The organism is Kribbella sp. NPDC051620, assembly GCF_044453825.1.
Taxonomy (GTDB): Bacteria; Actinomycetota; Actinomycetes; order Propionibacteriales; family Kribbellaceae; genus Kribbella.
Window position 1 is genome coordinate 843596 of record NZ_JBITDB010000004.1, and the last position, 55882, is coordinate 899477.

Sequence of the window (55882 nt, forward strand, 5' to 3'; positions counted from 1 at the left end):
AACAGGCGAGCGGGCGGGTCGGTGGGCGGGCGTGCCTGCGGGCGAACGGGCGCGTCGGTGGGCGGGGCGAGCGGGCGGGCGCCTGCCGGTGAGCGTGCATGCGGGCGGGTGCCTGCGGGTGAGCGCCTGCGGGTGAGCGTGCGTGCGGGCGGGCCTGCGGGTGAGCGTGCGTGCGGGCGGGCCTGCGGGTGAGCGTGCGGGCGGGCGTGCATGCGAGCGAGCGGCGCGACACCGGGTTGATTTAGCTGTTGGCGGGTGCTGGCCGGGGTGTGCGGTGTTCGCCTGCGACGAGGAGGATCGAGCGGGTTGCGACCCAGCCGATCCACAGGGTGACGATCGCTAGGATGACGATTGTCCACAGGTCGCGCAGTGGTGCGACGGTCGCGACCAGCCAGTGGATGCCGTAGGTGCCGGCGGCCGCGGTGGTGAAGGTCATCGTCCAGAAGGTCAGCGCGAACGGGAGTTTCGCGATGGTCGGGATCAGCGCGAGCTGGACCAGCAGGAACAAAATGAACGTGCCCAGCCACGCATGCTGGAAGCCGTCGGGATGGCCGGTCAGGGCGAAGTACGCGTTGCCACCGACCGCAGGTGGCGCCGCGTAGACAGCGAAGGTCGGCACCAGCGGGTAGGGCATCGCCGGCCGGGTCGCCAGCCGGACCGTGATCACGGCGCCGACCACCAGCCAGAGCAGTACGCCGATCCCGAATGACGCGAAGCCGAGCTCGGGCAGTCCGATCGTCGCCAGTGCCTGGCCGCCGATGAAGGTGATCGCGACCGTCGGCAGCAAGTACGCCGGATGGATCTGATCGAGTTCGAGCCCACCGAGCATCAGCCGGTGCACGAAGTACGCGGCCAGTACTGCGGTCAGCACCGCCATGATCACCACGACCGCCTTGCCAGCGACCGACGCGTACTGGCTCAGTCGCGCCCCGAGCAACAACCCGCTGGCCGGGATCAACGCGACGAAAACGCCCTGCACCGGATGATGAACATCCGCCAGCACCTGACGCCCGCTACGAGCGCCGAGCCCGTACCGGACCAAGCTGATCACCCAAGTGCTCGCGGCGATGATCCACAGCGCGTCGGCGTAAGCCTGGCTGAAGTTCAGAGTGTCCGCCGCGACGGTCCAGGTGCCGGCCAGACCGGACAGACCGAACGCGATCCCGAACAACGGAAACGGAAATGCTTTACCAGCGTCCATGAACTGTGCAGCCGCCGGATTCCGGCGGCTATTCCGGACTGGTTGCTGGGTAGTTCCTACCAGCTCGAAGGCTGGCCCTCTCAGCTTGCCGGGACCGGCTCCAGCGCTGTCCGGCGGTGGTTGGCGGTCACCAAGATGATCGAGCGGACCGCGATCCAGCCGATCAGCAAGGTGACGGCGGCGAGGATGACGACGGTCCAGACGGCGCCCAGCGCGATCCCCGACAGGGTCAGCCAGTGGATGCCGTAGGTGCCGCTGGCGGCCGTGGTGAAGGTGAGGGCTCAGAAGCCCAGTCCGAACGGCAGTTTCGCGTACGTCGGGATCAGCGCCAGCTGAACCAGGATGAGCAACACGAAGGTGCCCAGAAGCGCGTGCTGGAAGAGATCTGTACGACCCGACAGGGCGAACCAGGCGTTGCCGCCGACCGCCGGCGGCGCCGCGAAGATCGCGATCGTCGGAATGAGTGCCGTAGGCAACGAAGGCCGGAAGGCGAGCCGGGCGGTCAGCGCCGCGCCAAGCAGCAACCACATCAGGATGCCGACCGCGAAGGAGGCGATACCCACCGAGTGCAGGCCCACCGTCGCCAGGCTCTGACCGCCGATCAAGCCGGCCGCGACGGTCGGCAGCAGGTAGCCAGGGTGCAGCTTGTCGATGTCCAGGCCGCCGAGCATCAGCTGCCGGACGAAGATCGTCGCGACCGCGATGGCGAGAACGAACATGACCACCACGACCGTCTTGCCGGCCGTCGGCGCGTAGTGACTGAGCCTCGCCCCGAGCAACATCCCGCTGGCCGGGACCAGCGCCGCGAACGGACCGAGCACGGGATGCCCCAGGTCCTCGACGATCTGTCGCACATTCCGGGCGCCAAGCAGGTACCGGGCCACGCTGATCGTCCAGACGATCGCGGCAAGGATCCAGAACGCGTTGGCAACGGCGGCATCGGTCCCAGCTTCTCGCCGGCCGCGGTCCAAGTGCCGGCCAAGCCGGACAGGCCGAACGCGATCCCGAACAGGTTCAACGGAAAAGTCCTACCGGCCGACATAGCCAGTTCAGCCCTCTCAAGCCAATGAGAACGAGCGTTCTCACTGGATGGAGCACGCAGACCACGGCAGATATTCCGGTGGGAGCGAGTTGTCCACAGGTTGCCGGGGACCGGCTCGCGGCCGGAGACGCGAACCGGTTGAATGTCCGGGTGTCTGTTTATGAGCTGCTCGGCCGGCTGCCCGATGTCGACAAGGTCCGCCGGACCAGTCGCGCCCTCGCGATGCTCGACGCTGTGCTGAGCCCCGAGCCGGAGTACCGGATCTACTCGTTCGACGCACAGTGGTCGCCGACCGAGGAGGCGGCGCTGATGAAGAGCGGCACCGGCGACAGCTACTCGATCGTCTTCTCGCCCGCCGGGGTCATCGCGCAAGGGTTCGACCACGAGTCGCCCCTGTCACCCTGGGGCCGCCGGACCAGCGAGACCTGGCCCGGCCTGTTCATCGGCGTGCCCGACGAGCTCGCGCCGGCTCTGGACGAGCCCGCCTTCACCAATGACCAGGGCGATCGTGAGGTGACTGTCTGTTTCTGGCGCACTCCCGCCGACGAGCGCTGGTTGTGCGGCCCGGTCGAGGGAGCGGACAAGGACGGCGCCGACTGGCTGTTCGACCTGGTCGCCAACGGCCGGCCCGAGGCCTACCTGACCTTTGCCGAGTCGTACTACGAAGTCGCGCTGGAACTCGACGCGGTCGCGCACGTCTACGCGCAGATGCCGCTGACCGAGGAGGTCGTCACCGCGCTCAACCCCGAGGTGATGCTCAAGGACCTCAAGGACGACATCACCGAGATCGGCTACCCCCGACCCTGAGGCTGCCCCGGGCCCGCGACGAGGAAGACCAAAAGCGCCGCCACGCCAAGGAAGCCGGCGGCTCCAAGGCTTGCGACGGTGAAGCCGTGGACGGTCGCCAATGGACCGGATTCGGGATGCGTCGCGAGGTAGTCCGCTGCCGCCGTACCGGCGATCGTGCTGAGCAGCGCGGTGCCGAGGGAGGCGCCGATCTGCTGTGAGGTCATCACCATGGCGCCGGCGACGGCGGTGTCCTGGCCTGCATCGAGGGTCGCGGTGCTGTTGGCCGTCACCAGGACGAAGCCAGTGCCGAGGCCGACCAGCAGGAAGACCGGAAGGGCCTGCAGGAAGTAGTTGCTGTCGACCTGTAGCAGGCCCAGCAGAACCAGTCCGACGGCGACGGTCAGGATGCCCGGGGCCAGCAGCCACCGCAGCGCAGTACGGGCGATCAGTGGGCTCACCACGCGAACACCGATCATCAGCCCCGCAGTCAGCGGAAGGAAGCCGAGCCCGGCCTTGATCGGCGAGTACCCGAGGACGTTCTGCAGGTAGAAGGTCAGGAAGAACAGAGCCGCGAACATCCCGGCAGCGAGGCCGAGCACCGCCAGGTAGCACGCGGCCCGCCGACGGTTGAGCACTACCCGCAACGGCAGCAACGGCGCAGCGACCCGACTTTGTGTCCAAGTGAAGGCGACCAATGCGATCACGCCGAATGCCAGCAATCCGATCGTCGTCGGCGTGCCCCAGCCGTCGGACTCGGCCCGCGCGAACCCGGCGACCAACGCCATCAACCCAGACGTCGCAAGCAGCACGCCCACCAGATCGACCCGTACGCCGGATGCGCGCGGGCCAGGCCGTACCGCGTACAGAACGCCGGCCGCCGCAGCAACCGCGATCGGCAGGTTCACGTACATGCACCAGCGCCAGTCGAGGTAGTCCGTGAGGACTCCGCCGAGCACCACGCCGAGTCCGGACGAGCTGCCCATTGCCGTGCCATAGATCCCGAAGGCCTTGCCTCGTTCGGCCGGCATCGGAAAGGCGATGGCCAGCGTCGCGAGCACCGACGGCGTGAGCAATGCCGCGAAAACCCCTTGTAGCGCACGCGATCCGAGCAACATCGCGGGATCGATCGCCGCGCCGCCGAGGGCTGACGCGAAGGCGAAACCCGCCAGCCCGATCAGCAGGCTGCGGCGGCGGCCGAGCAGGTTCGACAGCCGGCCGCCCAGGAGCAGCAGGCTGCCGTAGGCGAGCGCGAAGGCGGTGATCACCCATTGCCGTTGAGGTCCGGACAGGGTGAGGTCGAGCTGCACGGACGGCAGCGCGATGTTCATCACCGTCAGGTCGAGGCCGATCATCAGCTGCGCTGTCGTCACCGCGGCGAGGGCCCACCAACGGCGTGCGTCGGTGGTCGTACCGGCCGCGGGCCGGGCGGGGTGGACGGTCATCGGGCGGGCCGGAGGCTCATGGTTCTCCTTATGTGAACAGCTGTAGTGCTACGACTGTAGCGTGACATCCGTAGCACTACAATCGACTTCGTGAAGACGACGACGCCGCGCGGCCGCAATCCGCGGGGGCAGGGTGAGCGGCTGCGCCGGCAGATCGTCGACGCCACCATCCGGATGCTCGACGAACTGGGCGACGACGAGCCGCTGTCGATGCGGGCGGTCGCGCGCGAGATCGGCGTCGCGGCGACGTCGGTGTACCTGCATTTCGCTGACCGTGACGAGCTCGTGTACACGGCGCTGAAGCAGGCGCATCACGACCTGGTCGAGTCCGTTCTGCAGGTCCGAGGCTCCGATCCAGTGGCCGAATTGCGGGCCCGTGTCCGGGTGCTCGGTCGGTGGTCCGGCGAGCATCGCGGTCTCTACAAGGTGCTGAACGAGAGCACTTTGAACCAGCGAGCGGACATGTCGTTCAAGCTCGTCGTTCGCGAGCAGACGATCGAGCTCGTCCAGCGGTGTATGGACGCCGGCCTCGTTCCGCGCGATGACGCCGCGGCCGTCGCCTTCGATCTGCGCTCGGCCGTGCACGGCACCGTGTCGATGCGGCTCAATGAGCCGGATCTCCCCTGGCCGCCGCTCGAGGAGCAGCTCGATCGCTTCCTGGTGAAGCTCGTCGGGGTCAGTCCGGAAGCATTGGCACGCTGAGGCCCTGGTCGCGGCCGAGTTGGTTGCCGCGGGTGACCGCGTTGCTGCCGAACCGGTCGCGGACGCCGTCGAGGGCCGAGTCGAGCTCGTCGTTGGCCGCCTTGTCGAAGGGCAGCGCCAGTTGCAGATCGGCCTCGCTCTCCAGGTTGCCGACCGAGATCCCCACCATCGTGATGCCCTGCTTCTCGATCATCGGCCGGGCCGTTGCCATCAGCGAGCGGGCCGTGATCAGGATCGCCCGCGTCTGATCCGTTGCCTGAGGCAACGTATGTGAACGGGTCGCCCGGGTGAAGTCGTCGAACCGCAAGCGCAGGGTGACCGTCCGCCCGGTCCGCCCGGCCGACCGCATCCGGCGGGTGACCCGATCGACCAGCCCGGCCAGTACCGCGTCCAGCGTCTCGGCCGACTTGGGCGACCGCCCGAGCGCGCGCTGCGACCCGATCGACCGCCGGCGCCGGCCGACCTCGATCGGCCGCGGATCCCGGTTGTGCGCGAGCGCGTGGAGGTGCCGTCCCGACGCGCGCCCGAGCATCGCGACCAGCGCCGCCTCGGGCAGGATCGCGACGTCGCCGACCTTGGTCAGCCCGCGGTTGCGCAGCTTCTCCGCGGTCACCTCGCCGACACCCCAGAGCCGCTCGACGGCGAGCGGATGCAGGAACTCCAGCTCCCGGTCGGGCGGTACCAGCAACAACCCGTCCGGCTTCGCGACGCCGCTGGCCACCTTCGCCAGGAACTTCGTCCGCGCGATCCCCACGGTGATCGGCAACCCGACCTCGGCCAGTACTTCGGCACGCAACCGGCGGGCGATCTCCAGCGGCGTACCGGCGATCTTGCGCAGCCCGCCGACGTCAAGGAACGCCTCGTCGATCGACAGCCCCTCGACCAGCGGGGTGGTGTTCTCGAAGACCGCGAAGACAGCCTTCGACGCCTCGGAGTACGCCGACATCCGCGGCTGCACCACGATCGCCTGGGGGCAACGCCGGTACGCCTGGCCGCCGTTCATCGCGGTCCGGACCCCGTAGGCCTTCGCCTCGTAGCTGCAAGCCAGCACGACACCCGCGCCGACGATCACCGGCCGGCCGCGCAGGCGTGGGTCGTCCCGCTGCTCGACCGACGCGTAGAAAGCGTCCAGGTCGGCATGCAGGATGGTCGCTTCGCCGTCGGGCACGAACATATGTTCGCATACTCTCTAGTGGCGCGGACAGCCTCCGAATAGGGAGAAATCCCGAGGCGCACTGCCGGTGTGACAGGAAAGAATGCGGGTTATGGACCTGACGGCATATCGCGCGCTCTGGCGGACGCCGGGCGTCTTCGCCCTGCTGACCTCGGCGACGCTGGCCAGGCTCCCGGTGATCGCTTCCCTCGTGCCGCTCTCGTTCCTGGCGAAAGATGCGGCGGGCAACTTCGGCTGGGCCGGGGTCGTCGCCGGCGCGTACTCCGTGGGCATGGCCGTCGGTGGCCCGATCTGGACGCGGGTGGCAGACCGTCGCGGCGGCCGGGGGATCGTCATCAGCGTGGGGGTGGCCTGGGGCGTGGTGATGGCTGTCCTCGGCCTGATGCCCTCCGACTGGTACCGGCTGATGCCGGTGCTCTCCGGTCTCGCCGGTGCGTTCGTGGCGCCGGTGACGGCGATCATGCGAGCCGCTTGGCCTCGTATCGTCCAGGGTTCACGGCTGCGGGCGGTCTATGCGCTGGACGCGACCGCGGCGGAGGTGCTGTTCGCGATCGGCCCGATGGCGGGTGCGCTGGTGGTCAGCTTCGCCAGCCCGCGGGCCGGCGTACTGGGTGCTGCTGTGGCGGCCGCGATCACGATCTGGTGGTTCGGGCTGCTCCAGACTCCTGGGGTTCCGCATGACGAGTCGAAGGGTGCGCGGCTGACGGCTCCGCAATTGCTCTGGCACCGGCACCGGTTGCCGATGATCGTCTCTTTCGCCTTCTGTGTAACGGCTTTCGCCTCCGTCTCGCTCGGCATCGTCGCCTTCGCCGACGCCCACGGCAATCGGCTGATCGCTGGTGTGCTGGAGACGGTCTGGGCGGTCGGCAGCCTCGCGGGCGGCGTACTGGTCGGTGCTCTGCCCGCCCGGCGGCCGTCGTACGTTTGGCGTCGGGCGGTGCTCGTCTCGGCGGGCATGCTGCTCTGTGTCTTCGCTACCTGGTCGCCTGTATCGCTGGGGATCGCGTTGTTCCTGTCGGGGCTCGCACTGGCACCTACTGTCGGCGCCCTGTACGAGCGGCTCGGTGCGATGACGCCGGACTCGGTCAAGACCGAGGTGTTCGGCTGGATGGGCAGTGCAGGCATGGCGGGCGGAGCTGTCGGCTCCGCGGTCGCAGGGCTGGTCGTCGAGACATTCGGCGTCCGCTACGTCTGGGTGATGGCCGCCGTGCTCACCCTTGCTGCGGCGGTATCACTCCTACACGTCCCGCCACACGAGCCCACCGAGGCGCCGGCAGAAGCCGAGCTGCTTCAAGAGGCTGTGTAGACCAGCGCCGACCAGATCGGCTCGAGGTGCCGCAGAGCCTCATCCCACGACACCGCTGCCGGATCACGCCCGGCCAGGAGCTCGTGCAGCCGGTTGAGAAAGTCCTCCCAACCCAGCCCTTTCCCAGCGGCAGCCTGCTCGTCGCTCAGGAGCGAATGCTCCAAGGTGAGCATCGTGGTCTCGCCCTGCCCTGAGAGGGTGAGCTCGATCCGCGAGTCCGGCTCGCCCGGGGTCGACCAGGTGGCCTGCAGGCGGCGGGGTTCCTCGCAGGCTTCGATCCGCAGTACGACGGTCTCGTCCGCCGTCATTCGCAGCCGCACCTCGCCGCCGATCACCCGATCTCCGGCGAGCCTGCCGATCCAGCGGGTGAGTCGCTCCGGCTCGGTGCAGGCCGACCACAGTTCTGTCGGCGTTGCGGCGTACGGGCGTTGCAGGCGGACGGTACGACGCTCGCCGGAGCGCGTGACGGTTCGCTCGGTCGGGCCGAAGAGTGCGGTTGGGTCAGGCATTGTCGGGGTCCTTGCGGGAGGCGCGGCGGCCGCGGCGGAGTTCGGTGTCGAGGGCGTCGAGGTGGTTGGTCCAGAAGGCGCGGTAGCGGTCGAGCCAGGTGTCGATCTCCTGGAGGGGGAGCGGGTTGACCGCGTAGAGGCGGCGGGTGCCGTCGGCGGTGACGGTGGCGAAGCCGTTGTCGCGCAATACCCGGAGGTGCTGGGAGACGGCCGGCTGGCTGATGCCGAACTCGTCGCCGATCGCGGCGGCGATCCGGCCGGCCGGCAGCTCCCCGTCGGCGAGCAGCTCCAGGATCCGGCGCCGGACCGGATCGCCGAGAATGTCGAAGGCGTGCATGGAGCGACTATTTCAGTGATGACTTATATAAGCAACTGGTCCGAAGAGACGGAAGGTCTGCGGTCCGCCGCCCGGGGAGCTGTGGTTCCTCCGGGCCGGTCGGCGCGCCGCAGGACGGCCGGACCAGTCGGTGGTCGGCCCGTAGGCAACGAACAGATCACGGCTAGAATGAGCCGAACGACTACGCCCGGTGCAGCGCCGCACGGCGTACCGCAACCAGCACAGGATCGCTGGGGAAACAACTGAGGAGACTCTGTGGGACGCGTCGTGCACAAGTACGGCGGTTCTTCGGTCGCTGACGCCGATTGCATCAAGCGCGTGGCCCAACGGATCGTCGCGACGAAGAAGGCCGGGAACGACGTCGTGGTGGTGATCTCCGCGATGGGCGACACCACCGACGAACTGATGGACCTGGCCAAACAGGTCTCACCGCTGCCGCCACCGCGCGAGCTGGACATGCTGCTCACCTCGGGTGAGCGGATCTCCGCCGCGCTGCTGGCGATGGCGATCGCGAACCTGGGCTACGAGGCCCGGTCGTTCACCGGCTCGCAGGCCGGCGTGATCACCACCTCGCGGCACGGCAACGCCCGGATCATCGACATCACGCCGGGCCGGATCGAGGAGGCCCTCGGCGAGGGCCACGTCGCGATCGTGGCCGGCTTCCAGGGCGTCGCGCAGGACACCAAGGACATCACCACGATGGGCCGGGGCGCCTCCGACACCACCGCGGTCGCGCTGGCCGCCGCGCTGGAGGCCGACTACTGCGAGATCTACACCGACGTGGACGGCATCTTCACCGCGGACCCGCGGATCGTGCCGGCCGCGAAGCAGATCCCGAAGATCTCCTACGAGGAGATGCTCGAGATGGCCGCCTGCGGCGCCAAGGTGCTGCACCTGCGCTGCGTCGAGTACGCGCGGCGCTACAACGTCCCCGTCCACGTGCGCTCCTCCTTCTCCCAGAAGGAAGGCACCTGGGTTGTCGATGCGAAGGAACTGACAGACATGGAACAGGCGATCATCTCCGGCGTGGTCCAGGACCGCAACGAGGCCAAGATCACCGTCGTCGGGGTGCCGGACAAGCCGGGCGAGGCGGCCCGGATCTTCGAGACCGTGGCCGGCGCCGAGACCAACATCGACATGATCGTGCAGAACGTGTCGGCGGTCGCCACCAACCGGACCGACATCTCCTTCACGCTGCCGCGCGTCGACGGCGCCCGGGCGATGTCCGCGCTGGCCCGGCTGAAGGACGAGGTCGGCTACGAGCAGCTGCTGTACGACGACCAGATCGGCAAGATCTCCGTGGTCGGCGTCGGGATGCGCTCGCACCCCGGTGTCTCGGCGAAGTTCTTCTCCGCGCTGGCCGAGGTCGGCGTGAACATCGAGATGATCTCGACATCCGAAATCCGGATCTCGGTGGTCGTCGACGAGAACCTGGTGGACGTGGCCGTCACAGCGGCGCACACTGCATTCGACCTGGACGACGAGCACACCCAAGCTGTCGTGTACGGAGGAACTGGACGGTGACCCCTGTGAGCGCTGCTTCTCTCGATCAGACCGAAGACCGGACCGGGCTTCCCTCGCTGGCGGTGGTCGGCGCGACCGGCGCCGTCGGCACGGTGATGCTCACCCTGCTCTCCACCCGGGAGAACGTCTGGGGCGAAATCCGGCTGATCGCTTCCGAGCGCTCTGCGGGCAAACGGCTGAAGGTCCGCGGCGAGGAGGTCGAGGTCGTCGCGATCAGCGCGGACGCTTTCGACGGTATCGACGTGGCGATGTTCGACGTACCGGACGAGGTGTCGGCGCACTGGGCGCCGATCGCCGCGTCCAAGGGCGCCGTCGTGGTGGACAACTCGGGCGCGTTCCGGATGGACCCGGACGTACCGCTGGTGGTGCCCGAGGTCAACGCCGAGGCGGCCCGCAACCGGCCGAAGGGGATCATCTCGAACCCCAACTGCACGACGCTGTCGATGATCGTCGCGATGGGCGCGCTGCACCACCGGTACGAGCTCGAGCAGCTGATCGTGGCGTCGTACCAGGCCGCGTCCGGAGCCGGTCAGGAAGGCATCGACGCCCTCTACGACCAGCTGATGAAGGTGGCCGGCAACCGCGAGCTCGGTACCACGCCGGGCGACGTGCGCCGGGTGATCGGCAACGCGCTCGGCCCGTTCCCGGCGCCGCTGGCGATGAACGTGGTGCCGTGGGCCGGCTCGCTCAAGGACGACGGCTGGTCGTCGGAGGAGCTGAAGGTCCGCAACGAGTCGCGCAAGATCCTCAACCTGCCGGACCTGAAGGTCTCCGCGACCTGCGTCCGGGTGCCGGTCATCACGACCCACTCGCTCTCGGTGCACGCGCGCTTCAGCCAGGTGGTCGACGTCGACGAGGCCCGCGACGTACTCCGCGACGCCCCGGGCGTGCTCGTCTTCGACAACCCGGCCGAGGGGGAGTTCCCGACCCCGGCTGACGTGGTCGGCACCGACCCGACCTGGGTCGGCCGGATCCGTCGTTCGCTCGACGACCCGCAGGCGCTCGAACTCTTCGTCTGCGGCGACAACCTGCGCAAGGGCGCTGCCCTCAACACGGCTCAGATCGCCGAGGTAGTCGCCAAGGAGTTCACCGCGGCCCGCTAGTCGTGACGAGCCCACATCATGTGGGCTCGGACAGGCAACGGTGGGCTTGAACAAGATATGCCCTGTTCAAGCCCACCGTTTCTTGTTCAAGCCCACATGATGTGGGCTTGCCACCTTGCGTTTCGTCTACAGCCAGTTCTCGCGGGCGGCGTGCAGGGCCAGTTGGAAGCGGGTGCTGGCGCCGGTGCGGTTCATCAGGCGTTCGAGGTACCGGAAGAAGGTCCGGCGGCTGATGCCCAGTGTGCGCGCGATCGTGTCGTCGGCCGCCCCTGTCGCCAGCAGGGCCAGCAGGCGGCGCTCGATCGGCTCCAGCCGGTCGTCCTCGGTGCCGACGGACGCGTGCAGGGGCAACGCGTTGCGCCAGCAGAGCTCGAACATGCCGATCAGCGCGGTCAGCAGACTGCTCGGCCGCATGATCAGCAGGGACCGGTTCACATCGGTGTCGCGCACCGACATCGACACGTACGCGATCGAGCCGTCGATGATCGTCAGCTTGGCCGGTACGTCGGGCAGCACCCGCGCCTGCTCACCGGCCTCCACGCAGGGCAGGATGTTCTCGGTCAGGTACCCGGGCACCTCGACGGACTCCGGCGAGTAGACCACCCGGTACGTGACGCCGCGATTGAGCTGCTCGATCTCCATCTGGTTCGGCCCCGCGCCGAGGAAGTACGGCGGGGAGTCGATCGCGAGGATCTCGCGTTGCGCGCTGCCCTTGATCTGGTTGATCCGCTCGACGATCGCCGTGCCGCTGACCACCTCGATCAGGTGCGTGGTGGCCTCGTTGTGCACGGTCCGGCGGAACTCGTCGTACGCGTTCAGGACCTCGATCCTGGCCTGCTTGAGCTCCGACTCCCGGCGCAGCGTCAACGCCTCCAGGCCGGCGTCAGGAGGTACCGGGAGGAACCTGGAGTGGTCCGACCCCGACCGGCGCGCCAGACCTGCCTGGACCAGCCCGCCGAGCGTCGCGTCGATCCCCACCGCCTGGCCCGGTACCGCCTCGTCCAGCTCGGTGATCGACGCCGGCCCGGCCCGCAGCAGATGCTGGTAGACGCGGATCTCGTCGTCGTTCAGGCCGAGCACCCGTAAATGGTCGGCACGCTCCGTGTCGGTAGAGCTCATGACTCCCCCTTCCCTCCCGAGCGCGCTCACCGTGGGCTACCGCCGCACCAGGGTAGAACGAACGGCGAAATCCGAGCGGCACTGTCCGTACTGCGGCGACTGCACCGAGCGATAATTGTTGTCCTGTCAGCATTCTTGTGCCGTGTCACCATCTGGCCACCATTTCTGCGCAGTTGTGAGCGAGAATTGAGGTCCAGCAGCCCGGCGACGGACCACCTGAGCGCCGCCGGGCTGCTGTTCCAATTCTGGCCCCAGTTCGCTTTCCCGTCAGCGAACGCCGTTTCGGTTGGGTCTCGATCCCGGCGTATCGGTGCCCTCGCACTTCCGTGCCATCACCCGCTGTGCCGGAGGGTGTACAAACTGTGCAACTCCATCGTGAGGCCGATGAGGAGGAGACCACCGTGTCGCAGCAACTGCGTCAGGTACTGCCCAGGCATCATCGCCGGGCCTTCGGCCATGGTGCGATGACCGCCGCCCTGGTCATCGTGCCGGTGCACTCGGCTCGTGCCCGGACCACCTCCGCCCCTGGAGACGGTGTGCCGGGCCCCCGGGTCTCCGGTGGGATCCATGCAGTACCCGACGAGCTTCCGTGGATGGTGAGGCTGTCCACGGCAGCCGGTTCCTGGGTGGATCCCACCGGTAACACCGTGACGTCCACCACCCGGCGGCCCTTGCTCGCCTCGGTTCCGGCGTACCGGTCGGTCAGTCACCTCTTCTGAACGAGGGCCTTCCCGGCGGCGGCCGGCACCTCTGAACGAGGCCAATTCTGTTGCGTCGATTACGTTTGCGAGCGTGACCGGGGTACGTTGATTGGCTTGGTGCGAGGTGTCAATTGTATATTCCAGATAACGATCGGCGGAGGTGACTCCTCGGTCGGTTGCGACGTTCGGTAGCCGTCTGTGCGTCGCTGCTCACCCAGGAGGCACGCTGTGTCGTCGGTCCCGACGCCAATCCGCTACTCTGCTTCCGGTTTGCGTGGCCCCTTCGCCGTGGACCCGTTCGGCTTTCGATGACTACGACCGTCCCCAGAGAGGCGTCGCCTGAATGAACGCGACTAGCGTCGACGAGGAGTTCAACCCGTCGGTGCATGTGTACGAACCGCACAAGGTGGGCCTGCCGCCCCTCCGCCCGTACTTCAAGGCGCTGTGGGAGCGACGGGAGTTCGCGGCCGAGATGTCGCGGACCGGCATCCGCGCGGCCAACACGAACACTTTCTTCGGGCAGGTGTGGCTGGTCCTGAACCCGCTGCTGCTGGCCGCTGTGTACTACCTGCTGGTGGACATCATCGCGGGCGGCGCCGGCAAGGACGGCGCCGGCGCGCGTTTCGCTCACATGTGTGGCGGGCTGTTCGTCTTCTACTACTTCTCCAGCGCGATGCTGTCCGGGGCGGCCAGCGTCGTCGGCGGCGGCAAGCTGCTGATGAACATGTCGTTCCCGCGGATGCTGCTGCCGCTGGCCGCGCTGCGGACCGCGTTCTTCCGGTTCCTGCCGACGATGGTCGTCTACCTCGGCATCCACCTGGTCACCCGGCAGAAGTGGCACTGGGTGATGTTGCTGGCACCGGTCTTCCTGATCTGCCTGACCGTCTTCGCGGCCGGCATGGGGATGATCTTCGGCGCGCTGCAGGTGTACTTCCGCGACACCACCAGCTTCCTCCCCTACTTCGTCCGGATCTGGCTCTACCTGTCGCCGGTGCTCTGGTACGCCGACCAGGCCCCGGCCAAGTTCAAGGGCTTCATCCAGTACAACCCGCTGTACTGCCTGATCGGCGGCTGGACCGACCTGCTGGTCCGCGGCGACGTCCCGGAGCTGAAGATGTGGATCGGCGCCGTCTTCTGGGCCGTGGTGGCCGGTGTGGTCGGCTCGTTGTTCTTCATGTCGAGGGAGCGTGAGTTCGTTGTCCGTCTCTGAGGCCGAGAAGAAGTCGATGCAGAACAAAGATCTAGGTCCGGCCGTCAAGGTCCAGGACGTCTCCATCACCTACCGGACCACGTTCGAGCGGGTACCGACCTTCAAGAGCGCCCTGGTCCGGCTGGGCCGCGGCGAGCGCGCGGTCCGCGAGGTCAAGGCGGTCCAGAACGTCTCCTTCGACGTCGATCACGGCACCACGATCGGCATCATCGGCGCGAACGGCGCCGGCAAGTCGACGCTGATGCGTTCGCTGGCCGGCATCCTGCCGCCGACCAGCGGCCGGATCGAGGTGCACGGCCGGGTCAGCACGCTGCTGTCGCTGGGCGTCGGCTTCAACGCGGCGCTGTCCGGCAAGGAGAACGTCGTCCTGGGTGGGCTGGCGGCCGGTCTGAGCCGCAAGGCGATCCAGGAGCGGTACGAGGAGATCGCCGAGTTCGCCGAGCTCGGCGACTTCATGGAGATGCCGATGCGGACGTACTCGTCCGGCATGTTCAGCCGGCTCGCGTTCTCGGTCGCCGTGCACATGGACCCCGACATCCTGCTGATCGACGAAGCCCTGTCGGCCGGTGACGCGTCCTTCAAGCAGAAGGCCGCGGACAAGATGAAGGAGCTCGTCACCAACAGCCGGACGATGTTCCTGGTCAGCCACGCGATGAGCAGCGTCCGCGACCTGTGCAACGACGCCATCTGGCTCGACCACGGCAAGCTGATGATGCGCGGTACCCCGGACGAAGTGATCGCCGCCTACACGAAGTTCCTGCAGGTCAGCGCCAAGAGCGCTGCCACCCTCGAGGACTTCTGACGATGCGATCCACCCCCGTGCCGGACGTGGGCATCATCACGTCCGGCCACGACGTCGCCGACGCGCGGCTGCACAAGATCACCGCAGCCCTGCGGAAGCGTGGTCTGAACGTCGAGTTGTGGGGGCTCGGCGACCCGGCCGGAGGACCGGCCGGCGCCACTGTTCACGCCGGCGACCGGGGCAGTCTCGTCCAGCGACTGGCCCGGACCGCCGTACTGCCCTGGCGCACCAGCGCCAAGGTGGTCGTCACCGTCGATCCGGACATGATCCCGATCACCCGGCTCGTCACGAAGTTGCGCCGCCGCAAGATGGTGGCGGACGTTCACGAGGACTATGGCCGGTTGCTCCGCGACCGAGCCTGGGCGAGAGGCCCGGTGGGGCTGCCGGCCCGGCTGATGGTGGCCCTGAGCACCCGGCTGGCAGCCGGGGCCGATCTCACGGTCGTCGCCGATTCCCACCTCTCGCCCCACCAGGCCAAGCACCGGATGGTTGTCACCAACCAGCCGGTCGCGGCTTTTCTGGCCCCGGCACCGCCGTCCGGTGAGCCCCGGGTGGTCTACGTCGGCGACCTGCGGGTGAGCCGCGGCCTGTTCGACATGGTCGACACCATCGCGGCCGCGCCGGGCTGGTCGCTGGACCTGATCGGCCCGGTCGCCGGCGCCGATCGCGACGAGCTGGAACGCCGGATCGCCCAGCCCGATGTCGACGGCCGGATCCGGTTGCACGGCCGCCAGCCACCGGCCGAAGCCTGGCGGATCGCCGAGGGAGCCTGGGCCAGCCTCGCGCTGCTCCAGCCGACCCCGGCGTTCATCGAGGCGATGCCCTCCAAGATCTACGAGTACCTCGCGAGCGGGCTGCCGGTGGTTTCCACCAGGTTGCCCCGGCAGACGAGGATCATCGAGGAATCCGGCGGTGGTGTGCTGATCGACACCGTCGCCGAGGCCGCGGAGACGTTGCGCCGTTGGTCCGACGACCCGGGTGAGCTGGAGAAGCTGCGCGACTGCGCACTCCAGTGGGCCGCCGACCACCTGCCCTCGACGACGCCGTACGACGAAATGGCTGACGCCATCCAAGACCTGCTGCGAGGAAGTGCATGAACCAGGCCCGCCCACACATGCTGTACGTCTGCTGGGGCTACCCGCCCTGCCGAGGCGGTGGCGTCTACCGCGCGCTGGCGACGGCGAACCGGTTCGCCGAGCAAGGCTGGAAAGTCACCGTGCTGACCGCGGACAAGGAGACGTTCCACCGCTTCACCGGCGCCGACCTGACGCTGGAGGAACGGATCCACCCCGACATCGAGATCGTCCGGGTGCCGTTCGAGTGGCCGATCCTGGAGGCCGACCTGCGCAAGTGGTCGAAGTCCCGGGCGCAGAACCCGAAGCTGTGGAGCAAGTGGCGCACCAAGCGCGACCAGATCCCCTTCCCCGAAACGGGCTACGGCCCGTGGCGGAGCACGATCGAGAAGGCCGCCGAACAGATCCACCAGGCGAACAAGGTCGATCTGACCGTCGCCACCGCGAACCCGCACGTGACGTTCGCGGCGGCGTACCACCTGTTCAAGAAGTTCGACGTGCCGTACGTGATGGACTACCGCGACGCGTGGCTGCTGGACGTCTTCAGCGGCGACCGGCTGCACGAGCCGAACAGCCGCGCCGCCCGCTGGGAGCGCAAGCTGGTCAAGGACGCCCGGGAGGTCTGGTTCGTCAACGACCCGATCCTCGACTGGCACAAGGACCTCTACCCCGAGCACGCCGGCAAGATGCACACGGTCGCGAACGGTTTCGATCCCGACCTGGTGCCGTCGACGCAGGACCGCGGCGCGGTGACCGATCGCCCGCTGGTCTTCGGCTACGTCGGCACGGTCTCGCCGAAGGTTCCGCTCGGCGACTTCGTCAAGGGCTGGCAGCTGGCCAAGCAGCAGTCCGAGGACCTGCGCGACGCCAAGGTGAAGATCCACGGCTACCTCGGGTACTACGCGCAGCCGCGGGCCGACATGCTCGCCATCATCAACAACGCCGCCGACGACCAGGTCAGCTACGAGGGCCCGGTCGGCAAGGCGGAGATCGCCAAGGCCTACGACGAGTTCGACGTCCAGCTGCTGATGCTGGGCAAGGGCCGGTACGTGACGAGCGGCAAGGTCTTCGAGTACCTGGCGACCGGGTTGCCGATCGTCTCGGTGCACGACCCGATCAACGCGGCGTCCGACGTACTGCGTGGGCATCCGCTCTGGTTCCCGGTGAAGGACGTGTCGGATCCGGAGGCGATCGCCGAGGCGCTGATCGAGGCCGCCCGCGCGGCTCGTACCGCTGACGAAGGCATCCGGGCGAAGGCACGGGAGTTCGGTGCGAGCTACCGCCGCGACCTCCAGATGGACCCGCGGATCAAGGCACTGAGCGAGCGCGTTGGGGCGGTGGTCTGAATGAAGGTCGTACTCCTGAGCACCCGGCGGCTCCCGCCGACGTACTTCGACACCGTCCGAGCCGACCTCGGCAGCCCGGAAAACCTGGACCTCGACGTAGTCGCCTGGGTCCCCCCCTCCGGCCCCGTAGACGGCCTGGTCAAAAGCTTCACCCTCGTCGGCCCCGGCCGCATGCCGGTAGCAGTCGTTCCCCCCGCCGAGCCGGTAGAAGCACCGGCTGACGCCGACGAAATCCCAGTCGCCGTCTCCGAGTCAGCAAAGGCCCCGGCCCCCGAGGCTGTCGTCGACGAGAACGCGGTCGAGTCCACCGACACGGAGGCCGACGAGGTCGCCCAGGCGACGGAGGCGGCCGAGAGCTCCGCCGAAGGCGGCGAGCCCGGTGCGGGCGGCGCCGGGACCGGCTCCGCCTCCCGAGCCGACGAGGTCGCCGAAGGCGACGAGTCCGGCGGTAGCACCGATGGCGCGGCCGCCTCCACCACCTCGTCTTCTCCCGCCGAGGTCGCCGCAGGCGACGAGGCGGCGCAGGCGCAGGCCGAGGCGATCAACGAGCCGAAGCCGGCTCCGGCTGCTCCCAAGCCGGTGGCGAAGCCGCGGCCTACTGGGGCTAAGCGGGTTGTCAAGGCTGCTCAGTGGCGGGCTCGGAAGTTGCGGCGGGCCGGCGGGCGGATGTTGCCTTCGGCAATCAAGAAGTCGGGGCCGGTGAAGAAGCTGACCCAGAACCGCAAGGCCGACAACCTCGCGAAGACCTACTGGAGCAGGGTCAACACCCGCGCCGACGTGATGAAGACGATCGAGCAGGCCGACGTGATCATCGCGCTGGACGGCGGATCCGTGTGGGCCGGCTGGCAGATCGGCCAGGTCCGGACGGAGACCCCAGTAGTACTGGGCCTCCCCGCCGCCCGCCGCGAGCTCGACCGGCTGGTCGGAGCGGGGCAGGAGTGACGAAATGCCGGACCGGGCTGGTGGGGTGGACGTGCAGGTGACAACTGCGCGAACACTTCGTGACCACCTGCCGACGCCGATCGCCAGGACCGCGGGTGCGGTCCGGCGACGGCTGAAGGGGCTGCGGTACAGCTACGCGCAGCTACCGGAGTTCCCGCAGGTGGCCGACACCCCGGTCCGGCTGTTCATCGGTCCGACCAACAGCGCCGGCCAGGGCTACGCCTGGGCCCGCGCGGCCGACACGATCGACGGCGTCTCCGCGGTGAGCTTCTCGGTCCACCGCAAGGGCCAGTTCCAGTTCCAGGACGACTACGGCGTACCGCTGGTCTGGTTCGGCCAGCCGCGCTGGCAGCGAGCCCAGGAGCAGCACGTCCTGGGCTCCTACACGCATGTCCTGATGGAGTCGCTGCGTCCGCTGTTCGGCGCCCGCGGCCTGAAGGACGGCTTCACCGAGCTCCAGCAGCTCAAGGACGCCGGCATCAAGCCCGCCCTGCTCTTCCACGGCTCCGACATCCGCCTCCCGAGCCGCCACGCCAAGCGCGAACGCTGGTCCCCGTTCACCCCGGGCGACCCGCTGACCGATCGCCTGGAGACGCAAGCAGCCCGGTTCGCCGAGCTGGTCGCCGCAGCGGACGTACCGGTGTTCGTATCGACGGTCGATCTGCTGGACGACGTACCGACCGCGCACTGGCTGCCCGTCGCGATCGACCCGGCGCCGTGGGCCCAGGCAGCTAGACCACTCTTCTCTACCGACCGGCCGGTCGTCGTCCACGTCCCGTCGAGCGCGCAGCTCAAGGGCAGCGACCGCATCGACGAGGTGCTGACCGGGCTCGCGGACAGCGGCCTGATCGAGTACCGGCGGATCAGCGGCGTCAGCCACCAGCAGATGCCGACCGTGATCGGCGACTCCGACATCGTTGTAGACCAGCTGCGTATTGGCCTTTACGGGGTCGCCGCGGTCGAGGCGCTGGCCGCCGGGCGTTTGTGCGTTTCTTACGTCGGTTCGGCGGTTCGCGATCGGGTGCGTAGTCTGACTGGGCGTGAGGTGCCGATCGTCGAGGCGGATCCCGATTCGCTCGCAGGCGTCGTCACCGACCTGCTCTCCGACCGTACGGCGGCCGCCGAGCAGGCTGCCGCAGGCCCCGCCTTCGTGGCGGAGTTGCACGACGGGCGGCGTTCCGCCCATGCACTTACCGAATGGTTCGACCCGAAGGAGAGCTTGTGACGTCCCGGATCGCAGCGTCGGCAGATGTCGACGCGAGCGCGCAGATCGGCGACGGATCGTCGGTCTGGAACCTGTCCCAGATCCGCGAGAACGCGGTCCTGGGCAAGAACTGCATCATCGGCCGCGGCGCCTACATCGGTACCGGCGTGACGCTGGGCGACAACTGCAAGGTCCAGAACGATGCCCTCGTCTACGAGCCGGCCGTGCTCGAGGACGGCGTCTTCATCGGACCGGCGGTCGTGCTGACCAATGATCACTTCCCGCGCGCGATCAACCCGGACGGCACGCTGAAGAGCGCGTCGGACTGGGACGCCGTCGGTGTGACGCTGCGCACGGGCAGCGCTGTCGGCGCTCGCTCGGTCTGCGTGGCGCCGGTCACGATCGGCCGCTGGGCGACCGTCGCCGCGGGTGCGGTCGTCACCAAGGACGTGCCAGACTTCGCGCTGGTCGCGGGGGTCCCGGCCCGCCGGATCAAGTGGGTCGGCAAAGCAGGCGTTCCGTTGCAGGAGGTCGGCAACGGCGACTGGAAGTGCCCGCAGACGGGCGAGATGTACATCGAAACCGACGGACGGCTGCGGCCGGCCGGCGAAAACCAGGAGGAGAACTGATGGTGCAGCCGATTCCGGCCGCGAAGCCGATCATCGGGCAGGAGGAGCGGGAGGCAGTCGACCGTGTGATGCGCAGCGGAATGCTCGCCCAGGGTCCTGAGGTCGCTGCCTTCGAGCAGGAGTTCGGCGCAGCGCTGGTCTCCGGCCGAGCCTGCGTCGCGACGAACTCGGGCACCTCGGGTCTGCACCTGGGCCTGCTGGCCGCGGGCGTCGGCCCGGGCGACGAGGTCATCGTCCCGTCGTTCACCTTCGCCGCCACCGCCAACAGCGTGGCGCTGACCGGCGCCACCCCGGTCTTCGTCGACATCGAGCCGACGTACTTCTGCCTGAGCCCGGCCGCCGTCGAGGCCGCGATCACGGACAAGACCAAGGCGATCATGCCGGTGCACCTGTTCGGCCACCCGGCCAACATGACCGAGCTCGGCGCGATCGCCGAGAAGCACGGCCTGCACCTGTACGAGGACGCCGCGCAGGCGCACGGCGCGACCTGGAACGGCGCGCCGGTCGGCACCTTCGGCGAGTTCGCGATGTTCTCCCTGTACCCGACCAAGAACATGACGTCGGGTGAGGGCGGCATGAACTCGGTCGCGAACGCCGACCTCGAGCGCCGGATGCGGCTGTTCCGCAACCAGGGCATGCTCAAGCAGTACGAGAACGAGGTCGTCGGCCTGAACAACCGGATGACCGACCTGCACGCCGCCATCGGCCGCGTCCAGCTCACCAAGGTCGGCGGCTGGACCAAGCAGCGGCAGGAGAACGCGACCTTCCTGGACGCGAACCTGCAGGGTGTGCAGATCCCGACCGTGGCCCCCGAGGCCACGCACGTCTACCACCAGTACACGATCCGGGTCACCGACGACCGCGACGGTTTCGCCGACGCGCTCCGCAACGAGCACGGTGTCGGCTGCGGCGTCTACTACCCGATCCCGAACCACCGCCTCCCGTCGTTCCAGCGCGAGCTGGACCTGCCGGAGACCGAGAAGGCCGCTGCCGAGGTGCTCTCGCTGCCGGTCCACCCCTCGCTGTCCGAGGAAGACCTGAACCGGATCGTGACCGCGGTCGCGACCGTCGCCAAGGCAGGTGCGTGAACCATGGCTAACCTCCGCGCTGGACTGATCGGCCTGGGCATGATGGGCCGGCACCACGCCCGCGTGCTGGGCTCCCTCGAGGGCGTCGACCTGGTCGCCGTCGCCGACCCGGGTGGCGACAAGCACGGTGTGGCCAACGGCCTGCCGGTGCACGAGAACGTCGAGCAGTTGATCGCCGCCGGCATCGACTACTGCATGGTCGCGGTCCCGACCCAGTACCACACCGAGATCGCCAAGGCGCTGGCCGAGGCCGGCGTGCACGCGATGATCGAGAAGCCGCTGGCCGGCTCCTCGTCCGAGGCCGCTGAGATCGCCAAGGCCTTCGAGGCCGCCGGCGTGATCGGCGCGGTCGGTCACATCGAGCGGTACAACCCGGCGCTGCAGGCGCTGCGGGTCCGCCTCGAGGCCGGCGAGCTGGGCGACATCTACCAGATCACCACCCGCCGCCAGGGCCCCTTCCCGGCCCGGATCGCCGACGTCGGCGTGGTGCTCGACCTGGCCACCCACGACATCGACCTGACCGCCTGGGTGACCCAGTCGCCGTTCGCGTCGGTCTCGGCCCAGAGCGCGCACAAGTCCGGTCGCCAGTACGAGGACCTGATCGCCGTCACCGGCAAGCTGCAGGACGGCACCGTGACCAGCCACCTGGTCAACTGGCTGTCCCCGATGAAGGAGCGGCTGACCGTCGTCACCGGTGAGCGCGGCGCGTTCATCGCCGACACCCTGACGGCCGACCTGTCCTTCCACGCCAACGGCACCGTGCAGACCGCCTGGGACGACGTCGCGCACTTCCGCGGTGTCTCCGAGGGCGACATGATCCGCTACGCGATCGCCAAGCCCGAGCCGCTGAAGGCCGAGCACGAGGCGTTCCGGGACGCCATCCTGGGCAAGGAGACCGACATCGTCACCCTGCAGCAGGGTCTGGCCACCGTCGTCGTCGCCGAGGCCGTCATCCAGTCCGCCGCGGAAGACGGCAAGTCGGTCGCGCTGACCGATGCCGTCAACGGCGTCCTGGGCACGGAGAACGCGGGAGCCGCGCAGTAATGAAGGTTCTCAGCGTCGTGGGCGCCCGCCCGCAGTTCGTGAAGCTCGCCCCGATCGCGGAGGCGTTCGCCGCCACCGACCACGAGCACGTGATCGTGCACACGGGGCAGCACTACGACAAGAACATGTCCGACGTGTTCTTCGCCGACCTGAAGATCCCGGCCCCCGACGTCCACCTGGGCGTCGGGTCGGGCAGCCACGGTGTCCAGACCGGCGCGATGCTGTCGGCCATGGACGCCGTACTGGACGAGCACCGCCCGGACTGGGTGCTGGTCTACGGCGACACCAACTCGACCCTGGCCGGCACCTTGTCGGCGGTGAAGATGCACCTGCCGGTCGCGCACCTCGAGGCCGGCCTGCGCTCCTTCAACCGCTCGATGCCGGAGGAGCACAACCGCGTGCTCACCGACCACGCGGCCGACATCCTGCTGGCACCGACCGAGGTGGCCATGGGTCACCTGGCCAACGAGGGTCTGAAGGACCGCTCGCGGCTGGTCGGCGACGTCATGACGGACGTCTGCTTCCGGGTTCGCGACGCGGTGAAGGACCAGCCGCTGGAGCTGCCGGACGGACTGAAGCGCGGCGAGTACCTGGTCTCCACCATCCACCGGGCCGACAACACCGACGACCCGGAGCAGCTGGCCGCGATCGTCGACGGCCTGGCCGCGCTGGACACCCCGGTGCTGCTGCTCGCGCACCCGCGCCTGGTCGCGCGCTGCGCCGAGTTCGGCATCAAGCTGGAGCGCCCGGGTGGTTCGCTGCACACCGCCGAGCCGCTGGCCTACCCGCAGATGGTCGCGGCGGTCCTGGGCTCGGTCGGCGTCGTGACGGACTCGGGAGGCCTGCAGAAGGAGGCCTTCCTGCTCGGTACGCCGTGCACCACGCTGCGCACCGAGACCGAGTGGACCGAAACCATCGAAGACGGCTGGAACGTGCTCACCACGGACCTGTCGAAGCTGCCCGAGCTGGCCGTCCGGCCGGTCCCGACGGCAGCCCAGGCCGCGCCGTACGGCGACGGTCAGGCCGCCGGCCGGGTCGTCGCAGCACTCGCCGCAGGATAGGACGATGACGAAGGCCGCCGAGGAGAAATCACCGGGAACCGAGGAAGTCGCGCCCGCGCCGCTGGCTCATGACGAGCCACCGGCGCCGGTGCCGACCGACACGGTCACCGAGCCGCCCAGGAAGCGGCTGCCACGAGTCGAGTCGCTCACCGGCCTGCGCTGGTGGGCGGCGTTCTTCGTGTTCACGCACCACATGACGAACCTCGCGCCGCTGCCGATCTTCAAGTTCCTCACCTACGGCACGTCCGGGGTCACCTTCTTCTTCGTCCTGTCCGGGTTCGTGCTGACCTGGTCGGCGCAGCCCGGGACGAAGGTCCGGACGTTCTACCGGCGCCGGTTCGCCCGGATCTGGCCGGCCCACGCGGTCGCCCTGATCGCTGCGGTCTTCGTCTTCTACCGCTTCCACCCGGACCCGGCGATGAGCTGGATCAAGCCGTTCGACATCGGTGTCCTGCTGCTGTCGCTGGTCCTGCTGCACGGCTGGTCCAACGACCCGACGATCCTGTACTCCGGTAACCCGGCGTCCTGGACCCTGTCGGTGGAGGCCTTCTTCTACGCGTACTTCCCGTTCGTCTGGCGGGCCACCCAGCGGCTGAAGCTGACCGGTGGGCTGATCCTGTGCGCGTCGGTGATCGTGATCGGCGCGGGGTACAAGCTGCTCCTGTTCCACAACCCGCACTCGTTGCCGACGCTGCCGCAACCGGTCTGGCACTCGGTCGCGTTCCTGTTCGGCATCGGCCTGGCGATCGCGCTGCGGTCGGGCTGGCGGCCGTGGCTGCCGTTCCCGCTGGCGTTCGCTGTCTTCGCGGTCGGGATCTACACCCTGTACTACTCCGGCCTGCACCGGACGGTCCCCTTCGCCACCACCATGGCGCTGACCCAGAAGGAGATCCTCACCGTCCTGTACGGCCTGCTGATCCTGTCGGTCGCCGCCCGGGACATGCGCGGCGGCCGGTCGCTGTTGCGCAGCAAGCCGCTGGTCGCGCTCGGCCAGTGGTCGTACTCCTTCTACCTGGTGCACGCCACCATCCTTTACGCGATCCGTGAGTTCCACGGCGTTTCCGCTCCGGCCAGCTGGTCGAACCTGACCTGGTACGCCGGGGTGCTGGCGCTCTCGATCGCCGCCTCAGCCTTGCTCTACAAGTGCGTTGAGCACCCACTGGAGAAGCGCCTGCGAGGTCCCCGATGAATGATTCTTACCAAGTGGAGTTTTCGTGCGTATCGCAGTAGTTGCCCTAGGCAAGATCGGACTGCCGCTCGCGGTGCAGTTCGCGACCAAGGGACACCAAGTCGTCGGTGTCGACATCAACCAGGCGTTCGTTGATCTGGTCAACGCGGGCAAGGAGCCGTTCCCGGGTGAAGCTCACCTGGGTGAGCTGCTGGCCGAGACCGTAGCCGACGGCCGGCTGCGGGCCACCAGCGACTACGCCGACGCCATCCCCGGCGCCGACGCGGTCGTCATCGTGGTCCCGCTGTTCGTGGACGAGAAGACCGGTGAGCCGGAGTTCGGCTGGATGGAGAACGCGACGCGTTCGCTGGCCCAGCACCTGACCCCGGGCACCCTGGTCAGCTACGAGACCACGCTGCCGGTCGGCACCACCCGCAACCGCTGGAAGCCGCTGATCGAGGAGGTCTCCGGCCTCACCGAGGGCAGCGACTTCCACCTGGTCTTCTCGCCCGAGCGGGTGCTGACCGGCCGCGTCTTCGCGGACCTGCGCAAGTACCCGAAGCTGGTCGGCGGGCTGTCCGAGGAAGGCGCCAAGCGCGCCATCTCGTTCTACGAGTCCGTGCTCGACTTCGACGAGCGCGCCGACCTGCCGCGCGGCAACGGCGTCTGGGACCTCGGTTCGGCCGAGGCGTCGGAGCTGGCGAAGCTGGCGGAGACCACCTACCGCGACGTCAACATCGGCCTGGCCAACCAGTTCGCCCGGTTCGCCGCGCAGAACGGCATCGACGTCCACCAGGTGATCGAGGCGTCGAACTCGCAGCCCTACAGCCACATCCACCGTCCCGGCATCGCCGTTGGCGGCCACTGCATCCCGGTCTACCCGCGGCTGTACCTGTGGACCGACCCGGAGGCCACCGTGGTCCGGGCCGCCCGTGAGGCGAACCTCGACATGCCGGAGTACACCATCGGTCTGCTCGAGGGCGCGTACGGCGACCTGGCCGGCGCGAAGGTCGTCGTGCTGGGCGCCTCCTACCGCGGTGCGGTGAAGGAGACCGCGTTCTCGGGTGTCTTCCCGGCTGTCGAGGCGCTGAAGTCCCGTGGCGCCGAGGTGTTCGTGCACGACCCGATGTACTCCGACGAGGAGCTGCAGGGCCTGGGCTTCACGGCGTACCACTTGGGCGAGCCGGTCGACGCGGCGGTGCTGCAGGCCGACCACCCGGAGTACAAGCAGCTGACCCCGGCCGAGCTGCCGGGCGTGCAGGTGCTGGTGGACGGTCGCGACGCGACCGACGCCGCGCGCTGGGCGGGTGTCCGTCGGATCGTGATCGGAAGGTCGGTCCGCCAGTGACGCGTTCCCCGGAGCAACTTCGGGTGGTGATGCTCGTCGCGAACGCGGTCACCAACGACAGCCGGGTCCGTAAGGAGGCAGCAGCGCTGGCCCAGGCCGGAGTACAGGTGACTGTGCTCGGGGTCGCGAGCTGGGGTGAACCGCAGTCGCGCGAGATGCTCGACGGCGCCATGGTCGTGCGCGTCGCGGTGCCGTTCACCCTGCGCGAGGAGAAGAAGTTCGTCCGGAAGAAGCACCGTGAGTGGCGGCCGCCGTTCTTCGGGTACAAGACTCCGCGCGCGTACCGGGCCCGCAGCCTTCGGGTGCAGGCCGGGCTCAAGGAGATCAAGGCCGACTCCGGCCACGCGATCGGAGCCCGGAAGGCCGGCAAGACCGGGCCGCTGGCCTACAAGGTCGGCGTCCTGGGCCGGCTGGTCCGCCGGAGCGGTTGGCAGGCCGCCCGGCGCGGGATCTGGCTGCGCAAGGGTCTGGGCAACGCGATCGACAAGCCGTTCCGCGCGGGCTGGCGGGCGTACGACGGCGTGGCGCACCGGCTGACCTGGCCGGCTCGCTGGCGCCGGGTGCACCCGGATGCGCTTGACTACGAATACGCGTTCGGCGACCTGATCGACCGGCTCGAGCCGGATGTCGTGCACGCGCACGACATGCACGTGATCGGCGTGGCCGCACGTGCGGCCGGCCGGGCGAAGCTGCGCGGCAAGGACCTGAAGGTGGTCTACGACGCGCACGAGTACGTGCCGGGCATCGCGCTGTACGGACCGCGCACGCGCAAGTTCATCGCGGCCTGGGCCAAGCACGAGGCCGAGTACATGGGTGCCGCCGACCGGGTCATCACGGTCAGCACCGCGATCGCCGACCGGCTGGAGAAGGAGCACAAGCTCCCGGTCAAGCCGACCGTCATCCTGAACACCCCGGACATCCCGGACGTGGTCGAGATCGAGCGGGACATCCGGGCCAAGGTCCGGCTGCCGCGCGAGGTCCCGTTGCTGGTCTACAGCGGCGGCATCACCGCGGTCCGCGGGATCGAGACCGCGATCCAGGCCATGCCGAGCATGCCCGGCGTGCACCTCGCGATTGTCGCCGTACCGTCGCCGAAGCAGCCGGCCGTCGACGTCCTGCGCAAGCTGGCGGAGTCGCTCGGTGTCGAGGACCGGATGCACTATCTGTCCCCGGTCGCGCCGCACGAGGTGACCGCGTTCCTCTCCACGGCCGACGCCGGCATCATCCCGATGCTGCGGGCGCCGAACCACGAGATGGCGATGCCGAACAAGCTGTTCGAGTACAGCCTGGGCGGGTTGCCGGTGCTGGTCAGCGACATGGCCAGCATGAAGGAATGGGTCACCCGGCACGGCATCGGCGAGTACTTCGAGGCCGCGAACCCGGCCAGCTTCGCGGAGAAGGCGAAGCTGCTGCTGAGCCGCACCGAGACGTACCGCGAGCGGCTGGCGGACCCGGCGTACAAGCACACCTCGGCGTGGAGCGGGCAGGCCGACAGCCTGCGCGCGCTCTACACCGAGATGCTCGGCCGCAAGCAGCTGGAGCCGTCGATGGAGGTCGACTCCGAGGCGCCCGGCCGCCGGCTGCTGATCGGGCCGACGAACAGCGCCGGTCAGGCGTACCTGTGGACGACCGCCGTGACCCGCGAGGTCCCGTCGATCGCCGCGGAGTCGCTGTCGACCAACAGCGGCAAGTTCGACTTCAAGGTGCACCGCAGCGCCACGTTCGAGCAGTACCGCGACGACCTGCGCTGGCAGCTGGAGCTGACCGCGTGGGCGCTGCAGAACGTCACCCACGTGCTGTTCGAGGCGGGCCGGCCGATGTTCGGCCAGCTGAAGGGTCAGATGTGGACCCTGGACGTTCCGATGCTCGACGCGGCCGGGATCCGGCACGGTCTGGTCTTCCACGGTTCCGAGGTGCGTGACCCGGCCCGGCACCGGGCGAGGTACCAGTTCTCGCCGTTCGCCGACCGCAACGACGAGCTGACCGTCCGGCTGCAGGCGGCCAACGACCTGCTCCGCGAGCACCTCGCCGGGTACGAGGGGCCCAAGTTCGTCACCACGCCCGACCTGGTCGAGTACGTCGAGGGCAGCGAGTGGCTGCCGGTCGTCGTCGACCCGGACGAGCTGGCTTCGACGACGCCGGTGCTGGAGCGTGAGGTGCCGGTGGTGCTGCACGCGCCGTCGGCGAGCGCGCTGAAGGGTTCGGCGTTCGTCGACCCGGTGCTGACCGACCTCGATGCTCGCGGTCTGATCAAGTACCAGCGGGTGCAGAACGTTCCGCACCCGGAGCTGGTGGCAATGGTCAAGGACGCGGACATCGTCGTCGACCAGCTGCTGCTCGGTTCGTACGGGGTCTTCGCCTGCGAGGCGATGGCGGCCGGCCGGATCACCGTCGGGCACGTCGCGGACCACATCCGTGACCTGCTGCCGACCGATCTGCCGATCGTGGAGTCGACGCCGGACGACCTGACCGAGGTGATCGAGCGGCTCGTCGCCGAGCGCGAGGAGTCCCGCAAGGTGGCTGACGCCGGGACGCGGTACATCCGTGAAGTACACGATGGGCGCAAGTCCGTCGAGGCATTGTTGCCCTTCCTCGGCGGAAGGTGACATGCGGGTTCTGATGGTTGCGCAGTCCCCGATCGCCGGGGACTCGCGCATCCTGCGCGAAGCCGCGGCGCTGACCGGAGCCGGCCACGTGGTCCACGTGGTCGGCCGGGACGTGCCGGAGGGCTTCACGCTCGAGGGTGGCGCGACGGTCGAGTCGGTATCCCGCTCGGCCGGTCTGCGCGGTGGTAGCGGTCCTGCCGTCGGGCATGGGCGGCGTGGTGTGAAGGTGCTCGTCCAGCGGTTCGGCCGGTGGCTGCTGCTGCCGGAGCACCGGCTGCGGACGGAGAAGCAGTGGCGTACCGCGGCCGCTGCGGCTCTCGACCGGTTTGAGCCGTTTGAGGTTGTGCACGCGCATGACTTCAACACCCTGGAGCTGGCCGCTTCTTTTGCTGCCAAGTGGTCGGCGACGTTGGTCTACGACAGTCATGAGCTGTGGTTCGACCGGGCGTTGCCGGGGCGGCCGACGCCGTTGTGGCGAGTGCGCGGGCGTCGGTTCGAGCTTGGGCTGGCTCGTCAGGCCGCGGTGGTCTTCACCGTGAGCGATGGGATCGCGCAGCGGTTGCGTGAGCGTGGGCTGCCGGATGTGCGGGTCATCAGGAACACGTTCCCGCGCTCATCGGTTGCCCCTGTGTTGCCTTCGGCACCTACTGGTCTGCTGTACGCCGGCCGGGTCGGCGCTGGGCGGGATCTGCCTGCTGTGGTTGAGGCGGCCCGTCTCTTGGCGCCGTTTCCGACGTTGCTGATGGGCTCGGTCGATCCGAACTACCGGCTCGACCTGGGTCCGGTTCAGAAGGTGCCGGAGACGTCGATCGACGAGGTCGACCGGGTGCTGCAGGAGTCGGGGATTTCCCTTGTCACGTTGACGAACACGTGCGAGAACCACCGGCTCGCGTTACCCAACAAGCTGTTCCACGCAGTACGGGCCGGGGTGCCGGTGGTCGCCGCCGATCTGCCCGAGCTGCGCGCGGTCATCAACCGGTACCACCTGGGCACGCTGTACACGCCTGGCGATGGCGCTTCGCTTGCTGCGGCCGTGCGGTCGTTGATCGCGGACTACGCCGGCTATGTGGACGGCGTACGGGCTGCCGGTGACGAGCTCAACTGGGAGCACGACGCGGAGGTACTGGTCTCGGCTTACTCAGCCTTGGCCAAACCACCCGCCAACGCGCACTGAAAGGCCCCGGCAGCTTTGAGCTGCCGGGGCCTTGTCATTTATGGATTAGCGCGAGGCTTCGACGAACTGTTCCATCAGCTTGATGGGGTCCTTCTCGGGCTCGGGCTGCGCGAGCTGGGTGGCGGCGATCCGCGCCTGCGGGGCCTCCGGGGAGTTGAGGCTGGCCGTCGCGCCCGCGAGCGGGAGGGTCAGCGACGACTTCGCCGGGTCGAGGGTGATGGTCGCGCCGGTGAACGGTACCGACGGGTTATCGGGTTCGACGGTCAGTACCAGGCCGAGGCGGTGGCCGGCAGCGAACAGGACGTCGTCGGCGTTGAGCTCGAAGGTGAGGTCGTACCACTTGCCGGACTGCAGCGAGACCTTCTCGTCCAGCGACTTGTAGTGGCCGACATCGGCGAGGGTGCGGATCACGACCGCGGCGTTCGAGACCGCCGTGTTGATCTTGGTGTCGGCGAAGCAGCCGGTGTCGAGCGTGTTGCCGTCACCCCAGCAGGTGCGGGTGTTCGCGATGTTGCTGACGCTGGTGTAGCGGGTCGCCGTACCGTAGTCCACCAGCCGGGCTTTGATGCCTGCAGCAACCTTGTTGACCTTGACCCGGACCTCCACCTTGCCGGTACCTGACAACCGGACCGGTTGGGCGAGGTCGTTGCTGACGAACACCGCACGGTCGGTGCGCGGGGTCGTCGGGTCGAGTACGACGCTGTCGACCGACTCCTTATCCGTGCCGGTGAAGCTGATCGGATCGCTGGTCGGCGCCGCGATCGACAGGCCACCGGTGTCGCCACCGGCCGGCTTGCTCAGCGCTAGCTTGGTGCTCTTCGCGCCGGGCGTCGGCCAGCGGGACTCGGTGGTGTAGCTGCCGTCCTCACGCATGATCGTCGCCTGCGGGGCCTTCATGATGTCGTTCTGCAGGCCCTGCAGCCAGTAGTCGAACCAGGGGTGGAGCTGATCGACGTACGCGTCGCGGAAGCTGAACCCGTCGAGGTGCACGCCCTGGTGCAGGAAGATCTTGCGCGGCACACCCTGCTTGGTGAGCTCGTCCCACCACTCGCCGAACTGCCGGGTCTTCACGTTCTCGTCGTCGAGGCCGTGGATGACGAAGACCGACGCCTTCACCTTCCTGGCGTCGAGCCGGTAGTTGCGCGGGTCCCACCAGCGGCTGTAGCTGCCGGTGCGGGTGTCGGAGTCCTGCTCGATCTCACCGGTCATGGCGACACAGCGCGGGCTGAGGTCGTTGCTGACGTAGTCGTGCAGGAAGCCCATGTACTCGTCGTAGTACGGGACGCCGTTGCTGCGGGTGTAGTCGTACCAGCTGGAGATGGCGGCGATCGGGACGATCGTCTCGAGCCCCTTCACCCCGGTGCTGGCGACCGAGTTAGCGATCGTGCCGTTCCAGGACGTACCGATCATGCCGGCCTTGCCGGTGGACCAGTCGGCCTTGGCGACGGCGCCATCCGGGGTGTGGCCGGGGACGCGGTTGTTGAGCCAGTCGATGACGGCCTTGGTACCGCGTACTTCGAGGTCGGCGCCGACGTCGCTGCAACCGGTCGAGCGGAACGTGCCCGGCATGTCGACGTAGGCGAACGCGTAGCCGCGCGGGACGAAGTAGTTGTCCAGCCAGGTCGAGAAGACCTGCCGGGTGCCGTTGGCGTCGAAGTACGACTTCGGGTCGCTGGCGTAGTACGGCGACGCCTGGATGATGACCGGTACGTCGATCCCGGCCGCGGCTGCCTCGCCCGGCCGGATGATGTCGACGGTGATCTGGTCGGTGATCCCGTTCTGGTCGCCGTCGACGCCCGGTACGTCGACCTGGACGCGTTCGTGGATGGCGTTGTCGTAGTCGTAGGCGGCAACTGTCTGCGTCCCCTGTACAAACGGCTTCACGGGTGCTGTCTGGTTGCCGGCTGTGCTGGTGGCGGCGGCACTGCTGGTCGTGGTGGTGCCGGCGGTGCTGGGATCGGGTGTGGCGGTGGGCCGGGCGCTCGCGGTCAGCGACGCCATCGGCACCAGCGCGGCGGCGGCGAACAGGCCGACCCCGGTCCGGAACGCGGTTCTCGATCGGTTCCGAGTTCTGCGCATGCGTGTCTCTCCCCTGTGGGCGGTGGGTAAAGGCACGACAGCCCTCCCTCGACAGGGCCGTTGTGGTGAACGCACCTTAAGCAGAACCTGACACCGTTGTCTCCACACATCTCACCCGCCCGATCACTTTCCGTGGAGATCACGGGAAATACTTCGCCGCCGGGCCTCGGGGTCAGTGAGCAGTGATGGTCTTGAGCAGGACACGCAGGTCCGGGCCGAACAACGTAAGCCCGTCACGCAGCCAGCTGCTGATGATCGGATCGCCGATCTCAAGGTGTTCCCGCAGGTCGGTGACGCTCAGGTCGGAGAGCTGCAGGTGATTGCCCGTCCAGGCTCGTACCTGTTTGCCGAGTGAGCTGAGTTGGTCGTGCCAGTCCGGGGGTGGATCGGTGAAATCGTGGATGACGAGCAGGTCGACATCGCTGGCGAGATCGCCATCGCGCCGGGCGGTCGGTCCGAAGAGGCTGACGTGCAGCGGTCGTACCGGCCACTCCTCGATCGCCGCCTGCATCCGCCGGATGAGCCCTTGACGCAGATCGAGCAACTCGATCACCGGGCCGGCGGCCAAATGTTCACGATTCAGCGAGTACTGGATGCTCGCGCCGACCTCGGTCGCACTCACCAGCCCGGTACCGACCAGCCGAGTCAGCACCTTGCGGACCCCGCTCTCACTCCCGGCCCCCGCCAACTGATGCACCTTCCGCCCGGTCAGCGGATTCTCCGTCCCAGCCAACACGGCCAGCACTGGCCCATCAAGACTCGGAGCCACGGTCGAAATCGGCTGCGACAGGTCCATGATGCACACTATAGTAGGGGCATTAACACTATAGTGAGCACATCCGTACTTTGGTACGCACTGCGACGTCTATGGTCAGAGGGTGATGAAGCAAACTGCGCCGCTCGTGCTGGTGATCGGACTTGATCCCTACCGAGTTCCCGGACCGTGGGATCCGGCGCCGGTCGCGGCCGCGATCGAGGAGTCGGTGCGGCGGTTCGCGGAGAGCGGCATCGACGCCCGGAACTGTCTGATCGGTCTCGACGGCTCGGACGACGTCGAGACGGTCGTGACCGCGGCGCTCCGTGAGCGGCCGTGGGAGTGCGTCTTGATCGGCGGCTGCATCCGGAAGAGCGAAGAGCAGCTCGAGCTCTTTCAGCAGGTCATCAATCTGGTGCGGCTGCACGCGCCGGACGCCGCGATCGCCTTCAACCGCGACCTGACCGACATCGTCGACGCGGTCGTCCGTCAGCTGGCGCGGTCGAGTCGCCGAGCTGGTGAGCCCAGCTAGGAACCTGCAGTCGACGGCGACACGACGCGGGGGCCAGGCAGGTGGGCGGCCGCAGCCGAGGGCTTGGCCGCGATGCGTGGGGTATTTCAGCGCACGAGGTTTAGGTGGGTTTCTGCGATAGAGACTTCCAGGCGTTGGCCCCAGGTGATGGTGAGGGTGTCGGATTCCATGCCGTCGCCGAAGATGACGAGGTCGGCTTCGGCGGTGATGGTGAGGGAGTCGGTGGCGGTCAGGAGGCCTTCGGTGCAGGTGGTGCCGGTGGCTGGGGAGGGCCAGGCTTCCCGGACGAACCAGCACAGGGACGGGTCGGTGGGTGAGGGGAGGCGTAGGAGGCTTCCTCGTTCTTGCCAGGCTGAGCGGCACCACCCCGTTGAACCTGTTCCGGTGCCGACCAGCAAGCCTGATGACGATTGGCGTTCCTCCAGGCCTTCAGGTGAGGCCAGGCGGTAGCGAGCTGACTGGTGCGTGCGGTTGCCGACGTAGATCTCGTTCAGGGCAAGGAGTTGCTGCCCGTCATCGGTGCGTGCGGCAACCATCGTGCGTTCTTCGACCGAACGTACGGACAGCAGCTCCGGTACGTCGGAAGGCGAGTGCGGCACCAGTACGCCGGGATTCCAGCGGGGCTCCGGATTGACCCCGATCACCGGCTGCCCGTCCAGGTACTTCGCCACGTTGGCCACCAGCCCGTCCTGACCGACCGCGATCACCACATCCTCCGGCCCGAACACGAACCGGTCGAGATCGTTGCGCTCGGCAACGGCGCGTCGCCAGTCCAGCGGGATCGCCGCGGACACCACCGCCAGCGCCTTCTGCTGGGCCTCATGCCGGGCATCCAGTGAATCGAGCGACCGCCCGCGACTGGCCAGGAAGAAGCCGGCCTGCTGCCGGGTGCCGTGCCGGGCGACCAGCTCCGTGAGCTCGGTCGCCCGGTGAACCACGACCGCCCGAGGAGGCAGGCTCATCAGGAGGCCCCGGCGGAGGAAGTCAGCTTGGCGAGCAGCGGGGTGAGCAGATCCGGCGTCAGGTTCAGCGTGCCGATCTCCGGCAGCGCGCCCTGCTTGATGGCCAGAGCGAGGATCACCCCTTGGTCCAGGTCGGCGTAAGCATCCAGCAGAGCCTTCTCAGCAGCCGCCTCCGCCTCACCCAAGACCCGCTTGGCATCAGCATCGGCCGCCGCCAGCAACCGTCGGCGTCCAGCCAAAGCCTCGCCCTCGATCCGCCCGGCCGCAGCCGCCTCGGTCGCCCGCTGCCGTTCGTTCTGGCCCTTCTGCGTCACCAACTGCTCTTCGCGCCGCGCCAGCTCGATCTGGTTCTGCAGCTCGTTCTCCGCGATCGACCGCTCCCGCTCGACCGCCATCGCCCGCCGCTCGTACGTCGCCTTGTCGGCCGCCTGCTGCACCATCTCCCGCGTGGGAGTCTGCAGCGCCCGCTCGACATCACTCTCGGCCCGTACTGCGACCACGCGCACGTCCTCCACACCGATCCCCAGCCCGGTGAGCCGCTGATCATCACGCAATCCACTGCTCATCGCGAGCCGCAGCGACGCCATCCCCTCGGACAGCGCCTGCGTCAGGCTGAGACCAGCCAGCAGATCCAAAGCCGTCTGCTGAGCCAACTCGGTCAGCAATCCGCCAAGCTGCTCCAGCGGAGTGGCCCGCCACAACCCCGTGTCGGGATCGATCCCGAAGTCGAGCCGCGTCGACGCCAGCGCTGGATCCGTGACCCGGTACGTGACGGTCGCCTGTACGACGACGTCCTGGAAGTCGAGCGTCCGCCCGTGGAACAGCAGCGGCTGCTCGCGGTCATCGATCGGTACCTCGCTCAGCGACGAGTTGAGCGCCCGGAACCAGAACGCCTGCCCGGCGCCGTCATGCGCCAGCTTCCCGTTGCGCAGGTGCCGGACGTGAGTCGTCGGGTTCGCCCGCAGGTGGCTGATGAACCGGAACCGCGTGATGTCTGCCATCAGAGTCGCTCTCCTGTCGTCGCCGGCGCCGGGCCGGCTGCTCAATCGTTGTCGTCAGTTTGACGATAAGACTCGGGATGGCTTTTCGTCAAGGTGACGATTAGAGTCAGGTCTCATGGACTTCGAGCCGCTGGGGGTAGCCGCCGACCTCGTCATCCTGACCGTCCGCGAGGGGTCACTGCAGGTCCTCCTGGTACGCCGCGGCATCGCGCCGTACCAGGGCAGGTGGGCACTTCCGGGCGGCTTCGTGCGCCCCAAGGAGGACCTGGAGGCGGCCGCCCGTCGCGAGCTCGAGGAGGAGACCGGTCTGCACTCCGACCGGATCCATCTCGAGCAGGTCGCGACCTATGGCGAGCCGGGCCGGGACCCGAGAGGCCGGGTCATCAGCGTGACCTACCTGGCGCTCGTCCCGGACCTGCCGTCGCCTGTTGCCGGTACGGACGCAGCCTCCGCCGAATGGGTGGCGGTCGACGAGGTGCTGACCGACCAGGACCGGCTCGCCTTCGACCACCACCGGATCCTCACGGACGCGGTCGAGCGGGCCCGGGCCAAGCTCGAGTACTCACCACTCGCGGCGGCGTTCTGCCCCGACGAGTTCACCATCTCGGAGCTGCGCGGCATCTATGAAGCCGTCTGGGGCGTCCAGCTCGACCCCCGCAACTTCCACCGCAAGGCCACCAAGACCGACGGCTTCGTCATCCCCCTCGGCGCCACCACAACCCGCGACGGCGGCCGCCCCGCCCAACTCTTCCGCCGAGGGCCCGCCGCCACTCTCCACCCACCCCTGACCCGCGGCTGAGCCGGCCGGCGGCCAGCTAGCGGTTCAGCAGCATGAGTTGTTCGGCGGTGATCAGGTCGGTGTGGGTGCCGCGGGAGCCACACGCCCAGGCGCCCGCGATGGTGCCCGCCTCGGCGGCTTCGTAGTACGAGCGACCGTCCAGCCACGTGGTCAGGAAGGCCGCGACGTACGCATCCCCAGCACCGTTCGTATCCACCACCGGCCGCCCCGGGATGTCGACGGCCGGCAGGTGCACGGGCTCCTCGCCGCGGACGTGCACGTAGCTCCCGTCGGCCCCGGCCATCGCGATCACGACCTCCGCCCGGCCACTGGCGAAGATCCAGTCGATGGCCTTGTCGCGCAGCGCGCTGGTCGAGACGAAGACGATGTCGGCGCACTGCGCGAAGTCCCGGTGGTACTCGTCGTCCCCGTCCCAGTCGTGCAGATCGGTCGACAGCGAACAGTCGGCGGCCAGTACGTCGGGCAGCGCGCGCCTTGCGAAATCCATGATCGACACGTGCACGTGCCTGGCCTGCTCGACCCGGTGGCGCCAAAGGTTGGGATCGACCCGCATCCCCGGCGGGTGCCGCCGGTCGTACAGGGAAACCCGGCTGCCATCCGGCGACACCAGGTTGATGCTGCGGCGAGTACCGCTCGGGTGGACTGCGATCGTGAGTGGCAGCCCGAGCTCCTCGTATGTCCGCCGGATCCGCCACCCCTCCGCGTCGTCACCGATGACGTCGGCGAGGCCGGGATGCAGCCCCAGCCGATGGCAGCCGAGCACTACGCCATGACCGGTGTGGCCGACATAGGTCTCGACGGGTTGGACGGGAATGGTCTCCTGGCCGGGTAGCGGCAGCGCGGGTACTCGCACGATGGTATCGATTCCCACGCCACCGATGACGAACACATCCAGGTCCATGCGGTCCATCCTCACCGAGCCGTACAAGCGGCAGGCGTGAAGGGTAGCGATCGAGCGCACCCGCCGACAGGGCTCAGGCGGGGCGCTCTACGCACGGTCAGTGGACCGCCTCGATCAGTAACCCTGGAACACCCGGCGCAGCGTCGCCAAGGTGATGGGACCGGTCAGCTCCAGGTTGGCCGGAGTGTCCGGACCGAGGCGTCCGGAGATCAGCCGTAGCCACGTTTCGCCGGGCAGCGTGAGGGTCCCGTCGGCCTCGCCGGAGCGGCCGTCCTTGAGAGTGACCGGGTCGGCCAGGTTCAGGGTGAGCTCGGTCGCGGGGTCAGTCGTGACCACCGTCAGTACGGCGTACTTCCCGTCCAGCTCGGCCGGCTTGCTGACCCAGCTGAGGTCGATGGTCCGCTGGGCGAGCAACTCCGGTACCGCCTCGGCGGCGAGCGTCGCGGCCGGGTCGGAGGCGCTGCGGACGTCCCACGAGTGCAGGGTGAACTCGCTGAGCCGCATCCGGGCGACGGTGGTGACATCGGCTGGGGCCGGAAGGTAGCCCAGGTCGATCCGTACCGTCTCCAACTGCTCCGGGGTCAGCGACTCGAACAGGGAGACCAGCTTCTCGTTCCATTCGAGGAAGCCGTCGGCCTGCTCGCGGCGCGACGACGAGTCCCATCGGGCCCAGACGGTCTGGTTGAAGTCACCCTCGGCCGGCGGCTTGCCGGCCAGCGCCAGCTGCACGGTGTTGGTCATGATCTCCGCGCCGCTGCCCAGGTGGCTGAGCACCTGCGCGATATCCCACTCGGACGCCGCGGACGGACCCGCCAGGGCCTCGTCGTCGAACTTCTTCACCAGATCGGCGAGCGCGTCATAGCCGCTACGTAGCGCGGCGATGGCGGTGTCGGCGTTGCTCAAGTCGTTCCTCCAGAAGAATGGCCCCGTACGGCGGTCATTCAGCACCAACCGCCGTCCGGGGCCAGACATTCCGGGTCATTGCTTGATGGGCGCGCCGGTCTTCTCCTGGAGCTCGTCGAAGGTGACGCCCTCGGCCAGCTCGACCAGCTGCAGGCCGTCGTCGGTGATGTCGATGACGGCGAGGTCGGTGATGATCCGGTTGACCACGCCACGACCGGTGTAGGGCAGGTCGCACTCGGCCAAGATCTTGTGCGAACCATCCTTGGCGACGTGCTCCATCAGCACGATCACCTTCTTGGCGCCGTGCACGAGGTCCATCGCGCCGCCCATGCCCTTGACCATCTTGCCCGGGATCATCCAGTTCGACAGGTCGCCGGTGGCCGAGACCTGCATCGCGCCCAGGATGGCCGCGTCGATCGCGCCGCCGCGGATCATCCCGAAGGACAGCGACGAGTCGAAGAACGATGCCCCCGGCAACGTCGTGACGGTCTCCTTGCCGGCGTTGATCAGGTCCGGGTCCTCCTCGCCCTCGACCGGGTACGGGCCGACGCCGAGGATGCCGTTCTCGCTCTGCAGGACGACGGTGACGCCCTCGGGGATGTAGTTCGGTACCAGCGTCGGCAGGCCGATGCCGAGGTTCACGTACGAGCCGTCCTCCAGCTCGGCGGCGGCGCGGGCGGCCATCTGCTCACGGGTGAGTGGCATCTCAGGCCTCCAGCTTCTCGCGGGCAGCCTCGAAGGCCTGGCGCGGTTGGACCGTACGCTTCTCGATCCGCTTCTCGATGTCCTTGCCAACGGCAACCACTCGCTGGACGTAGACGCCGGGCAGGTGGATCTCGTCCGGGTCCAGCTCACCAGGCTGGACCAGCTCCTCGACCTGCGCGATGGTGATCCGGCCGGCCATCGCGGCCAGCGGGTTGAAGTTGCGGGCACTCCGGTCGAAGACCAGGTTGCCGTGGGTGTCGCCCTTCAGCGCGTGCACAAGCCCGAAGTCGGTGGTGATCGACTCCTCCAGCACGTACGTCGTACCGCCGATCTCGCGGGTCTCCTTGGGCTCCGAGGCCTTGGCGACCGAGCCGTCGGTGTTGTACTTCTGCGGCAGGCCACCCTCGGCGACCTGCGTGCCGACACCGGCGAGTGTGAAGAAGGCGGCGATCCCGCAGCCGCCGGCCCGGAGCTTCTCGGCCAGCGTGCCCTGTGGGGTCAGCTCGACCTCCAGCTCACCGGACAGGAACTGCCGGGCGAACTCCTTGTTCTCCCCGACGTACGACGAGGTCATCTTGGCGATCCGCTTGTCGGCCAGCAGGATGCCCAGCCCCCAGTCGTCGACGCCGCAGTTGTTGGAGACGACGCTGAGCCCGCTCACGCCCTTGGCGTGGAGCGCCTCGATCAGCTGCATCGGGTTGCCGCAGAGCCCGAAGCCGCCGACCGCGAGGCTCGCGCCGTCGCCGATGTCGTCGACCGCGGCCTGCGGTGAGTCGTACGTCTTGTCCATCAGGCTGCTCCATTGCAGGTTGGTGTCCGCTCGACTCTAACCAGCAGCCACAGATCCGGCGAGATCCACCCGCTGTGGCCAGAGCCACAGAGTTATCGGCCTGCTGAGCGGTACTGCTCCGATGCGAGCCCTGCTTTGACGCGCCAGGAGTGTGCTTCCTCGGGGCGTCCGGCCGCGGCGGCGATCGCCGCCAGCTCAGCGAGGGCCTCGGTCATGGCGAGGTCGGCCTCGTCCCAGTCGTCCGGGCAGCGCGACAACGCCACCAGTGCCAACTCCTGCGCCTTCGCGAGATCCCCGGCGTACCGGGCAGCCTTGGCCAGCCCGATCCGGGCCGCTGCGGAGAGGTCCGGTCGACCTGCCCGCTTCGCCCGTACCAGCGTCCGCCGGTAGTCGTCCGCGGCCGCATGGAGCTCGCGCATCCGCAGCCGGAGGTCGCCACGCCGACAGAGCAGCGACGCGGCCTGCTCATCGACACCCAGCTCATCAGCGAGCAGCAGCGCCTGGCTGGTCAGCTCGACGACCCTCTTGAAGTCCGTAGTACTCGCAGCCAGCTCATCCAGCGCCAACAGACTGCCCCACCGGTCCCCAACCACCTGGAACTGCACCAGCGCCGCCTCAGCGCCCGTACCGCAGAGCCGCACCGCAGCCAACGTCCAGGGATCAGTGCTCAGCTCCTGTCGCGCCAGCACCTCGACAACCATCTCCGGCGGCGCAAACGGTCCGAGGACGGTCGACCAGAGCAGCACCGTCACCGGGTACCGGAACGGCTCGACCAGATCCTCGACGATCACCCGAGCCTGATCGACACCGTCCGGCACCCCAGACCCGGTCGCATGCAGTACTGCGAGCAGGTACTCCTCAGCGAGCCCATCAGGCACCACTGGCCCGAGCACCCCGAGCAAGCCATGAGCTGCCTGCCCCGCCTCGTCCCGCAGCCCCTGCATCGACCAGTACGTCGACAGCGCGGCGATCAGCTCAAGCGCGAGCCGCTGGTCGTGCTTGGTGGCCCACTCGATCGCCCTGTGCAGGTTGTCGCTCTCCTGCCGGATCGAAGTTGCCCAGCGCAACTGATCGGGTCCACGCAGCTGCGCGTCGGCCCGGCGTACCAGGTCCAGCAGGTACGCCGCGTGCCGCGCCCGGAGGTCATCGGCCTCGGTGCTCGAGACCCGCCCCTCGGCGTACGCGTGGATCGAGTCCAGCACCTCGTACCGCCCATCGCTCACCCTGAGGAGCGATCGCTCGGTCAGCGCGTCGAGCAGGCAGCTCGTCGTCTGCAGCGGCAACTCGAGAACGGCCGCCACCGACGCTGCGGTCAGCCCACCGGAGAAGACGCCGAGCCGAGCGGCGACGACCCGCTCGACGGGTGGCATCGACTCGCCGTCAGGACCGGCGAGACCGGCGTGGCTGGCGGACTCCATATGACTGATTGTCACCTTGCCGGGATCGGACCACCGGACGGGGGCAGGCGTGGTGCCCCACGGGCGTGGGGCACCACCTCGGCGTACCGGTCAGCTGATCACGCGGAATCCGCGCCGCTCACCCAGCTTCTTGAGGCTCTGAATGCCCGGAATCCCGTCGAAAGGTGGCGGTACGGTCGCCTTCTGCCACAGCGCGTAGGCCTTGCGGAAGTCCTTGCCGGCGAACCCGTCGACGTTCATCGGATCCTTGAGGCCCTGCTTGAGCAGCGCCCGCTCGACGATGATGATGTCGCGCTCGTGCAGGCCCTGACCCGGCGGCCGGAACTGGTCCTTGCCGGCCGCCTCGCGGACGTTGCTGAGATCGACGGCGGGCAGCGTGGGCGCGGTCGGCCGCCAGATCCGGACCCCGTTGATGTCCTCGCTCCAGCCCTTGTAGGTCTTGCCCCACGAGCGGGCGATCTTCGAGATCGGCACCTTGTCCACCTTGCCCGGCCGGAGGATGTCGCTGCTGAAGCAGCTCCCGTCGCCGGTGCTGATCGCGACATGCCCGTGTGGCGCGCCGGTCCACCACAGCGGTACGCCGAGCGGCGGCGTACCGGCCGTACCGTGCTTGAACTGTGCTGCTTTGTAGCCCAAGGCAGCGTCCGTGGCCAGCGGGCCGACGTTGAAGCAGTTGCGGACGAAGATCAGGCAGATCCCGGTCCAGTCCCTGGTCGCGTGCGCCGCCTGCGCCGCGGCGAAGTCCACCGCGGCCTTGCCCATCCGGACGGCCATCTCACCCGACCTCGATTCCGGGCTCGATGCCGACGTCGAGGCCGTCGTCGAGGCCGGGTTCGACTCCGGGCTCTTCGTCGGGCCCAAGCGGATCGGTGTCCGCGATCGGGTCCTGGAAGGCGGCTTCGGTGGCCGGGTCGTCCAGCTCCGGGTCGTCGGCCTGGATTCCTGGTGAGTCGGCCAACGGTGGCAGCGTCGACTCGTCCAGCACCTCCGTCGACTCGGAGGTGTCCACTGGATCTGTTGCAGTCATGGTGTTCCCCCTGGTTGTCGCAGCGTGGGCCGTTGCAATCCGCCCCCAGCCGGCAACAGCCGTCCTTCGCAGTCTTGCACCGGCACCCCGCTGCGACCAGAGGTCATTCGAAGCTCAATACGCCCCATTGGTCGGGCTTGTGCATGTCCACGACGTACTGCGGCGACCAGACCCAGAAGTCCTGCTCCTTGCCCTTGCGGTACTCGCCGTCGACCACCTCGTGGTCCCACTCGATCCGCATGAGGTTCATCCGCCACTCGTCGCCCGCGCTCGGTGGGGTCCGGAACTTGTTGTACTTCGCCAGGTCGGCCCAGGGGAGCGCGACCTCGACGGTCCAGCCGGTGTCGGTGTCGGCCGGGTCGTTGAGGGTGCCGTCGATGTTCAGCGCCGTCCGCAGGCCAGGCAACATGTCCGGATCGACCGGGACGCCGCCCTCGGAGTACGGCTTGGGGAGGGAGAGCTCCCAGGTGGTCCCGAGCGGGTTGATCTCGAACTCGTAGTAGTTCTCGCCGTCGCCGTCCGGGTCGAGGAAGAGCTCGAAGTTGTTCTCCTCGTACAGCCAGGTGTTCGGCTCGGTCATCGTCGACCACACGTGCGGCTCTTCGAGTTGGCCGCCGACGTACAGGTACTGGTCGTCGTACAGGAGCTTGGCCCTGGTACGGAACCGTGGGGTGGTCGCGTCCGGGCCGGTGATGTCGACGAAGTCGCTGGTCCACGGAGCCTGTTCCCAGGCGGGGTGGGTCAGGGTGCCGTCGAGTGGGAGAGGGGTGGTGGTGCGGTGGCAGGGGTAGCGGGGCAGTTCAGGCATCGGCTCGCTCCAACCGTCCGGCGATCAGGTTTGCGACTAGGAAGGTGATGGCGGTGAGCACCGGGACGACAACCAGGGTCCAGGTGGAGAACAGGTCGTTCGACAGGAACGCGAGCACGATCAGCAACATGAAGCCGACCCCGAGGAACGCGACCAGCGCGGGATGCGGCATCGCCAGCCGGCTCAGCGTCAGCGCGCCGAGCACGATCGTGATCACCACGGCGAGCACCAGCAACGGAAACCCGGCCGCACCGCAGTTGGGTGAGTCCCGGACCCGGTCACACCCCTGCTCGCTCAACCAGACAAGCGCGATCGTGAGGAACCCGGCCAGCAACCCGACCACGCCCAGGATCAGCGCAGGCGGCAACGGCGGAGCGTCGTACCGGCCCTCGTCGGCTTCGTCGGCCGCCTCTTCGTCGGCCTCCTCGAGATACTCCTCGAGGTCCTCCGGCATCCCAGGGCTTTCGTCCTCGGGCTTGTCGTCGCTCATTGCCGCAGGCTATCTGCTCAGGCGGCACCAAGGGCTGTTGCGACGGCAGTGCGGAGTCGGGCGTCGGTGGGGCAGGGGATGGACAGCTCGCGGCTGAGGTCGGCCAGGGAGGTCATGGTGACGTCGTGGAGGCCGCAGGTCGTGAAGGTGTGGAAGACGTCCATGGCTGGATCGAGGTTGATCGAGAAGCCGTGCGACGTGACGCCTCGGCGGATCCGCATGCCGATCGAGCAGAGCTTGCGATGGTCCTCGGTCCAGACGCCGACCAGGCTGCTCTCGCCGCGCGGCGTGTCCCGGCGTACCACCGGAAAGCCCAGCGAACCGAGCGCCTCGATCAGCCCGTTCTCGACCCAGCGCACGATGTCGACCGGCCCGCGCTTCTTCAGATCGATCACCAGATACCCCACCAACTGCCCAGGCCCGTGATACGTCGCAAAGCCGCCCCGGTCCACAGCAACGGTCGGAATCGCCGCGGCCTCAGCCGGCAGATCGGCCAACGACGTGCGCGGCCCGTACGTGATCACCGCCGGATGACTCAACATAAACAACCGGTCCCCAGCCGCCCCCGCCTGCCGCTCCTCGACCCACGTCTTCATCTCCTTGGCAGCGACCTCGTAATCCACTTCACCGAGATCGACCAGCTGAAGCGCACTCATATGGGCCAGCTTAGGTCGGCCCGCGCGCGGCTAGCTTGGGAGCCCGAAGAAAGGCGGAGCGAGATGTTCGAATCGGTATGGCGTTCGCTGGAGCAGCAGGTGGCGGCCGGTTGGGCGCCCGGAATCGTCGCCGGGATCCGGCATCAGGGCAGGACCGAGTACTTCGCCACGGGCACGCTGTCTTTCGATCCCGACCACCCGTTGCCGATGCGTGCCGACACGCGGTTCCGGATCGCCTCGCTGAGCAAGCCAGTCGGTGCGGCGGTCGCGTTGTCGATGGTCGCCGACGGGCTCTTCGACCTCGATGACCCGGTCGCGCCTTGGCTGCCCGAGCTTGCGGAACCACGCGTCCTCAGGACACCTGGCGGATCGCTCGACCAGACCGTGCCCGCCGACCGGCCCATTACCGTGCGACAGTTGCTGACGATGACGTTCGGCCTCGGCAGCCTGTCCAGTGAGCTGCAGAAGGCACCGATCGCCGATGCGCTCGGCAGCGCCCTCGGGTACGGACTTCGCCGGCCTTTCGACGGCGACGAGTTCATGGCCCGGCTCAGCTCCGTTCCTCTCGTCTACCAGCCCGGTGCACGCTTCATCTACCACTCCGGCTTCGACGTGCTGTCGGTCCTGATCGCGCGAGTCGCCGGCCGGCCGCTGCACGCAGTACTGGAGGAGCGGATCAACGCGCCGCTGGGACTGACCTCGACCAGCTTCCAGGCGGACGGCGCCACGTTGCCGACGACGTACCGGATGACGGAACGCGGGCTGGAGGCGTTCCCGGAGTACGACGAAGCGTTCGCCGAGCCGCCGCCGTTCGAGAGCTTCGGTGGTGGTCTGGTGTCGACGGTCGAGGATCAGCTGACCTTCCTGCAGGCAATCGCCGAAGGCAGCCTGCTGCCCGCTGAGCTGCTGCGGGAGCTGACAACTGACCAGCTCACGGACGAGCAGAGGGCCGGCCTCGGCGCGGAGGCCGACCGGCTGTCGTGGAGCCTCGGGTTCGGTGTCGAGCTCGCGGTGACCGACCCGTGGACCGCGGTCGGTCGGTACGGCTGGAGCGGTGGCTCGGGGACGAGTGCCGCGACGGATCCGTCGCGCGAGCTGATCGGTGTGGTGCTGACCCAGCGGATGATCGCCGGCCCGCAGGACGACTTCGCGTACTTCTGGCAGCCGCTCGCCGAGTCGCTCCGGAGATGACTGAAGGCGGTGGCTCCGGGGAGCCACCGCCTTCATTTGTCGGGCTGACAGGATTTGAACCTGCGACCTCGTCGTCCCGAACGACGCGCGCTACCAAGCTGCGCCACAGCCCGAAGTCGGCGTTAGCTTACATGCGCCACCCGCCAGGACGAAATCGGGTTATCCGGCCTTCGGAACCAGGGTGAGCAACGTCGCTTCCGGACGGCACGCGAACCGCACCGGTGCGTACGGCGAGGTGCCCAGGCCGGCCGAGACGTGCAGTGCCGCCTGGCGCCCTTCGAAGCCCCAGGTGGACAAACCCTTGACCCGGGACGCGTCGAGGTCGCAGTTGGTCACCAGGGCGCCGTAGAGCGGCACCGCGAGCTGACCGCCGTGGGTGTGGCCGGCGAGCACCAGCGGATACCCGTCGCCGACGAACCCGTTCAGCACCCGCTGGTACGGCGCGTGCGTCACCCCGATGGACAGGTCGGCGGCCGGATCCACCTCGCCCGCGACCTCGGCGTACCGGTCGCGCCTGATGTGGGGGTCGTCGGTGCCGGCGAAGTCCAGGCGCAGGCCGTTCACCTTGAGGGTGGAGCGCTCGTTGTTGAGATCGACCCAGCCGGCTCTGGTGAATGCCGAGCGCATCTCTTCGTACGGCAGGTCGGGCCCGTGCGGCTTGTGCCGCTGCTTGTTGGCCGGCAGCAGGTACTTCGCCGGGTTCTTGAAATGCGGCTTCCAGTAGTCGTTCGAGCCGAAGACGAACACACCCGGTACGTCGAGCAGCGCGCCGTACGCGCGCAGCAGCGGCAGAACCGAGTCGGGGTGGGAGATGTTGTCGCCGGTGTTGACGATCAGATCCGGCTCCAGCCGGGCCAGCTCGTTGACCCAGCGGATCTTCTTCTCCTGCGTCGGCATCAGGTGCAGGTCGGACAGGTGCAGCACCTTGAGCGGCGCCGTACCCACCGGCAGCACCGGCACCGTCACCCTGCGCAGCGTGAACCACCGCACCTCGATGGCCGCCGCGTACGCGACACAGGCAGCGCCCACCGCGCTGACGACGGCAGCGGACTTCAGTGTCGTGGTGGCAAGCCCCCGGAAACTCATTTCACCAGCCTGCCACAATCGTGGGCATGTCCAACTCCGAACTGAAGCAGCGCCTGCACGATGACATGACCGCCGCCCTGAAGGCGCGCGACGAGCTCCGCAAGTCGACCCTGCGGATGGCGCTCACGGCCGTGACCAAGCAGGAGGTGGCCGGCAAGGAGGCTCGCGAGCTGTCCGACGCGGAGGTCCTCGACGTGCTCACCGCCGAGGCGAAGAAGCGCCGCGAGTCGGTCACGGCGTACCGGGACGCGGGCCGTGAGGAACTGGCCCTCAAGGAGCAGGCCGAGGCCGACATTCTGGCCGAGTACCTGCCCGAGCAGCTCACCCAGGAGGAGATCGCCGCCCTGGTCACCGAAACCATCGCCGCCACCGGAGCCGCCGAACTCGGCCCGCGCGGCATCGGCAAGGTGATGGGCGCCCTCCAGCCCAAGGTCAAGGGCAAAGCCGACGGCGGCACCGTCTCCGCCGAGGTCAAGCGCCAGCTCGGCGCCTAGCTGACCTGACAGACGAAGAAGCGCCCTGTCCGGGAAGGACAGGGCGCTTCTTCGGTGTCAGCGGCCGCCGCAGTTCGGGTACTTCGGGTTCCAGGGTGGGCAGTTGCCGCCGGGCTTGCCGCCGCCGGGCTTGCCGGTGTTCGGTGGGATCGGCGGGTTCGGGATACCTGGGGTGGTCGGTGGTTGCTGGATCTTGCTGCCGTTGGAGACGTAGATCGTCACCAGTGAGCCGGCCGGCGCGCCGTCCTGGCTGCGCGGGCTGAGGTACGCGACGGTGCCCTGGACCTCTTCGGAGTCGACCTGGCCGGGAGCGATGGTGGCCTCGAAGCCCATCCCGCGCAGCTTGTTCGCCGCCTCGTCGGGGTTCATGCCGTTCACGTACGGCAGGTCCTCGACGTTGCCGCGCCGGGTCTCGTCGGTGGGCGCGGTGAACTTGGTGGTCGGGGTGCCCTTGAGGGCGCCTTGCATCGCGGTCTCCCAGAGCGGACCGGCGGTACCCGAACCGGAGGCGTCGCTCATCGTCTCGCCGTTGAACCGCTGGCCCATCAGCTTCTTGTAGGGCAGGTCGGCGTCGGCCACCACCGCGGCCGCGGCCAGCTTGTTCGAGTAGCCCGAGAACCAGACGGCCTTGGTGTCCTGGATCGTTCCGGTCTTGCCGGCCAGGTCACTGCGGCCGAACTTCAGGTGCGAACCGGTACCACCGTTCTCCAGCACCTCGTGCAGCACAGCGTTGACCCCGTCGGCGACCTCGGGGGTGAGCACCTGCTTGCAGCTCGGGCCGGGGGTGGTGAGCGAGCGGCCCTTCCAGTTCTTCACCGAGGTGATCAGCTGCGGCGTGCAGTACTTGCCGCGGGCCGCGAAGGTGGCGTAGGCGTTGGCCAGCTGCAGCGGGCTGATCAGACCGACGCCCAGCGTCATCGAGACGACCTGCTCGAGCGGCTCGCCGGTCTGGGCGTTGTGCATGCCCAGACTCTCGGCGAGCTTGGCGATCGGGCACAGGCCGACCCGCTGCGAGAGCTGCAGGAAGTAGGTGTTGGTCGACTTCTGGGCGGCCTCGATCATGGTCGGCTCGGGCGGCGACTTGGTCGAGTTCCGCGGGTTGTAGTCGGGGTCCGACGTCGTCCCCGAGCAGGTCTTGAACTTCACTCCGCTGAGCGGGATCGGGCTCGGTGAGGGGATCCGGTAGTTGATCGGGATGCCGGCCTGGATCGCCGCGGCGATCGTGAACGCCTTCATCGTCGAACCGTTCTGGAATCCGCCGTAGCCGCCTTCGTAGGTCTTCTCGACGTTGTAGTTGTACGCCGTCTTGCCCTTGTCCTCCTTGCCGGCCGTGTACTCCCGGCTCTGCACCATCGCCTTCACCAGGCCGGTGCCCGGTTCCACCATGGTGATCGCCGCGATCGGCTGGTCGTCGGACTTGGTGTGCTCGTTGATCGACTTCTGCGCGGCCGCCTGGACCCGGCTGTCCAGTGAGGTGATCACCGTGATGCCGGCGGTCTTGAGGTAGTGCTCGCGGTCTTTGCCGGTCCGGCCGAAGGCTGGGTTCTCCATCAGCTTCGAGACGACGTACTCGCAGTAGAACGGGTACGGCGAGTTGGCGCAGCCGTTGAGGACCTTGACCACCTTGCCGGTCAGCACCGGCGTCTTGATCGCCGCGTTGGCCTGGGCGGCGGTGATGACGTTCAGCTCCTGCATGCGCCGCAGGACGACGTCGCGACGTTCCTTCGCCTTGGCCGGGTTGTTCGTCGGGTCGTATCCGGTCGGGTTCTTCACCAGGCCGGCCAGCATCGCCGCCTGCGGCAGCGTCAGCTTGGCCGCGGTGGTGTTGAAGTAGTGCCGGGCGGCCGCCTCGACGCCGTACGAGCCGTCGCCGAAGTTGGCCAGGTTCAGGTACTTCTCCAGGATCTCGTTCTTGGAGAACTCCTTCTCGACCGCGATCGCGTAGCGCAGCTCGGCGATCTTGCGCTCGTAGGTGTCGGCGGTGGCGTCCTTGATCGCCTTCTCGTCACCGCTGGCGTTTGCCTTCTCGACCAGGCTCAGCTTGACGAACTGCTGGGTGATGCTGGAGCCACCCTGCTGGACGCCGCCGCTGTTCTGGTTGCGGATCAGCGCGCGCAGCGTGCCCTTGGCGTCGAGCGCGCCGTGCTCGAAGAAACGGTCGTCCTCGATCGAGACGATCGCCTTCTGCATGATCGGGTTGATCTGCGCGAGCGTGACGGGGTCGCGGTTCTGGTCGTACAGCGTCGCGATCAGCTTGTGATCGGCGGTGTAGATGTACGTCTTGCGCGACACCGGGACCGTCTTCAGCTCCTGTGGCAGATCCTGCAGGGTCTCCGCCGTCTTCTCGGTGCCGAAGCCGGCCAGACCCGCGAACGGGATCGCCAGACCGGCCGCCAGAGCACCCGACAGAACACTCACCCCGAGGAACAGAACCACTGACTGGACGACGCCCCGATCGCCCTTTTCCCTTACGCGCATGGACTAGAGCCTACGGGATCACAGCGCCACGCCAATTCCTCGAATGTGTTTTATGTCACGTCAACCGGAGCGTGAATTCAAGCGTCTGTAGCAAGACGCGCAACAGCCGGCGAGACCCCTTCACAGGGTCCCGCCGGCTGTCTCGTACTACGGTCAGGCGGCGAACTGCCGGGCGTCCACCTGGGCCGGCTCCAGCGCCAGTTCCAGTACCTCGCGGACGTCGCTCACGGGGTGAACCGTCAGCTCCTTGAGCACCGACTCCGGCACGTCCTCCAGATCCGGCTCGTTGCGCTTCGGGATCAGGATCGTGGTCAGTCCGGCCCGGTGGGCGGCGAGCAGCTTCTGCTTCACGCCACCGATCGGGAGTACCCGGCCGGTCAGCGACACCTCACCGGTCATCGCGACCTCGGACCGTACCGGCCGTCCCGACAGCAGCGACGCGAGCGCCGTCGTCATCGTGACACCGGCCGACGGGCCGTCCTTCGGTACCGCGCCGGCCGGCACGTGGATGTGGGTGTTCCGCTCGGCCAGATCGCCGACCGGCAGCCCCAGTTCCGCACCGTGCGAGCGCAGGTAGGACAACGCGATCTGCGCCGACTCCTTCATCACGTCGCCGAGCTGGCCCGTCAACGTGACCCCGGTCGGGCCGGTCTCCTTGTCCGCCAGCGACGCCTCGATGAAGAGCACGTCACCACCGGCACCCGTCACCGCCAGTCCAGTCGCCACACCCGGTAGAGCAGTCCGCTCCGCCGAGTCCGGCGTGAACTTGGGTGAACCCAGGTACCCCTTCAGGTCGGCAGCACTGATGGTCAGCGCCCCCAAGTCCTCGCCCAGGGCGAGCTTGGCCGTCACCTTCCGCAGTACTCGGGCGATGGAGCGCTCGAGCTGCCGTACGCCGGCCTCGCGGGTGTACTCGCCGGCCAGCAAGCGCAGCGCCGAGTCGTCGATGGCGACCTCCTCGACCGACAGACCAGCCCGGTCCAGCTGACGCGGGAGCAGGTGGTCGCGGGCGATGGTGACCTTCTCGTCCTCGGTGTAGCCGTCCAGCTGGACGAGCTCCATCCGGTCGAGCAGCGGTGCCGGGATCGAGTCGAGCACGTTCGCCGTGGCCAGGAAGACCACGTCGGACAGGTCCAGCTCGACCTCCAGGTAGTGGTCCCGGAAGGTGTGGTTCTGCGCCGGGTCCAGTACCTCCAGCAGAGCAGCGGTCGGGTCGCCCCGGTAGTCCGCGCCCACCTTGTCGATCTCGTCCAGCAGTACGACGGGGTTCATCGAACCGGCCTCCGTGATCGCCCTGACGATCCGCCCGGGCAGTGCCCCGACGTACGTCCGGCGGTGACCGCGGATCTCGGCCTCGTCCCGTACGCCGCCCAGTGCAACCCGGACGAACTTACGGCCCATCGCACGGGCCACCGACTCGCCCAGCGAGGTCTTACCCACGCCAGGAGGACCCACTAGTGCCAGTACTGCGCCACTGCGGCGTCCACCGACCACTCCCAGCCCGCGGTCCGCCCTGCGGCGGCGTACGGCCAGGTACTCGGTGATGCGCTCCTTGACGTCGTCCAGGCCCGCGTGGTCCGCGTCCAGGATCGCCCTGGCCTCACGGATGTCGTAGCCGTCCTCGGTCCGCTCGTTCCACGGCAGCTCGAGCACGGTGTCCAGCCAGGTCCGGATCCAGCCGACCTCGGGGGACTGCTCGGCCGTACGCTCCAGCTTGTCGACCTCGGCGAGCGCGGCCTTGCGGACGTGCTCCGGCAGATCAGCAGCCTCGACGCGGGCCCGGTAGTCCTCTTCCTCGGACTCGGCCTTGCCGTCCAGCTCGGCCAGTTCCTTGCGTACCGCGGCCAACTGCTGGCGCAGCAGGAACTCCCGCTGCTGCTTCTCCATGCCCTCCTGGACGTCCTTCTGGATCGTCTCGGAGACCTCGAGCTCGGCCAGGTGGTCCTTGACCCAGCCGATCAGCTTGGTCAGCCGCTCGGAGACGTCAGCCGTCTCCAGCAGCCAGCTCTTCTGCTCGTTGGTCAGGTACGAGGCGTACCCGGCCAGGTCGGACAGCTCCGCCGGGCTGGTCACCTGCTTCACCGAGTTGATGACCTGCCACGCCTCGCGGCGCTCCAGCACGGTCGTCACCAGGGCCTTGTAGTCGCGGGCCAGCTCGCCCGACTTGCTGTCAGTGATCTCGTCCAGGACGGTCGCGCCGACCCACAGGGCCGCACCGGGACCAGTGGTCCCCGCGCCGATCAGGACCCGGGACACACCCCGGATGACGGCTGCCTGGGCTCCGCCCGGCAACCTGCCGATCTGCTCGATCTCGCCGAGCGTCCCGGCCTTGGCATATTTTCCGTCCAGTCGTGGCACCAGGAGCACCTGGTCCGTGCCGGAAGCCTGTGCGGCATCGATGGCGGCGCGTGCCTCGGTGTCGGCCAACCGGACCGGCACGACCATTCCCGGCAGGACCACGACGTCGTCGAGCGGCAGTACAGGAAGATTCAACGTCTCAGTCACGCTGTCACACCCTCTGTTGAAGATTGAGTCTGACAGGCTCAACCACCGTCCCCACCTGGTCATTCCCAGGCCTTCCGGGCGTTCGCTGAGGGTGAAAAAGGTGACGTCAGGCGGTCAGCAGGTCACCGATCGCGCGCAGACCGGACAGATCGTGCACGTCGTCGGGCAGTGCCGGTACGTCGATGGTCGCGATCGACCGGTGGCCGCGCCGGAACCGCTCGGCGCGTTTGCGGTCGCTGACCACCTGCTGCATGCGGTCGGCGTGCAAGCGCAGTACGGCCGCGGTCAGCGCCGACTTGTCGTCGGCCTCGAGTCGCTCAGCGGCTGCCAGAGCCTGCTCAGCGGACACCGAAGGCACATGTGTGGTCGTCACGCGGTTGAGGACGACCCCGGCCAGCGGCATGTTCTCCTCGCGGAGCCGCTCGGTGAAGTACGACGCCTCGCGCAGCGCATCGTTCTGCGGAGCGGCCACCACCAGGAACGCGGTGTGCGGCTCGCGCAGCAGAGCGACCGTCTTCGCGGCCCGCTCCCGGAACCCGCCGAAGAGGGTGTCGAAGGCAGCCGCGAAGGTCTGTACGTCGGTGAGCACCTGCGCGCCGAGCACCTTGTTCATGACCGACATGGCGAGGTTCACCCCCGCCGACATCAATCTGAACGGACCCCTGGCCGGCGCGAGCAGCAGTCGCAGGAACCGTCCCTCCAGCAGCGACGCCAGCCGCTCGGGAGCGTCCAGGAAGTCGAGCGCCGACCGCGACGGTGGCGTGTCGACGACGATCAGGTCCCACTCGCCGGTCCGCTCGGACTGCTTGTACAGCTGCCCGAGCTTCTCCATCGCCATATACTCCTGGGTGCCGGCGAAGGAGCTGGAAAGCGCCACGTAGAAAGGGTTCGCGAGGATCTGCTCGGCCTTCTCGGGGGTCGCGTGCGAGAGCACCACCTCGTCGAACGTGCGCTTCATGTCGAGCATCATCGCGTCGAGCCGGCCACCGTTGGCGGCATCGACATCGGCCACCGCGCGGGGGGTGTTGTCCAACTCGGTCAATCCGAGCGCCTGGGCCAGTCTGCGGGCCGGGTCGATGGTCAGTACGACGACCTTCCGCCCGCGCTCGGCCGCCCTGAGACCCAGCGCGGCCGCGGTCGTCGTCTTGCCGACGCCACCGGATCCACACGTCACGATGATCCGGGTGCTCGGGTCGTCGATCAGCCGGTCGAGATCCAGGGCCGTCACGCGCGCAACTCCTCAGCCAGATCGAACAGGGCGCCGTGGTCGATACCGTCTGGCAGTAAGGCGAGTTCCGTCACTTTCTTGCCCAGGGCATCTATCCGGTCGCGGTTCTCGCGCTCCAGCCCGACCCGTACCGCGTGGTCGTGGGCCTCTTGCGCGAGTGCCGTCGTGAGCTCTTTGGTGACAGTGATCCCGGCCGCCTTGAGGCCGCGGGTGAGCTCGGCGGCGGGTAGTTTCTCCTTCACCGCAAGGGCGAGCGCGTCGTCGTCGAGCGGGCTGTGCCGGACCATGTTGACCACGATCGACCCGACCTTGAGGTCCAGCGACTCGAGCTGCTCGACGGCGTCCAGGGTCTCCTGGACCGGCATCTCCTCGAGCAGGGTGACCAGGTGGATCCGGGTGACGTCCGAGCGGAGCATGCCCATGATCGCGTCCGCCTGGTTGCGGATCGGGCCGACCTTGGCCAGTCCGGCGACCTCGTGGTTCACGTTGAGGAATCGTCCGACCCGGCCGGTCGGTGGGGCATCCAGTACTACGGCGTCGTACGCGAGCCGCCCGTGGGCCTTCCGCCTGGTCGCCTCGTAGACCTTGCCGGTGAGCAGTACGTCGCGGAGGCCCGGCGCGATGGTGGTGACGAAGTCGACGGCGCCCACCTTGTCGAGTGCCTTCCCTGCGCGGCCCAGGTGGTAGTACATGTCCAGGTACTCGAGCAGGGCCGCCTCGGCGTCCACTGCGAGTGCGTAGACCTCGCCCCCGGCCGGGCCGACGGCGATCCGGCGTTCGACGTACGGGAGCGGTGGTACGTCGAAGAGCTGGGCCAGCCCCTGGCGGCCCTCCACCTCGACCAGCAGGATCCGCTTGCCCTGGTCGGCGAGGGCGAGCGCCATGGCGGCGGCGACCGTCGTCTTGCCGGTTCCGCCTTTGCCCGTCACCACGTGGAGCCTCGCCATGGTCCCCAGACTAGGTCGTGGCCCACAGCAGGCTGGGCGGGGCGCCCGTTAGAGTCCCTCCCATGAAGAAGTTCGAGTACGCCACCGTGCCGCTCCTGGTCCACGCGACCAAGGAGATCCTGGACAACTGGGGGCAGGACGGCTGGGAGCTGGTCCAGGTCGTCCCCGGCCTCAACCCGGAGAACCTGGTCGCCTACCTGAAGCGGGAGATCACCCAGTCATGAGCCACCCCGAGGAGAAGCTGGCCGAGCTCGGCCTGAAGCTGCCCGAGGTCGCCAAGCCGGTCGCCGCCTACGTACCCGCCGTGCGGACCGGCAACCTGGTCTACACGTCCGGCCAGCTGCCGCTGCGCGAGGGCGCCCTGATCGCCACCGGCAAGGTCGGCGCCGAGGTCACTGCCGAGGTTGCCGCCGAGTGCGCCCAGCAGTGCGCGCTGAACGCGCTGGCCGCGGTCAAGGCGGAGATCGGCGACCTGGCGAACATCACCCGGATCGTCAAGGCGGTCGCCTTCATCGCCTCCACCCCCGACTTCACCGGCCAGCCCCAGGTCGCCAACGGAGCCTCCGAACTCTTCGGCCAGCTCTTCGGCGAATCCGGCCAGCACGCCCGCTCCGCCGTCGGCGTCCCAGTCCTCCCCCTGGACGCCCCGGTAGAGGTAGAACTAATCGTCGAGGTCAACTGACCCGTCGTCGCCACGGCGGCCGCTCCGCGCGGCCGCCGGGCTCGGCACGTCCCCGATCCCGGAGGTACCTATGGTTCGGGACTTGAAGTCTCACCTGATGTCCGGGCGGATGGCTGCTGAGGCGCTTTCGTTCATCCGTGAGGGCCGAGTGGCAGTCGAGCCTCGGCCCGCGTCGACGGTGATCCTCACCCGCGACACCACAGCGGGTCCGGAGGTCTACTTGCTGCGTCGCCAGCAGAGCATGGCGTTTGCGGCGGGAATGACTGTGTTCCCTGGGGGACGGGTCGACGCGACCGACTCGTCTATCGCGGACTCCTGGTCCGGGCCGGCTCCGGAGTGGTTCGGGGAGCGGATGGGGTGCTCGGCGGAGGCTGCCGCGGCCTATGTGGCGGCTGCCGTGCGGGAGACCTTCGAGGAGTCCGGGGTCCTGCTTGCCGGGCCTGACGCCGACTCGGTGGTCAGCGACACCAGCGGCGACGACTGGGAGGCCGACCGGGTAGCCCTGGAGTCACGGGAGCTCGGGTTCGCCGACTTCCTGCACCGCCGAGGCCTGGTACTCCGCGCCGACCTGCTCGGCGTCTGGGCCCACTGGATCACCCCCGAGTTCGAGCCACGGCGCTACGACACCCGCTTCTTCGTCGCCGCGCTCCCGGCCGGCCAGGTGACCCGCGACGTGACCAGCGAGTCCGACCAAGTCGCTTGGATGGCCGCTGTCGACGCAGTACGCGCAGTAGAAGCCGGCGAGATGCTCATGCTCCCGCCCACCTACCTCTGCTGCCGTGACCTGATCCCGTACGCCGCCGTGCCCGACATACTCGCCGCCGCGACCGACCGCGAGATCCGCCCGATCCTGCCGACGGTACGGGTGGAGAACGACCAGGCCTACCTGGAGACGACATGACAGCCGAGCAGGTCACCGCCTACGCATCCCGAGTACTCGCGGCGAACCCGGGTCCGATGACCCTGGAGGGCACCAATACGTGGATCCTCCGGGCCCCAGACGCGGACACAGCCGTAGTGGTCGACCCGGGACCGATGCTGGAGCAACACCTGCGCGCAGTGCTCGACGCAGTCGCGGAGTACGGGTGCACTGTCTCCGCAGTGCTGCTCACACACGGGCACTTCGACCACTCGGAGGGTGCTGCGTGGTTCGCCTCGCAGGCCAACGCCCCGGTGCGCTCAGTGGACCCGGCCTTCCGGATCCCGACCGACCACGCGCACGGGCTCAACGAGGGCGACGTGATCACCTCGGGCGACCTGCGGATCGAAGTACTGCCCACTCCCGGCCACACAATGGACTCGGTCTGCTTCTGGCTCCCACAAGACGGCTCGCTGCTGACCGGCGACACAGTGCTAGGCCGCGGCACCTCAGTCGTCGCCCACCCCGACGGAGCCCTGGGCCCCTACCTGAACTCCCTGGAAAGCCTCCGCGCCTTCGCCAACTCCCCAGCCGGCGTCGAACGCCTCCTACCCGGCCACGGCCCAGTCATCACAGACCCAGGCGCAGTACTGACCCACTACCTCAACCACCGCCAAGACCGCCTCAACCAGGTCCGCACCGCGCTCGCCGCCGGCTACACAACCCCCGAAGCAATAGTCCAGCACGTCTACGCCGACGTAGACCCAACCCTCTGGCCCGCCGCCAACCGCTCAGTCCAAGCCCAACTGGACTACCTGAACCCCTAACCGCTCCCTCAGGGTGGCTTCGCCTCGCTCGCAGGGGTTCGCCCACTGACCTACCAAGGAGCAAACCCCCACAAGAGGGGCGAACCCCCACAAGAGGGGCGAACCCCCACAAGAGG

General features: G+C 68.3%; 55 protein-coding genes and 1 tRNA gene. 29 read left to right on the top strand and 27 right to left on the bottom strand.

From position 1 onward, the window contains the following. Nucleotides 1-241: 241 nt before the first annotated feature. Complete coding sequence (locus ACIA12_RS23085; RefSeq protein WP_396369094.1) at nucleotides 242-1201, bottom strand: hypothetical protein; 960 nt, start codon at nucleotides 1199-1201, stop codon at nucleotides 242-244. Nucleotides 1202-1243: 42 nt separating this feature from the next. On the opposite strand from ACIA12_RS23085, the gene ACIA12_RS23090 reads away from it, so the two are divergent. After that, entirely contained in the window at nucleotides 1244-1450 is a 207-nt protein-coding gene (locus ACIA12_RS23090) for a hypothetical protein (protein ID WP_396369095.1), read from the top strand. A gap of 32 nt (nucleotides 1451-1482) precedes the next feature. Here ACIA12_RS23090 and ACIA12_RS23095 read toward each other — a convergent pair whose 3' ends face one another. Further along, nucleotides 1483-2172 (bottom strand): hypothetical protein, encoded by a 690-nt coding sequence (locus ACIA12_RS23095; RefSeq protein ID WP_396369096.1) that lies wholly within the window; start codon nucleotides 2170-2172, stop codon nucleotides 1483-1485. A gap of 221 nt (nucleotides 2173-2393) precedes the next feature. Here ACIA12_RS23095 and ACIA12_RS23100 point away from each other — a divergent pair, with 221 nt between their 5' ends. Continuing rightward, entirely contained in the window at nucleotides 2394-3050 is a 657-nt protein-coding gene (locus ACIA12_RS23100) for a hypothetical protein (RefSeq protein ID WP_396369097.1), read from the top strand. Here ACIA12_RS23100 and ACIA12_RS23105 read toward each other — a convergent pair. Continuing rightward, nucleotides 3035-4474 carry an MFS transporter gene (locus ACIA12_RS23105; protein ID WP_396369098.1) on the bottom strand — a complete coding sequence of 480 codons (1440 nt, stop codon included), beginning with the start codon at nucleotides 4472-4474 and terminating at the stop codon, nucleotides 3035-3037. The genes ACIA12_RS23100 and ACIA12_RS23105 overlap by 16 nt on opposite strands. Before the next feature lie 90 nt (nucleotides 4475-4564). Between ACIA12_RS23105 and ACIA12_RS23110 the strand changes: the two genes are divergently transcribed. Continuing rightward, nucleotides 4565-5176 carry a TetR/AcrR family transcriptional regulator gene (locus ACIA12_RS23110; RefSeq protein WP_396369099.1) on the top strand — a complete coding sequence of 204 codons (612 nt, stop codon included), beginning with the start codon at nucleotides 4565-4567 and terminating at the stop codon, nucleotides 5174-5176. Here ACIA12_RS23110 and dinB read toward each other — a convergent pair. Then, on the bottom strand, nucleotides 5151-6350 hold the full coding sequence (dinB, locus tag ACIA12_RS23115; protein WP_396369100.1) for a DNA polymerase IV: 1200 nt from the start codon (nucleotides 6348-6350) through the stop codon (nucleotides 5151-5153). The two genes, ACIA12_RS23110 and dinB, sit on opposite strands and share 26 nt — an antisense overlap. Before the next feature lie 91 nt (nucleotides 6351-6441). Between dinB and ACIA12_RS23120 the strand changes: the two genes are divergently transcribed. Further along, nucleotides 6442-7656 carry an MFS transporter gene (locus ACIA12_RS23120; RefSeq protein ID WP_396369101.1) on the top strand — a complete coding sequence of 405 codons (1215 nt, stop codon included), beginning with the start codon at nucleotides 6442-6444 and terminating at the stop codon, nucleotides 7654-7656. On the opposite strand, the gene ACIA12_RS23125 is transcribed toward ACIA12_RS23120, so the two are convergent. Together ACIA12_RS23125 and ACIA12_RS23130 are read right to left on the bottom strand one after the other, a co-directional pair. Continuing rightward, nucleotides 7641-8165: an SRPBCC family protein gene (locus ACIA12_RS23125; RefSeq protein WP_396369102.1), complete on the bottom strand. Its 525-nt coding sequence runs from the start codon at nucleotides 8163-8165 to the stop codon at nucleotides 7641-7643. The two genes, ACIA12_RS23120 and ACIA12_RS23125, sit on opposite strands and share 16 nt — an antisense overlap. Then, nucleotides 8158-8502 (bottom strand): ArsR/SmtB family transcription factor, encoded by a 345-nt coding sequence (locus tag ACIA12_RS23130; RefSeq protein WP_396369103.1) that lies wholly within the window; start codon nucleotides 8500-8502, stop codon nucleotides 8158-8160. Before ACIA12_RS23130 ends, ACIA12_RS23125 begins: the two co-directional genes overlap by 8 nt. A gap of 255 nt (nucleotides 8503-8757) precedes the next feature. Between ACIA12_RS23130 and ACIA12_RS23135 the strand changes: the two genes are divergently transcribed. Continuing rightward, entirely contained in the window at nucleotides 8758-10026 is a 1269-nt protein-coding gene (locus ACIA12_RS23135) for an aspartate kinase (protein WP_328332491.1), read from the top strand. Continuing rightward, nucleotides 10023-11129, top strand: a complete 1107-nt coding sequence (locus tag ACIA12_RS23140) for an aspartate-semialdehyde dehydrogenase (protein ID WP_396369104.1) — start codon at nucleotides 10023-10025, stop codon at nucleotides 11127-11129. Before ACIA12_RS23135 ends, ACIA12_RS23140 begins: the two co-directional genes overlap by 4 nt. A 126-nt stretch (nucleotides 11130-11255) precedes the next feature. On the opposite strand, the gene ACIA12_RS23145 is transcribed toward ACIA12_RS23140, so the two are convergent. Beyond that, nucleotides 11256-12248 (bottom strand): helix-turn-helix domain-containing protein, encoded by a 993-nt coding sequence (locus tag ACIA12_RS23145; RefSeq protein ID WP_343967361.1) that lies wholly within the window; start codon nucleotides 12246-12248, stop codon nucleotides 11256-11258. A 362-nt stretch (nucleotides 12249-12610) separates the two neighbouring features. Between ACIA12_RS23145 and ACIA12_RS23150 the strand changes: the two genes are divergently transcribed. From ACIA12_RS23150 to ACIA12_RS23220, 15 genes are all read left to right on the top strand, one after another. Next, complete coding sequence (locus tag ACIA12_RS23150) at nucleotides 12611-12967, top strand: hypothetical protein (protein WP_396369105.1); 357 nt, start codon at nucleotides 12611-12613, stop codon at nucleotides 12965-12967. Nucleotides 12968-13292: 325 nt separating this feature from the next. Beyond that, entirely contained in the window at nucleotides 13293-14159 is an 867-nt protein-coding gene (locus ACIA12_RS23155; protein WP_396369106.1) for an ABC transporter permease, read from the top strand. After that, on the top strand, nucleotides 14146-14961 hold the full coding sequence (locus ACIA12_RS23160) for an ABC transporter ATP-binding protein (protein ID WP_396369107.1): 816 nt from the start codon (nucleotides 14146-14148) through the stop codon (nucleotides 14959-14961). The genes ACIA12_RS23155 and ACIA12_RS23160 overlap by 14 nt, the downstream gene beginning before the upstream one ends. A gap of 2 nt (nucleotides 14962-14963) precedes the next feature. Further along, nucleotides 14964-16058, top strand: a complete 1095-nt coding sequence (locus tag ACIA12_RS23165) for a glycosyltransferase (protein WP_396369108.1) — start codon at nucleotides 14964-14966, stop codon at nucleotides 16056-16058. Then, nucleotides 16055-17380 (top strand): glycosyltransferase, encoded by a 1326-nt coding sequence (locus ACIA12_RS23170; protein WP_396369109.1) that lies wholly within the window; start codon nucleotides 16055-16057, stop codon nucleotides 17378-17380. The genes ACIA12_RS23165 and ACIA12_RS23170 overlap by 4 nt, the downstream gene beginning before the upstream one ends. Then, the gene (locus tag ACIA12_RS23175; RefSeq protein ID WP_396369110.1) at nucleotides 17381-18322 is read left to right on the top strand and encodes a hypothetical protein; all 942 of its coding nucleotides are present in this window, start codon (nucleotides 17381-17383) and stop codon (nucleotides 18320-18322) included. A 4-nt stretch (nucleotides 18323-18326) separates the two neighbouring features. Next, nucleotides 18327-19547 (top strand): glycosyltransferase, encoded by a 1221-nt coding sequence (locus ACIA12_RS23180; protein WP_396369111.1) that lies wholly within the window; start codon nucleotides 18327-18329, stop codon nucleotides 19545-19547. Further along, entirely contained in the window at nucleotides 19520-20155 is a 636-nt protein-coding gene (locus ACIA12_RS23185; RefSeq protein WP_396369112.1) for an acyltransferase, read from the top strand. Before ACIA12_RS23180 ends, ACIA12_RS23185 begins: the two co-directional genes overlap by 28 nt. After that, nucleotides 20152-21243, top strand: coding sequence for a DegT/DnrJ/EryC1/StrS family aminotransferase (locus ACIA12_RS23190; protein ID WP_396369389.1), 1092 nt, complete (start codon nucleotides 20152-20154; stop codon nucleotides 21241-21243). Before ACIA12_RS23185 ends, ACIA12_RS23190 begins: the two co-directional genes overlap by 4 nt. Nucleotides 21244-21246: 3 nt before the next feature. Next, nucleotides 21247-22287: a Gfo/Idh/MocA family protein gene (locus tag ACIA12_RS23195; RefSeq protein ID WP_396369113.1), complete on the top strand. Its 1041-nt coding sequence runs from the start codon at nucleotides 21247-21249 to the stop codon at nucleotides 22285-22287. Further along, nucleotides 22287-23348: a non-hydrolyzing UDP-N-acetylglucosamine 2-epimerase gene (gene wecB, locus ACIA12_RS23200; protein ID WP_343967380.1), complete on the top strand. Its 1062-nt coding sequence runs from the start codon at nucleotides 22287-22289 to the stop codon at nucleotides 23346-23348. Before ACIA12_RS23195 ends, wecB begins: the two co-directional genes overlap by 1 nt. A 4-nt stretch (nucleotides 23349-23352) precedes the next feature. Next, nucleotides 23353-24537 (top strand): acyltransferase family protein, encoded by a 1185-nt coding sequence (locus tag ACIA12_RS23205; RefSeq protein ID WP_396369114.1) that lies wholly within the window; start codon nucleotides 23353-23355, stop codon nucleotides 24535-24537. 25 nt (nucleotides 24538-24562) lie between these two features. Next, nucleotides 24563-25864 (top strand): nucleotide sugar dehydrogenase, encoded by a 1302-nt coding sequence (locus tag ACIA12_RS23210; RefSeq protein ID WP_344844599.1) that lies wholly within the window; start codon nucleotides 24563-24565, stop codon nucleotides 25862-25864. Further along, nucleotides 25861-28470, top strand: a complete 2610-nt coding sequence (locus ACIA12_RS23215; protein ID WP_396369116.1) for a glycosyltransferase family 4 protein — start codon at nucleotides 25861-25863, stop codon at nucleotides 28468-28470. Before ACIA12_RS23210 ends, ACIA12_RS23215 begins: the two co-directional genes overlap by 4 nt. A 1-nt stretch (nucleotide 28471) precedes the next feature. Beyond that, nucleotides 28472-29644: a glycosyltransferase gene (locus ACIA12_RS23220; RefSeq protein WP_396369117.1), complete on the top strand. Its 1173-nt coding sequence runs from the start codon at nucleotides 28472-28474 to the stop codon at nucleotides 29642-29644. Between the two features lie 45 nt (nucleotides 29645-29689). Here ACIA12_RS23220 and ACIA12_RS23225 read toward each other — a convergent pair whose 3' ends face one another. Then, a complete protein-coding gene (locus ACIA12_RS23225; RefSeq protein WP_396369118.1) occupies nucleotides 29690-31723 on the bottom strand; it encodes a CocE/NonD family hydrolase in 2034 nt (677 codons plus the stop codon). A 172-nt stretch (nucleotides 31724-31895) separates the two neighbouring features. Next, nucleotides 31896-32519, bottom strand: coding sequence for a hypothetical protein (locus ACIA12_RS23230; protein WP_396369119.1), 624 nt, complete (start codon nucleotides 32517-32519; stop codon nucleotides 31896-31898). A gap of 82 nt (nucleotides 32520-32601) precedes the next feature. On the opposite strand from ACIA12_RS23230, the gene ACIA12_RS23235 reads away from it, so the two are divergent. Then, complete coding sequence (locus ACIA12_RS23235; RefSeq protein ID WP_396369120.1) at nucleotides 32602-33009, top strand: hypothetical protein; 408 nt, start codon at nucleotides 32602-32604, stop codon at nucleotides 33007-33009. Nucleotides 33010-33095: 86 nt separating this feature from the next. On the opposite strand, the gene ACIA12_RS23240 is transcribed toward ACIA12_RS23235, so the two are convergent. Both ACIA12_RS23240 and ACIA12_RS23245 read right to left on the bottom strand, forming a co-directional pair. After that, nucleotides 33096-33971 (bottom strand): hypothetical protein, encoded by an 876-nt coding sequence (locus ACIA12_RS23240; RefSeq protein ID WP_396369121.1) that lies wholly within the window; start codon nucleotides 33969-33971, stop codon nucleotides 33096-33098. Continuing rightward, the gene (locus ACIA12_RS23245) at nucleotides 33971-34972 is read right to left on the bottom strand and encodes an SPFH domain-containing protein (protein ID WP_396369122.1); all 1002 of its coding nucleotides are present in this window, start codon (nucleotides 34970-34972) and stop codon (nucleotides 33971-33973) included. Before ACIA12_RS23245 ends, ACIA12_RS23240 begins: the two co-directional genes overlap by 1 nt. A 115-nt stretch (nucleotides 34973-35087) precedes the next feature. Between ACIA12_RS23245 and ACIA12_RS23250 the strand changes: the two genes are divergently transcribed. Further along, nucleotides 35088-35771: an NUDIX hydrolase gene (locus ACIA12_RS23250; protein ID WP_396369123.1), complete on the top strand. Its 684-nt coding sequence runs from the start codon at nucleotides 35088-35090 to the stop codon at nucleotides 35769-35771. 16 nt (nucleotides 35772-35787) lie between these two features. Here the strand turns inward: ACIA12_RS23250 and ACIA12_RS23255 are convergent, their stop codons facing one another. The 10 genes from ACIA12_RS23255 to lipB form a co-directional block, all read right to left on the bottom strand. After that, nucleotides 35788-36672, bottom strand: coding sequence for a carbohydrate kinase family protein (locus tag ACIA12_RS23255; RefSeq protein WP_396369124.1), 885 nt, complete (start codon nucleotides 36670-36672; stop codon nucleotides 35788-35790). Between the two features lie 114 nt (nucleotides 36673-36786). Next, a complete protein-coding gene (locus ACIA12_RS23260; protein ID WP_396369125.1) occupies nucleotides 36787-37575 on the bottom strand; it encodes a maleylpyruvate isomerase family mycothiol-dependent enzyme in 789 nt (262 codons plus the stop codon). Between the two features lie 75 nt (nucleotides 37576-37650). After that, entirely contained in the window at nucleotides 37651-38280 is a 630-nt protein-coding gene (locus tag ACIA12_RS23265) for a CoA transferase subunit B (protein WP_396369126.1), read from the bottom strand. Between the two features lies 1 nt (nucleotide 38281). Further along, complete coding sequence (locus ACIA12_RS23270) at nucleotides 38282-39070, bottom strand: CoA transferase subunit A (RefSeq protein WP_396369127.1); 789 nt, start codon at nucleotides 39068-39070, stop codon at nucleotides 38282-38284. A 92-nt stretch (nucleotides 39071-39162) separates the two neighbouring features. After that, nucleotides 39163-40488, bottom strand: a complete 1326-nt coding sequence (locus ACIA12_RS23275; protein ID WP_396369128.1) for a hypothetical protein — start codon at nucleotides 40486-40488, stop codon at nucleotides 39163-39165. Nucleotides 40489-40578: 90 nt separating this feature from the next. Continuing rightward, nucleotides 40579-41262 (bottom strand): hypothetical protein, encoded by a 684-nt coding sequence (locus ACIA12_RS23280; protein WP_396369129.1) that lies wholly within the window; start codon nucleotides 41260-41262, stop codon nucleotides 40579-40581. Between the two features lies 1 nt (nucleotide 41263). Next, the gene (locus tag ACIA12_RS23285; RefSeq protein WP_396369130.1) at nucleotides 41264-41515 is read right to left on the bottom strand and encodes a hypothetical protein; all 252 of its coding nucleotides are present in this window, start codon (nucleotides 41513-41515) and stop codon (nucleotides 41264-41266) included. A 103-nt stretch (nucleotides 41516-41618) separates the two neighbouring features. Next, nucleotides 41619-42323 carry a carbohydrate-binding family 9-like protein gene (locus ACIA12_RS23290; RefSeq protein WP_396369131.1) on the bottom strand — a complete coding sequence of 235 codons (705 nt, stop codon included), beginning with the start codon at nucleotides 42321-42323 and terminating at the stop codon, nucleotides 41619-41621. Next, complete coding sequence (locus ACIA12_RS23295; protein ID WP_396369132.1) at nucleotides 42316-42813, bottom strand: hypothetical protein; 498 nt, start codon at nucleotides 42811-42813, stop codon at nucleotides 42316-42318. The genes ACIA12_RS23290 and ACIA12_RS23295 overlap by 8 nt, the downstream gene beginning before the upstream one ends. Before the next feature lie 17 nt (nucleotides 42814-42830). Next, nucleotides 42831-43469, bottom strand: coding sequence for a lipoyl(octanoyl) transferase LipB (gene lipB, locus ACIA12_RS23300; protein ID WP_396369133.1), 639 nt, complete (start codon nucleotides 43467-43469; stop codon nucleotides 42831-42833). A gap of 63 nt (nucleotides 43470-43532) precedes the next feature. Here lipB and ACIA12_RS23305 point away from each other — a divergent pair, with 63 nt between their 5' ends. Next, nucleotides 43533-44660 carry a serine hydrolase domain-containing protein gene (locus ACIA12_RS23305; protein ID WP_396369134.1) on the top strand — a complete coding sequence of 376 codons (1128 nt, stop codon included), beginning with the start codon at nucleotides 43533-43535 and terminating at the stop codon, nucleotides 44658-44660. Nucleotides 44661-44699: 39 nt separating this feature from the next. On the opposite strand, the gene ACIA12_RS23310 is transcribed toward ACIA12_RS23305, so the two are convergent. Next, nucleotides 44700-44773, bottom strand: a tRNA-Pro gene (locus tag ACIA12_RS23310). Nucleotides 44774-44819: 46 nt separating this feature from the next. After that, on the bottom strand, nucleotides 44820-45746 hold the full coding sequence (locus tag ACIA12_RS23315) for a metallophosphoesterase (RefSeq protein ID WP_396369135.1): 927 nt from the start codon (nucleotides 45744-45746) through the stop codon (nucleotides 44820-44822). A 26-nt stretch (nucleotides 45747-45772) separates the two neighbouring features. Here ACIA12_RS23315 and ACIA12_RS23320 point away from each other — a divergent pair, with 26 nt between their 5' ends. Next, entirely contained in the window at nucleotides 45773-46240 is a 468-nt protein-coding gene (locus tag ACIA12_RS23320) for a GatB/YqeY domain-containing protein (RefSeq protein ID WP_396369136.1), read from the top strand. 57 nt (nucleotides 46241-46297) lie between these two features. On the opposite strand, the gene ACIA12_RS23325 is transcribed toward ACIA12_RS23320, so the two are convergent. The 4 genes from ACIA12_RS23325 to ACIA12_RS23340 all read right to left on the bottom strand — a co-directional run bounded on the left by ACIA12_RS23325 (nucleotide 46298) and on the right by ACIA12_RS23340 (nucleotide 53398). Next, on the bottom strand, nucleotides 46298-48718 hold the full coding sequence (locus ACIA12_RS23325; protein WP_396369137.1) for a transglycosylase domain-containing protein: 2421 nt from the start codon (nucleotides 48716-48718) through the stop codon (nucleotides 46298-46300). Between the two features lie 153 nt (nucleotides 48719-48871). After that, on the bottom strand, nucleotides 48872-51223 hold the full coding sequence (lon, locus tag ACIA12_RS23330) for an endopeptidase La (protein WP_396369138.1): 2352 nt from the start codon (nucleotides 51221-51223) through the stop codon (nucleotides 48872-48874). Between the two features lie 106 nt (nucleotides 51224-51329). Then, a complete protein-coding gene (locus tag ACIA12_RS23335) occupies nucleotides 51330-52451 on the bottom strand; it encodes an ArsA family ATPase (protein WP_396369139.1) in 1122 nt (373 codons plus the stop codon). Next, nucleotides 52448-53398, bottom strand: coding sequence for an ArsA-related P-loop ATPase (locus tag ACIA12_RS23340; RefSeq protein WP_396369140.1), 951 nt, complete (start codon nucleotides 53396-53398; stop codon nucleotides 52448-52450). Before ACIA12_RS23340 ends, ACIA12_RS23335 begins: the two co-directional genes overlap by 4 nt. Before the next feature lie 62 nt (nucleotides 53399-53460). Between ACIA12_RS23340 and ACIA12_RS23345 the strand changes: the two genes are divergently transcribed. The 4 genes from ACIA12_RS23345 (at nucleotide 53461) to ACIA12_RS23360 (ending at nucleotide 55766) form a co-directional block, all read left to right on the top strand. After that, complete coding sequence (locus ACIA12_RS23345) at nucleotides 53461-53622, top strand: DUF4177 domain-containing protein (RefSeq protein ID WP_363815835.1); 162 nt, start codon at nucleotides 53461-53463, stop codon at nucleotides 53620-53622. Then, nucleotides 53619-54080: a RidA family protein gene (locus ACIA12_RS23350; RefSeq protein ID WP_396369141.1), complete on the top strand. Its 462-nt coding sequence runs from the start codon at nucleotides 53619-53621 to the stop codon at nucleotides 54078-54080. The genes ACIA12_RS23345 and ACIA12_RS23350 overlap by 4 nt, the downstream gene beginning before the upstream one ends. An 82-nt stretch (nucleotides 54081-54162) precedes the next feature. Beyond that, the gene (locus ACIA12_RS23355; protein ID WP_396369142.1) at nucleotides 54163-54981 is read left to right on the top strand and encodes an NUDIX hydrolase; all 819 of its coding nucleotides are present in this window, start codon (nucleotides 54163-54165) and stop codon (nucleotides 54979-54981) included. Continuing rightward, nucleotides 54978-55766, top strand: a complete 789-nt coding sequence (locus ACIA12_RS23360; protein WP_396369143.1) for an MBL fold metallo-hydrolase — start codon at nucleotides 54978-54980, stop codon at nucleotides 55764-55766. The genes ACIA12_RS23355 and ACIA12_RS23360 overlap by 4 nt, the downstream gene beginning before the upstream one ends. Nucleotides 55767-55882: the final 116 nt, after the last annotated feature.

Coding starts and splice junctions, on each gene's coding strand:
- ACIA12_RS23270 (WP_396369127.1), bottom strand. CDS start 39,070: ATGGACAAGACGTACGACTCACCGCAGGCCGCGGTCGACGACATCGGC.
- ACIA12_RS23195 (WP_396369113.1), top strand. CDS start 21,247: ATGGCTAACCTCCGCGCTGGACTGATCGGCCTGGGCATGATGGGCCGG.
- ACIA12_RS23315 (WP_396369135.1), bottom strand. CDS start 45,746: ATGAGTTTCCGGGGGCTTGCCACCACGACACTGAAGTCCGCTGCCGTC.
- ACIA12_RS23105 (WP_396369098.1), bottom strand. CDS start 4,474: ATGACCGTCCACCCCGCCCGGCCCGCGGCCGGTACGACCACCGACGCA.
- ACIA12_RS23250 (WP_396369123.1), top strand. CDS start 35,088: ATGGACTTCGAGCCGCTGGGGGTAGCCGCCGACCTCGTCATCCTGACC.
- ACIA12_RS23325 (WP_396369137.1), bottom strand. CDS start 48,718: ATGCGCGTAAGGGAAAAGGGCGATCGGGGCGTCGTCCAGTCAGTGGTT.
- ACIA12_RS23225 (WP_396369118.1), bottom strand. CDS start 31,723: ATGCGCAGAACTCGGAACCGATCGAGAACCGCGTTCCGGACCGGGGTC.
- ACIA12_RS23285 (WP_396369130.1), bottom strand. CDS start 41,515: ATGACTGCAACAGATCCAGTGGACACCTCCGAGTCGACGGAGGTGCTG.
- ACIA12_RS23345 (WP_363815835.1), top strand. CDS start 53,461: ATGAAGAAGTTCGAGTACGCCACCGTGCCGCTCCTGGTCCACGCGACC.
- ACIA12_RS23320 (WP_396369136.1), top strand. CDS start 45,773: ATGTCCAACTCCGAACTGAAGCAGCGCCTGCACGATGACATGACCGCC.
- ACIA12_RS23255 (WP_396369124.1), bottom strand. CDS start 36,672: ATGGACCTGGATGTGTTCGTCATCGGTGGCGTGGGAATCGATACCATC.
- ACIA12_RS23340 (WP_396369140.1), bottom strand. CDS start 53,398: ATGGCGAGGCTCCACGTGGTGACGGGCAAAGGCGGAACCGGCAAGACG.
- ACIA12_RS23305 (WP_396369134.1), top strand. CDS start 43,533: ATGTTCGAATCGGTATGGCGTTCGCTGGAGCAGCAGGTGGCGGCCGGT.
- ACIA12_RS23245 (WP_396369122.1), bottom strand. CDS start 34,972: ATGGCAGACATCACGCGGTTCCGGTTCATCAGCCACCTGCGGGCGAAC.
- ACIA12_RS23265 (WP_396369126.1), bottom strand. CDS start 38,280: ATGCCACTCACCCGTGAGCAGATGGCCGCCCGCGCCGCCGCCGAGCTG.
- ACIA12_RS23240 (WP_396369121.1), bottom strand. CDS start 33,971: ATGAGCCTGCCTCCTCGGGCGGTCGTGGTTCACCGGGCGACCGAGCTC.
- wecB (WP_343967380.1), top strand. CDS start 22,287: ATGAAGGTTCTCAGCGTCGTGGGCGCCCGCCCGCAGTTCGTGAAGCTC.
- ACIA12_RS23165 (WP_396369108.1), top strand. CDS start 14,964: ATGCGATCCACCCCCGTGCCGGACGTGGGCATCATCACGTCCGGCCAC.
- ACIA12_RS23175 (WP_396369110.1), top strand. CDS start 17,381: ATGAAGGTCGTACTCCTGAGCACCCGGCGGCTCCCGCCGACGTACTTC.
- ACIA12_RS23295 (WP_396369132.1), bottom strand. CDS start 42,813: ATGAGCGACGACAAGCCCGAGGACGAAAGCCCTGGGATGCCGGAGGAC.
- ACIA12_RS23180 (WP_396369111.1), top strand. CDS start 18,327: ATGCCGGACCGGGCTGGTGGGGTGGACGTGCAGGTGACAACTGCGCGA.
- ACIA12_RS23205 (WP_396369114.1), top strand. CDS start 23,353: ATGACGAAGGCCGCCGAGGAGAAATCACCGGGAACCGAGGAAGTCGCG.
- ACIA12_RS23120 (WP_396369101.1), top strand. CDS start 6,442: ATGGACCTGACGGCATATCGCGCGCTCTGGCGGACGCCGGGCGTCTTC.
- ACIA12_RS23185 (WP_396369112.1), top strand. CDS start 19,520: ATGGTTCGACCCGAAGGAGAGCTTGTGACGTCCCGGATCGCAGCGTCG.
- ACIA12_RS23290 (WP_396369131.1), bottom strand. CDS start 42,323: ATGCCTGAACTGCCCCGCTACCCCTGCCACCGCACCACCACCCCTCTC.
- ACIA12_RS23280 (WP_396369129.1), bottom strand. CDS start 41,262: ATGGCCGTCCGGATGGGCAAGGCCGCGGTGGACTTCGCCGCGGCGCAG.
- ACIA12_RS23220 (WP_396369117.1), top strand. CDS start 28,472: ATGCGGGTTCTGATGGTTGCGCAGTCCCCGATCGCCGGGGACTCGCGC.
- lipB (WP_396369133.1), bottom strand. CDS start 43,469: ATGAGTGCGCTTCAGCTGGTCGATCTCGGTGAAGTGGATTACGAGGTC.
- ACIA12_RS23230 (WP_396369119.1), bottom strand. CDS start 32,519: ATGGACCTGTCGCAGCCGATTTCGACCGTGGCTCCGAGTCTTGATGGG.
- dinB (WP_396369100.1), bottom strand. CDS start 6,350: ATGTTCGTGCCCGACGGCGAAGCGACCATCCTGCATGCCGACCTGGAC.
- ACIA12_RS23125 (WP_396369102.1), bottom strand. CDS start 8,165: ATGCCTGACCCAACCGCACTCTTCGGCCCGACCGAGCGAACCGTCACG.
- ACIA12_RS23155 (WP_396369106.1), top strand. CDS start 13,293: ATGAACGCGACTAGCGTCGACGAGGAGTTCAACCCGTCGGTGCATGTG.
- ACIA12_RS23275 (WP_396369128.1), bottom strand. CDS start 40,488: ATGGAGTCCGCCAGCCACGCCGGTCTCGCCGGTCCTGACGGCGAGTCG.
- ACIA12_RS23360 (WP_396369143.1), top strand. CDS start 54,978: ATGACAGCCGAGCAGGTCACCGCCTACGCATCCCGAGTACTCGCGGCG.
- ACIA12_RS23085 (WP_396369094.1), bottom strand. CDS start 1,201: ATGGACGCTGGTAAAGCATTTCCGTTTCCGTTGTTCGGGATCGCGTTC.
- ACIA12_RS23130 (WP_396369103.1), bottom strand. CDS start 8,502: ATGCACGCCTTCGACATTCTCGGCGATCCGGTCCGGCGCCGGATCCTG.
- ACIA12_RS23350 (WP_396369141.1), top strand. CDS start 53,619: ATGAGCCACCCCGAGGAGAAGCTGGCCGAGCTCGGCCTGAAGCTGCCC.
- ACIA12_RS23145 (WP_343967361.1), bottom strand. CDS start 12,248: ATGAGCTCTACCGACACGGAGCGTGCCGACCATTTACGGGTGCTCGGC.
- ACIA12_RS23170 (WP_396369109.1), top strand. CDS start 16,055: ATGAACCAGGCCCGCCCACACATGCTGTACGTCTGCTGGGGCTACCCG.